55 protein-coding genes, 2 tRNA genes and 1 pseudogene (2 of these 58 running past the window's edge) are annotated in these 56298 nt (G+C 68.3%); 41 read left to right on the top strand and 17 right to left on the bottom strand.

What is annotated here, in order from left to right:
* From HQ308_RS19610 to HQ308_RS19620, 3 genes are all read left to right on the top strand, one after another.
* A protein-coding gene (locus HQ308_RS19610) for an ABC transporter substrate-binding protein (protein ID WP_027506674.1) crosses the window boundary here: on the top strand, window positions 1-539 show its 3' portion. Its footprint begins 430 nt before the window's first position; the window shows 539 of its 969 coding nt (coding positions 431-969); its start codon lies off the left edge, out of view; its stop codon occupies window positions 537-539.
* A 107-nt stretch (window positions 540-646) separates the two neighbouring features.
* The gene (locus HQ308_RS19615; RefSeq protein WP_222647561.1) at window positions 647-2113 is read left to right on the top strand and encodes a mannitol dehydrogenase family protein; all 1467 of its coding nucleotides are present in this window, start codon (window positions 647-649) and stop codon (window positions 2111-2113) included.
* A 48-nt stretch (window positions 2114-2161) separates the two neighbouring features.
* Entirely contained in the window at window positions 2162-2527 is a 366-nt protein-coding gene (locus HQ308_RS19620) for a DUF1330 domain-containing protein (protein ID WP_222647562.1), read from the top strand.
* A gap of 69 nt (window positions 2528-2596) precedes the next feature.
* Here HQ308_RS19620 and HQ308_RS19625 read toward each other — a convergent pair.
* Both HQ308_RS19625 and HQ308_RS19630 read right to left on the bottom strand, forming a co-directional pair.
* Window positions 2597-2670 (bottom strand) — tRNA-Pro (locus HQ308_RS19625).
* Between the two features lie 36 nt (window positions 2671-2706).
* On the bottom strand, window positions 2707-3672 hold the full coding sequence (locus tag HQ308_RS19630; RefSeq protein ID WP_222647593.1) for a metallophosphoesterase: 966 nt from the start codon (window positions 3670-3672) through the stop codon (window positions 2707-2709).
* Between the two features lie 75 nt (window positions 3673-3747).
* On the opposite strand from HQ308_RS19630, the gene HQ308_RS19635 reads away from it, so the two are divergent.
* The gene (locus HQ308_RS19635; RefSeq protein WP_027506679.1) at window positions 3748-4221 is read left to right on the top strand and encodes a GatB/YqeY domain-containing protein; all 474 of its coding nucleotides are present in this window, start codon (window positions 3748-3750) and stop codon (window positions 4219-4221) included.
* A gap of 30 nt (window positions 4222-4251) precedes the next feature.
* Here HQ308_RS19635 and HQ308_RS19640 read toward each other — a convergent pair whose 3' ends face one another.
* Window positions 4252-6618, bottom strand: coding sequence for a transglycosylase domain-containing protein (locus HQ308_RS19640; protein ID WP_308115832.1), 2367 nt, complete (start codon window positions 6616-6618; stop codon window positions 4252-4254).
* Between the two features lie 285 nt (window positions 6619-6903).
* On the opposite strand from HQ308_RS19640, the gene HQ308_RS19645 reads away from it, so the two are divergent.
* The 3 genes from HQ308_RS19645 (at window position 6904) to HQ308_RS19655 (ending at window position 9139) form a co-directional block, all read left to right on the top strand.
* On the top strand, window positions 6904-7227 hold the full coding sequence (locus tag HQ308_RS19645; RefSeq protein WP_027506681.1) for a WhiB family transcriptional regulator: 324 nt from the start codon (window positions 6904-6906) through the stop codon (window positions 7225-7227).
* Window positions 7228-7802: 575 nt separating this feature from the next.
* Entirely contained in the window at window positions 7803-8471 is a 669-nt protein-coding gene (locus tag HQ308_RS19650) for a hypothetical protein (RefSeq protein ID WP_056443346.1), read from the top strand.
* Between the two features lie 8 nt (window positions 8472-8479).
* Complete coding sequence (locus HQ308_RS19655) at window positions 8480-9139, top strand: S1 family peptidase (RefSeq protein ID WP_222647564.1); 660 nt, start codon at window positions 8480-8482, stop codon at window positions 9137-9139.
* Between the two features lie 10 nt (window positions 9140-9149).
* On the opposite strand, the gene HQ308_RS19660 is transcribed toward HQ308_RS19655, so the two are convergent.
* Together HQ308_RS19660 and HQ308_RS19665 are read right to left on the bottom strand one after the other, a co-directional pair.
* Window positions 9150-10274: an ArsA family ATPase gene (locus HQ308_RS19660; RefSeq protein ID WP_027506684.1), complete on the bottom strand. Its 1125-nt coding sequence runs from the start codon at window positions 10272-10274 to the stop codon at window positions 9150-9152.
* Window positions 10271-11317, bottom strand: coding sequence for an ArsA-related P-loop ATPase (locus tag HQ308_RS19665; protein WP_307109624.1), 1047 nt, complete (start codon window positions 11315-11317; stop codon window positions 10271-10273). Before HQ308_RS19665 ends, HQ308_RS19660 begins: the two co-directional genes overlap by 4 nt.
* Before the next feature lie 41 nt (window positions 11318-11358).
* On the opposite strand from HQ308_RS19665, the gene HQ308_RS19670 reads away from it, so the two are divergent.
* Complete coding sequence (locus tag HQ308_RS19670; protein ID WP_197027831.1) at window positions 11359-11523, top strand: hypothetical protein; 165 nt, start codon at window positions 11359-11361, stop codon at window positions 11521-11523.
* A 1-nt stretch (window position 11524) separates the two neighbouring features.
* Window positions 11525-11986 (top strand): RidA family protein, encoded by a 462-nt coding sequence (locus tag HQ308_RS19675; RefSeq protein ID WP_027506685.1) that lies wholly within the window; start codon window positions 11525-11527, stop codon window positions 11984-11986.
* A 10-nt stretch (window positions 11987-11996) separates the two neighbouring features.
* Here HQ308_RS19675 and HQ308_RS19680 read toward each other — a convergent pair whose 3' ends face one another.
* Entirely contained in the window at window positions 11997-12881 is an 885-nt protein-coding gene (locus HQ308_RS19680) for a Gfo/Idh/MocA family protein (protein ID WP_222647565.1), read from the bottom strand.
* A 62-nt stretch (window positions 12882-12943) separates the two neighbouring features.
* Here HQ308_RS19680 and HQ308_RS19685 point away from each other — a divergent pair, with 62 nt between their 5' ends.
* A complete protein-coding gene (locus tag HQ308_RS19685; protein WP_056443358.1) occupies window positions 12944-13744 on the top strand; it encodes an MBL fold metallo-hydrolase in 801 nt (266 codons plus the stop codon).
* On the opposite strand, the gene HQ308_RS19690 is transcribed toward HQ308_RS19685, so the two are convergent.
* Complete coding sequence (locus tag HQ308_RS19690; protein ID WP_027506688.1) at window positions 13741-14415, bottom strand: Crp/Fnr family transcriptional regulator; 675 nt, start codon at window positions 14413-14415, stop codon at window positions 13741-13743. The two genes, HQ308_RS19685 and HQ308_RS19690, sit on opposite strands and share 4 nt — an antisense overlap.
* A gap of 150 nt (window positions 14416-14565) precedes the next feature.
* Window positions 14566-14838, bottom strand: coding sequence for a hypothetical protein (locus HQ308_RS19695; RefSeq protein ID WP_027506689.1), 273 nt, complete (start codon window positions 14836-14838; stop codon window positions 14566-14568).
* Window positions 14839-15022: 184 nt separating this feature from the next.
* Here HQ308_RS19695 and nth point away from each other — a divergent pair, with 184 nt between their 5' ends.
* From nth to HQ308_RS19725, 6 genes are all read left to right on the top strand, one after another.
* Entirely contained in the window at window positions 15023-15709 is a 687-nt protein-coding gene (nth, locus tag HQ308_RS19700) for an endonuclease III (RefSeq protein WP_081821412.1), read from the top strand.
* Window positions 15706-16371 carry a TlpA disulfide reductase family protein gene (locus tag HQ308_RS19705; RefSeq protein ID WP_222647566.1) on the top strand — a complete coding sequence of 222 codons (666 nt, stop codon included), beginning with the start codon at window positions 15706-15708 and terminating at the stop codon, window positions 16369-16371. The genes nth and HQ308_RS19705 overlap by 4 nt, the downstream gene beginning before the upstream one ends.
* Window positions 16368-17063, top strand: a complete 696-nt coding sequence (locus tag HQ308_RS19710; protein ID WP_374107175.1) for a CoA pyrophosphatase — start codon at window positions 16368-16370, stop codon at window positions 17061-17063. Before HQ308_RS19705 ends, HQ308_RS19710 begins: the two co-directional genes overlap by 4 nt.
* The gene (locus HQ308_RS19715) at window positions 17060-18250 is read left to right on the top strand and encodes a MarP family serine protease (protein ID WP_222647567.1); all 1191 of its coding nucleotides are present in this window, start codon (window positions 17060-17062) and stop codon (window positions 18248-18250) included. Before HQ308_RS19710 ends, HQ308_RS19715 begins: the two co-directional genes overlap by 4 nt.
* 245 nt (window positions 18251-18495) lie before the next feature.
* A complete protein-coding gene (locus HQ308_RS23030; RefSeq protein WP_222647568.1) occupies window positions 18496-19629 on the top strand; it encodes a GGDEF domain-containing protein in 1134 nt (377 codons plus the stop codon).
* Window positions 19630-19645: 16 nt separating this feature from the next.
* Window positions 19646-20671 (top strand): Rv1355c family protein, encoded by a 1026-nt coding sequence (locus tag HQ308_RS19725; RefSeq protein WP_222647569.1) that lies wholly within the window; start codon window positions 19646-19648, stop codon window positions 20669-20671.
* Here the strand turns inward: HQ308_RS19725 and HQ308_RS19730 are convergent.
* The gene (locus HQ308_RS19730) at window positions 20659-21633 is read right to left on the bottom strand and encodes an alpha/beta hydrolase (protein WP_222638941.1); all 975 of its coding nucleotides are present in this window, start codon (window positions 21631-21633) and stop codon (window positions 20659-20661) included. The two genes, HQ308_RS19725 and HQ308_RS19730, sit on opposite strands and share 13 nt — an antisense overlap.
* A 24-nt stretch (window positions 21634-21657) precedes the next feature.
* Complete coding sequence (locus HQ308_RS19735) at window positions 21658-22188, bottom strand: phage holin family protein (protein WP_056443376.1); 531 nt, start codon at window positions 22186-22188, stop codon at window positions 21658-21660.
* A 356-nt stretch (window positions 22189-22544) separates the two neighbouring features.
* Between HQ308_RS19735 and HQ308_RS19740 the strand changes: the two genes are divergently transcribed.
* The gene (locus HQ308_RS19740; RefSeq protein WP_222647594.1) at window positions 22545-23837 is read left to right on the top strand and encodes an MFS transporter; all 1293 of its coding nucleotides are present in this window, start codon (window positions 22545-22547) and stop codon (window positions 23835-23837) included.
* A 69-nt stretch (window positions 23838-23906) separates the two neighbouring features.
* Here the strand turns inward: HQ308_RS19740 and acs are convergent, their stop codons facing one another.
* Window positions 23907-25874, bottom strand: coding sequence for an acetate--CoA ligase (gene acs, locus HQ308_RS19745; RefSeq protein ID WP_222633336.1), 1968 nt, complete (start codon window positions 25872-25874; stop codon window positions 23907-23909).
* A 429-nt stretch (window positions 25875-26303) separates the two neighbouring features.
* Here acs and HQ308_RS19750 point away from each other — a divergent pair, with 429 nt between their 5' ends.
* The 5 genes from HQ308_RS19750 (at window position 26304) to HQ308_RS19770 (ending at window position 32330) form a co-directional block, all read left to right on the top strand.
* Window positions 26304-27920, top strand: coding sequence for an ABC transporter substrate-binding protein (locus tag HQ308_RS19750; protein WP_027506698.1), 1617 nt, complete (start codon window positions 26304-26306; stop codon window positions 27918-27920).
* An 86-nt stretch (window positions 27921-28006) separates the two neighbouring features.
* Window positions 28007-28930, top strand: a complete 924-nt coding sequence (locus tag HQ308_RS19755; RefSeq protein WP_027506699.1) for an ABC transporter permease — start codon at window positions 28007-28009, stop codon at window positions 28928-28930.
* A gap of 5 nt (window positions 28931-28935) precedes the next feature.
* A complete protein-coding gene (locus tag HQ308_RS19760) occupies window positions 28936-29862 on the top strand; it encodes an ABC transporter permease (RefSeq protein WP_051613564.1) in 927 nt (308 codons plus the stop codon).
* Window positions 29863-29867: 5 nt separating this feature from the next.
* Window positions 29868-31556 (top strand): ABC transporter ATP-binding protein, encoded by a 1689-nt coding sequence (locus HQ308_RS19765; protein WP_261770335.1) that lies wholly within the window; start codon window positions 29868-29870, stop codon window positions 31554-31556.
* Window positions 31557-31577: 21 nt separating this feature from the next.
* Window positions 31578-32330 (top strand): hypothetical protein, encoded by a 753-nt coding sequence (locus tag HQ308_RS19770; protein WP_056443385.1) that lies wholly within the window; start codon window positions 31578-31580, stop codon window positions 32328-32330.
* A gap of 376 nt (window positions 32331-32706) precedes the next feature.
* On the opposite strand, the gene HQ308_RS19775 is transcribed toward HQ308_RS19770, so the two are convergent.
* Window positions 32707-33522, bottom strand: a complete 816-nt coding sequence (locus tag HQ308_RS19775) for an HAD-IB family hydrolase (protein WP_222633337.1) — start codon at window positions 33520-33522, stop codon at window positions 32707-32709.
* A 338-nt stretch (window positions 33523-33860) separates the two neighbouring features.
* On the opposite strand from HQ308_RS19775, the gene ssd reads away from it, so the two are divergent.
* The 7 genes from ssd to HQ308_RS19810 are packed head-to-tail and all read left to right on the top strand — an operon-like array spanning window position 33861 to window position 38372.
* Complete coding sequence (gene ssd / locus HQ308_RS19780; protein WP_222633338.1) at window positions 33861-34919, top strand: septum site-determining protein Ssd; 1059 nt, start codon at window positions 33861-33863, stop codon at window positions 34917-34919.
* A complete protein-coding gene (locus HQ308_RS19785; protein ID WP_222633339.1) occupies window positions 34916-36097 on the top strand; it encodes a TadA family conjugal transfer-associated ATPase in 1182 nt (393 codons plus the stop codon). Before ssd ends, HQ308_RS19785 begins: the two co-directional genes overlap by 4 nt.
* Entirely contained in the window at window positions 36097-36870 is a 774-nt protein-coding gene (locus HQ308_RS19790; protein ID WP_261770361.1) for a type II secretion system F family protein, read from the top strand. The genes HQ308_RS19785 and HQ308_RS19790 overlap by 1 nt, the downstream gene beginning before the upstream one ends.
* Window positions 36867-37436 (top strand): type II secretion system F family protein, encoded by a 570-nt coding sequence (locus tag HQ308_RS19795; RefSeq protein ID WP_308115833.1) that lies wholly within the window; start codon window positions 36867-36869, stop codon window positions 37434-37436. Before HQ308_RS19790 ends, HQ308_RS19795 begins: the two co-directional genes overlap by 4 nt.
* Window positions 37437-37493: 57 nt before the next feature.
* Complete coding sequence (locus tag HQ308_RS19800; protein WP_222633341.1) at window positions 37494-37694, top strand: DUF4244 domain-containing protein; 201 nt, start codon at window positions 37494-37496, stop codon at window positions 37692-37694.
* A 35-nt stretch (window positions 37695-37729) separates the two neighbouring features.
* Window positions 37730-38035: a TadE family type IV pilus minor pilin gene (locus tag HQ308_RS19805; protein ID WP_285187117.1), complete on the top strand. Its 306-nt coding sequence runs from the start codon at window positions 37730-37732 to the stop codon at window positions 38033-38035.
* The gene (locus HQ308_RS19810) at window positions 38028-38372 is read left to right on the top strand and encodes an Rv3654c family TadE-like protein (RefSeq protein WP_222647570.1); all 345 of its coding nucleotides are present in this window, start codon (window positions 38028-38030) and stop codon (window positions 38370-38372) included. The genes HQ308_RS19805 and HQ308_RS19810 overlap by 8 nt, the downstream gene beginning before the upstream one ends.
* A 151-nt stretch (window positions 38373-38523) precedes the next feature.
* Here the strand turns inward: HQ308_RS19810 and HQ308_RS19815 are convergent, their stop codons facing one another.
* Entirely contained in the window at window positions 38524-39135 is a 612-nt protein-coding gene (locus tag HQ308_RS19815) for a DUF998 domain-containing protein (RefSeq protein ID WP_222633343.1), read from the bottom strand.
* A gap of 113 nt (window positions 39136-39248) precedes the next feature.
* Between HQ308_RS19815 and HQ308_RS19820 the strand changes: the two genes are divergently transcribed.
* Window positions 39249-40586 carry a cytochrome P450 gene (locus HQ308_RS19820; protein ID WP_222647571.1) on the top strand — a complete coding sequence of 446 codons (1338 nt, stop codon included), beginning with the start codon at window positions 39249-39251 and terminating at the stop codon, window positions 40584-40586.
* Here HQ308_RS19820 and HQ308_RS19825 read toward each other — a convergent pair.
* Entirely contained in the window at window positions 40583-42877 is a 2295-nt protein-coding gene (locus tag HQ308_RS19825; RefSeq protein WP_222647596.1) for a DEAD/DEAH box helicase, read from the bottom strand. The two genes, HQ308_RS19820 and HQ308_RS19825, sit on opposite strands and share 4 nt — an antisense overlap.
* 344 nt (window positions 42878-43221) lie before the next feature.
* Here HQ308_RS19825 and HQ308_RS19830 point away from each other — a divergent pair, with 344 nt between their 5' ends.
* From HQ308_RS19830 to HQ308_RS19860, 7 genes are all read left to right on the top strand, one after another.
* Window positions 43222-43425, top strand: coding sequence for a cold-shock protein (locus HQ308_RS19830; protein WP_005248460.1), 204 nt, complete (start codon window positions 43222-43224; stop codon window positions 43423-43425).
* Window positions 43426-43553: 128 nt separating this feature from the next.
* A complete protein-coding gene (locus HQ308_RS19835; protein WP_222647572.1) occupies window positions 43554-44141 on the top strand; it encodes a hypothetical protein in 588 nt (195 codons plus the stop codon).
* A 167-nt stretch (window positions 44142-44308) separates the two neighbouring features.
* The gene (gene topA, locus HQ308_RS19840) at window positions 44309-47257 is read left to right on the top strand and encodes a type I DNA topoisomerase (protein ID WP_222647573.1); all 2949 of its coding nucleotides are present in this window, start codon (window positions 44309-44311) and stop codon (window positions 47255-47257) included.
* 62 nt (window positions 47258-47319) lie between these two features.
* A complete protein-coding gene (locus HQ308_RS19845; RefSeq protein ID WP_056443410.1) occupies window positions 47320-47868 on the top strand; it encodes a DUF664 domain-containing protein in 549 nt (182 codons plus the stop codon).
* Window positions 47869-48049: 181 nt separating this feature from the next.
* Entirely contained in the window at window positions 48050-49003 is a 954-nt protein-coding gene (locus tag HQ308_RS19850; RefSeq protein WP_222647574.1) for a DUF808 domain-containing protein, read from the top strand.
* Between the two features lie 11 nt (window positions 49004-49014).
* A complete protein-coding gene (locus tag HQ308_RS19855; RefSeq protein WP_222647575.1) occupies window positions 49015-50202 on the top strand; it encodes a DNA polymerase III subunit delta' in 1188 nt (395 codons plus the stop codon).
* Window positions 50203-50264: 62 nt separating this feature from the next.
* Window positions 50265-50340: transfer RNA gene (locus HQ308_RS19860), tRNA-Thr, on the top strand.
* Between the two features lie 166 nt (window positions 50341-50506).
* Here HQ308_RS19860 and HQ308_RS19865 read toward each other — a convergent pair.
* Together HQ308_RS19865 and HQ308_RS19870 are read right to left on the bottom strand one after the other, a co-directional pair.
* Entirely contained in the window at window positions 50507-51700 is a 1194-nt protein-coding gene (locus HQ308_RS19865) for a site-specific integrase (protein ID WP_308115834.1), read from the bottom strand.
* A 161-nt stretch (window positions 51701-51861) separates the two neighbouring features.
* Window positions 51862-52497: a helix-turn-helix transcriptional regulator gene (locus HQ308_RS19870; RefSeq protein ID WP_222647577.1), complete on the bottom strand. Its 636-nt coding sequence runs from the start codon at window positions 52495-52497 to the stop codon at window positions 51862-51864.
* Between the two features lie 129 nt (window positions 52498-52626).
* Here HQ308_RS19870 and HQ308_RS19875 point away from each other — a divergent pair, with 129 nt between their 5' ends.
* The 4 genes and pseudogenes from HQ308_RS19875 to HQ308_RS23105 form a co-directional block, all read left to right on the top strand.
* Window positions 52627-52824 (top strand): excisionase family DNA-binding protein, encoded by a 198-nt coding sequence (locus HQ308_RS19875; protein WP_222647578.1) that lies wholly within the window; start codon window positions 52627-52629, stop codon window positions 52822-52824.
* Between the two features lie 898 nt (window positions 52825-53722).
* Window positions 53723-54523 carry a ParA family protein gene (locus tag HQ308_RS19880; RefSeq protein WP_222647579.1) on the top strand — a complete coding sequence of 267 codons (801 nt, stop codon included), beginning with the start codon at window positions 53723-53725 and terminating at the stop codon, window positions 54521-54523.
* A 43-nt stretch (window positions 54524-54566) separates the two neighbouring features.
* A complete protein-coding gene (locus tag HQ308_RS19885) occupies window positions 54567-54848 on the top strand; it encodes a hypothetical protein (protein WP_308115835.1) in 282 nt (93 codons plus the stop codon).
* 733 nt (window positions 54849-55581) lie between these two features.
* Window positions 55582-56097, top strand: a pseudogene (locus tag HQ308_RS23105) (SMI1/KNR4 family protein); the annotation flags it as partial.
* Here HQ308_RS23105 and HQ308_RS19895 read toward each other — a convergent pair.
* Window positions 56094-56298 carry the 3' end of a YncE family protein gene (locus HQ308_RS19895; protein ID WP_222647581.1) on the bottom strand. 815 nt of this gene lie beyond the right edge of the window, so the window shows 205 of its 1020 coding nt (coding positions 816-1020); the start codon falls outside the window, past its right edge — the gene reads right to left on this strand; it ends in the stop codon at window positions 56094-56096. The pseudogene HQ308_RS23105 and the gene HQ308_RS19895 overlap by 4 nt on opposite strands.

Below are 56298 nucleotides of genomic sequence, written 5' to 3' on the forward strand. Positions count from 1 at the left end.
CCGAAGCGTTCAACGCGATCGAGGGGTTGAACCCGAACGGCGGCAAGGTCATCGTCATCTCCACCGACCCCGGCGTCTCCACCACCGACGCCCGCGTCAAGGGATTCGAAGATGCGGCCGCGGGCAACTCGGCCTTCCAGTACCTCGGAGTGCAGTACAGCCACAACGATCCGGCCGAGGCCGCTCGTCTGATCTCCGCCGCCATCGCCAAGGATCCCGACATCGTCGGTGTCTTCGCCACCAACACCTTCGCCGCGGAGGGCACCGCGACCGGCGTCCGCCAGACCGGGAAGCAGGAGCAGGTCAAGATCGTCGGCTTCGACGCCGGCCCCGCCCAGGTGAAGCAGCTCCGCGAGGGAACGGTCCAGGCGCTCATCGCCCAGCAGCCGGCCACCATCGGCACCGACGGCGTCGAGCAGGCCGTCGCCTCGCTCGAGGACGAGCCCACCGAGAAGGACATCTCCACCGGATTCCACGTCATCACCGCGGACACGATCGACGGCGACGGCGCGCAGTACGTGTACAAGTCGGCCTGCTGACTGGCCGTCCCCAGCTGCGGTGGCGCTCTTCTGTCTCACCGGCTCGATCCCGGTGAACGGGAGCGCCACCGCGTTCCACGTCGTACCACTCGAAAGGCACCGCTGCCGTGACCATCTCGATCCAGGACGCCCTCACCGCACCGCCTGCGGGTGTGACGGTTCCGCGTCATCGAGTGGACGGCTCGACCCTGGTGTGCGGCATCGTCCACATCGGTGTCGGCGCCTTCCATCGAGCGCACGAGGCGATGTACGTCGACCGGTTGCTCGCCGCGGGGCACCTCGGCTGGGCGATCTGCGGTGTCGGTGTCATGCCCGCCGACGCGGCGGCGCGTGACACCGCCGCTGCCCAGGACCAGCTCTACACCCTCAGCACGGTGCATCCGGACGGCGCGAAGGACACCCGCATCGTGGGGTCCATCGCCCGCTACCTCTACGCGCCGGACGACCCGGATCTCGTCGTCGCGACGCTCGCGGCACCCACCACGCACATCGTCTCGCTCACCATCACCGAGTCGGGCTACGGCATCGACGACGCGACCGGTGCCTTCGATCCCCGGGACGACGCCACGCGCCACGACCTGATGTCTCTCGACGCGCCGGTCAGCGTCCTCGGGTTCCTCACGGTGGCACTCCGCCGTCGCCGCGACGAGGGCACCGCGCCGTTCACCGTCATGTCGTGCGACAACATCGTCGGAAACGGTGCCGTGGCCCGTGCCGCGCTGGTGTCGTTCGCCCGTCACCACGACGGCGCGCTCGCCGACTGGATCGACGACTCCGTCGCGTTCCCGAACTCCATGGTGGACCGGATCACCCCTGCGACGTCGCCGGCCGTGATCGACTCGGTGCGCCGCCGGACGGGCATCGACGACGCCTGGCCGGTGCGGTCCGAATCGTTCGCGCAGTGGGCTCTCGAGGACGACTTCTCCGACGGCCGGCCACCGTTCGAGGACGTGGGCGTCCAGGTGGTCACGGACGTCGTGCCGTTCGAGCGGATGAAGCTCCGACTCCTCAACTCCTCCCATCAGATGCTCGGGTACCTCGGTGTGCTGGCCGGGAAGACGTTCGTGCACGAGGTGATGGCCGACCCCGACCTCGGGGCCTTCGTGGCCTCGTACATGCGCCACGAGGCGGCGCCCACCGTGGGACTCGTTCCCGGCGTGGACCTCGACACGTACATCGACGATCTGCTCGCACGCTTCGGCAGCCCGGCCGTGCAGGACACGGTGGCGCGTCAGGTGGTCGACGCGACGTCGCGCATCCCGAAGTTCGTCCTGCCCGTCGTGCGGGACAGACTGCGCGACGACCGGTCGATCGATCACGCGGCACTGATGCTCGCGGCGTGGTGCGCATGCATCGAAGGGGGAGTGGCGTTGCCCGACCGGGCGGCGGATCAGCTCTGCGCACTGGCGCGGGCCGACCACGACAGCCCCGGTGCGTTCCTGGCCCAACCCGACGTCTTCGGGGACCTGACGACGAGCGTGCGACTGCGCGTGGCGTACCAGCGCGCGAAGCGTCGGCTGCAGGACGACGGCCCGATCGGGACGGTCCGGCTGCTCGTGGCATCACCGGTCTGACGCCGGGATTCGGCTGTTCCGACGGCGAGTGTCTCTCATACTGGAGACATGGCCATCGATCCTCGTGGAAGAGACCTGAAGCGTTTCCTGGAAGACGATCCCGGGGGACCGGTGGTGATGCTCAACCTCCTCCGCTTCGCGGAGGGTGGTCGGGACTCGTACGCGGACTACGCGCGTGAGCTCGACGAGACCTTCCTCCCCCGCCACGGGGGCGAGGTCCTGTTCGCGGGCGACGGCTCGACAACGCTCGTCGCGGAGACCGGACAGAGATGGGACGCGGTGCTTCTCGTCCGCTATCCCTCGCGAACGGCATTCAGCGAGATGGTGGCCGATCCGGAGTATCAGAAGGTGACGGAGCTCCGCACGACTGCGCTGCAGGAAGCGGTTCTGCAGGCCACGGTCCCCTGGCCCTGACCCCGACATGACGGAAGGCCCTGTACCGGCATCCCGGTGCAGGGCCTTCCTTCGTGTCTCAACCACGAGTCGGGGTGGCGGGATTCGAACCCACGACCTCTTCGTCCCGAACGAAGCGCGCTACCAAGCTGCGCCACACCCCGTGGCCGTTCACTCCCCGTCAGGGCAGCTCTGCAACTCTATCGCACCATGGCTTCGGAACGCGAAACGCCCTGTTCGGGTGAGGTCCTGGGCGGACGCTTCGCCGGAACGAGGGTGATCAGGGTTGCCTCGGGACGGCAGCAGAAGCGGTACGGCGCATACGGCGACGTCCCGAGTCCGGCCGAGACGTGCAGTCGGGTGTGGGCACCCCAGCGCGAGGGTCCCTTGACGCGAGAGCGGTCGAGCTCGCAGTTGGTCACCAGTGCGCCGTAGAACGGGAGGCACAGTTGGCCGCCGTGGGTGTGTCCCGCGAGCACCAGGTCGTATCCGTCCGCCGCGAAGCGATCGAGCACGCGCGGTTCGGGAGAGTGGGTGATGCCGATGCTCACGTCGGCGATGGGGTTCGGCGCGCCGGCCATGGTGTCGTAGCGATCACGCTTCAGGTGCGGATCGTCCACCCCGGCCGTCGCGATCCGGACGCCGGACACCTCGAGCTCGCGGCGGACGTGGGTGACGTCCATCCACCCGCGCTCGGTGAAGGCCGCCCGCAGGTCCTGCCACGGCAGCGGGTTCCCGAACACCTTCTTGTGATTCTTCGAGAAGTACCTAAGGGGGTTCTTGGGCACGGGCGCGAAGTAGTCGTTCGAGCCGAACACGAACAGCCCTGGCCGACCGAGGAGCGACCCGAGCGACTGCACCACGGCCGGCACCGACCGCTGGTGGGACAGGTTGTCGCCGGTGTTCACGACGAGATCGGGTTCGAGCCGATCGAGCTCACGCACCCAGTTCTGCTTGAGTTTCTGGTCCGGCATCATGTGCAGGTCGCTGATGTGCAGGACACGCAGCGTCGACGACCCCGGGGCGAGCACCGGCATGGTGGTCTCCCGCAGCGCGAAGGCGTTCCGCTCGATGGCCGTGGCGTAGGTCAACCCCACCGCCGCCGATCCCGCGGCGAGAGCCGCGATCCCTCCGGGAGTGGCGAGAGAACGCGCGGCCGACTGCAGACTCGGGAACGAGTGCGCCGAGCGACGGGGGAACGCTGATGTACCGGACACCTCGTCGACAGTACCGTTTCCGACATGGCCGAGAACTGTGACATGGAAAAGCGCCTGCGGGCGGATCTGACGACATCGATGAAGGCGAAGGACAAGCTCCGGACGGCGACGCTGCGAATGCTGCTGTCGGCGGTACAGACCGAGAAGGTGTCGGGCAAGGAAGCACACGAGCTCACCGACGAGGACGTGCTGCGCGTGCTGGCCAAGGAATCGAAGAAGCGCGGCGAGTCCGCCGAGATCTACACCCAGAACGGGCGCGGTGAACTCGCCGCCACCGAGCGTGCCGAGGCGCAGATCATCGACGAGTACCTGCCGACGCCGCTGACCGACGCCGAACTGGCCGACGTCGCCGACACGGCCATCGCGCAGGTGGCCGAGGAACTCGGTGAGCGCCCGGCGATGCGACAGATGGGACAGGTCATGAAGGCCGCCACGGCGATCGCCGCCGGCAAGGCCGACGGCTCCCGCATCTCGGCCGCGGTCAAGGCTCGGCTGTAGGGCACTCGCCGCCGCACGGCACTGCCGCAGCTAGCGCGGCGGTGCCGTCAGCCCGGGGATCGCCGGCAGGGTGACCCCGGGCGGCAACGCCGGGAGCTGGATCCCCGGCGTTGCCGCCGGTGCCGCCCGGACGGACCCGTCGCTGATGTAGATCGTGACCGTCGATCCCGGAATGGCGGAACCCGAGGGTGACGTGCTGACCACGGTGCCCCGACCCTCCGACGACGCGGTGGTCGCCACCTGCACGCGGAACCCTGCGGCCTGCAACTGCGAGGTCGCGGAGTTCTGCGTCAGGCCCGTGACGTCGGGAACCTGGCCGTTGGCCGATCCGCGCACGTACTTCTGGTCGACGGCCGGGAGTCCGACGTCGCCGAAGTTCGTGGCCACCGGATCCATCGCGTCGTACCAGGTCCGTGCAGGCTCGTTACCGCCGAACAGGTTGCCCGAACCACACGGGCGCAGCGGGAACGAGCAGATCTCGCTGGGAGTCGGGGAATCGCCGTAGGTGTAGGCGGCGGCCGCGTACCGGTTCGTGAATCCGAGGAATCCCGAGGACCGGTGCGATTCCGTGGTGCCGGTCTTGCCGGACATCGGCAGCGACCAGCCCACCGAGCTCGCGGCGGACGCCGACGTGCCGCCGGGCTGATCGTCCTTGCTCATCGCGTTGGCCAGTGTATTCGCCAGTCCCGGCTCCACGACCTGCTCGCACGCCTGCTGCGTGACGGGGATCTGCTTGCCGCTGCGATCGAAGACGCTGTCGATCGGGTTGGGCGGGCACCACTTGCCGCCGGACGCGAGGGTCGCGGCCACGTTGGACAGTTCCAGCGGATTGACGTACGTCGGTCCGAGCGTGAAGGAGCCGAGGTTCGCCTCCTTCTGGTAGTCGGCGAGGCTCTGGTCGGTGCCCTGGCCGGCTGTGCCGGGCAGCGTGTACGAGCGCAGGCCCAGGCGGACGGCCATGTCGACCGTCGGGGTGACGCCGACCGACTCGATCAGCTTCACGAAGGCGGTGTTGGGGGACTGTGCCAGCGCGTCGGTCACCGAGAGCGACTGCGGGTAGTTGCCGGCGTTGGTCACGCAGTACGTCGAGGGAGGGCACCCGCGCGCACCGCCGTCGCCGAGTCCCTTGACCTCGACGCGGTTGGGCACCTGCAGGACCGCGGACGTGCCGAGGCCCTTCTCCATCGCGGCGGCGGTAGTGAAGATCTTGAAGATCGACCCGGCACCGCTGCCCACCAGGGAGTACGGCTGCGGCTGGACGGTCTCGTTGGCGTCGCCGTTCAGGCCGTAGCGCCGCGACGACCCCATCGCGAGGATGCGGTGCGAGTCCTGCCCCGGCGCGATGACGTTCATGACCGTCGCGACACCGTCGAGATCCGGGCTGCTGTTCCCGGACAGGGCGGCGCTCGTGGAGGACTGCACGGCCGGGTCGAGAGTGGTCTTGATCAGATAACCGCCCTTGTCCACCTGGTCCTTGCTGATGCCGGCATCGGCCAGGTACTGCAGCGCGTAGTCACAGAAGAAGCCACGATCACCGGCGGCGATGCAGCCGCGCGGCAACTGGTTGGGCTCCGGCAGCACGCCCAGCGGCTCGGCCTTGGCGGCCTCGATCTCCGCCGCGCGGTCCGGGATGTTCTGGATCATCGTGTCGAGAACGGTGTTCCGTCGCGCCATCACGCCGTCGTAGTTGGTGTACGGGTTGAGGGCGGAGCTGGACTGCACCATGCCCGCGAGCATCGCCGCCTGCGTCAGGCTCAGCTGGCTCGCGTCGATGCCGAAGTACGTCTGTGCCGCGTCCTGGATGCCGTAGGACGAGTTACCGAACGGCACCAGGTTGAGGTAGCGCGTGAGGATCTCGTCCTTGGTCAGCTGCTTGTCCAGCGTCAGCGCCATGCGGATCTCGCGGATCTTGCGCGCGGGAGTGGTCTCGATGGCGGCGCGGCGTTCGGCGTCCGTCTTGGCGACGACGAGCAGTTGGTAGTTCTTCACGTACTGCTGATCGAGGGTGGACGCGCCCTGCTCCACCTGTCCGCTGGTGGTGTTGGTCAGGAAGGCGCGCACCGTGCCCTGCCAGTCGACGCCCTCGTGCTCGGCGAACCGGCGGTCCTCGATGGAGACGATGGCGAGCTTCATCTCGTTGGAGATGCGGTCGCTCGGCACCTCGAAGCGTCGTTGCTCGTAGAGCCACGCGATGGGGTTGCCCGCGGAGTCCACCATCGTGGACACGGCGGGCACCGTTCCCTCGACGAGTTCCGCGGAGACGTTGTCCACGGTGTCGGCGGCGCGGTTGGACGCGAATCCGAACCCGCCGGCGAGCGGGAACATGACTCCGGCGAGCAGCGCGCCGGCCAGGGCGGAGCACCCGGCGAGTTTGGCGACAGTCTTGGCGATCGGCACGAACAACAGAGTACGTGGCTCCTCCGGGACACAGCCCGTACCGGACATGTGGACGGCTGACCTGCTCCGATGTGACCGATCGCACGGGCGTACCAGAAAAGTGATCCCCCACCTTGCTTCCCGCGCGGCCTTTCCCCTACATTGATGGACACGATGTGATTCAGATAACAATCACATCAGTTAGTGGGGTGCTCCTCAGTTCGCTGTGCAGCGTGAGCTGCGTCGGCGGGTGGGACGCCCGGAACGCCAGGGAAACGGTGTTCGCCGACGGTAAGGGGTCAACGAATGCACACAGGAACGCCGAATGCAGCGCTCGACATCGGGGAAGCCGAAGCGCGCATCGCATGGGTATCGCAGGCGCGATGCCGGGGAGTGGATCCCGATCAACTGTTCGTCCGCGGCGCCGCGCAGCGCAAGGCCGCAACGATCTGCCGTCACTGCCCCGTGCTCATGCAGTGCGGAGCGGACGCCCTCGACAACCGTGTCGAGTTCGGCGTCTGGGGCGGCATGACAGAGCGTCAGCGCCGGGCCCTGATCAAGCAGCACCCCGAGGTGGACTCCTGGGCCGAGTTCTTCGAGACCCAGCGTCACCACCAGTCGGCCGTCTGACCCACGCCGCCGCCGGGCGACCGGCCACGGTTCCTGTGATCTCCCACCGCGATGTCCGATTCGCGGTGGGAGATCTCTCGTCGCACCGCATGAACTCTTCGTGAACGCCCGACGACGCGTCGGGACCCGTCCGGGGCGCGGGGTGTCTGTCACGCCCGCCCGTGTCGATCGACCACACGCGACAGCGCGGACGAATCGGACCTCCATCAGTCTGTGTGCGTCACAACGGAATCGGTCGTATCGGAAGAAGCGTGACGCACGGTCGCTCGGCTGCCGCGCCCGCGCGGGAAGGGTTTCCACGCTCTGACCTGCGCCGTCGTCGACGCGGACCGTGGGGGCGCCCGCTTGCCTGCCGCCGCGCCGGTCGTGCCCGGCACCGAATCGGACCCGGCGTTCGGTGCCCCGGCCGCGCCCGGTCCGTGTGTCGGCCCGTCCCTCGCGGTTCGCTTTCCGTTGTCTCGCACGTCGATTGACACCGTCTCACCGTGACCGTTGAATCCTGCTCGGCACTCGCCGCTTGACGGATCCGACGATCAGCGCGGATTCGCTCCCACTGCGAAAAGGACTCGACGGGCATGAAGATGAACAAGATCGCGGTTGTCGCCGCGATGACGATCGTGTCGCTGGGCACCGCCTCCGCGACCGCGTACGCCGATCCGGCACCCGCCGCTGCTCCCGAGGTGCACTGGAACGCCGTGGCCGCGGGCACCGGGCTGCTCGTGACCACCGACTCGGGAACCCTGAGCAACGAGAACAACCACCTGGTCATCCGCGACGACTCGGGTGTCGTCGTCGATTCGGTGCCGCTGGCTCTCGCCGTCGACGGACTGGCGCATCCCGTGTCCGCTCAGGTCGAGGGCAACACCGCGACCCTCGCGGTCGACGCCGCTGCGCCCGCCGCGCCGGTTTACGACATTCCGGGCCTGAACCAGGTGGACCTGCCCGCCGCGGTCGCCGGCGTCAAGGACAACCTGTCGCTCACCGCCACGGTCGGTGGATTCCTCGGTGCCGCAACCGGTCTCGTCGGCGGCTGCCTCCTCGGTGCGGCCGCGGCCGGCGTCGTCTCCGCTCCCGTCGCGCTCCTCTTCGGTGCGGGCCCGATCGCCGGATGCATCGGTGGCGCCCTGTTGCTCGGCGCCGGTGGATCGCTCGCCGGTACCGCCATCGGTGGTCTCGGTTCCGCCGTGGCCAATGCGCAGCAGTTCGTCACGCTGCTCGAGGCGCCGCCCGCAGTGAAGAAGTAGTCACACCGATGCGAGTACTTCTGGTCGGTCTCGCCGTCCTCTGCTCGCTCGTTCTCGGCGGCGGGGCTCAGGCCTCCGCCGCCGAGCGCGTGGAGCTGGGCGGGGGTTCCGGGCTGGTCCTGACGCAGGACGGACGAGAGACACTGTGCAGTCTCACCGTGATCGGTGCGGACACCGCCGGGCGCACCATCGGGCTCACCGCAGGCCACTGCGGGCGGGTCGGCGACACCGTGGCGAGCGAGAGCGACTCCGCCGCAGGAGATGTGGGCTCCGTTGTCGCGGTTCTGCCCGCGTACGACACGGCGATCATCGAGTTCGACGCGGAGCGGGTGGCCCCGGTGGCCTCCGTCGGCAGCACCACCATCACGGCTGTCGGGGATCCCGCACGGCTGGCCGAGACCGTGTGCAAGCAGGGTCGTACGACCGGTGCGACGTGTGGAGTCTCCTACGGTGACATCCTGAACTCCCAGCAGGTGTTCGCCCAGGTGTGCGTGAACGCCGGGGACTCCGGTGCGCCGGTGGTGCGGGGAACGTCCGTGGTCGGCATGGTGAACGCCTACCTCGTGGCACCCTGCATCGGCCCCGCCGTCGTCACCGACCTGGTGTCGATCCTGCGTGCGATCGACGAGAGCGGCGGCCCCGGCGCGGGCCTGCGGCTCACCGCCTGAGCGCAGAGGCTCAGGCGGTGCCGGTCAGCTGATCGGCGACGGCACGCAGTGCGTCGAGATCGGACACCTCGAACGGCAGCGAGGGCACCCCCACGACGGGAACACGGGGGTGAGCGGCGGTGAAACGACGCAGCAGTCCGATCTCGCGCTTCGCGGTGACGGCCCGATGCGCGTGCACACGAAGCACTCCCGCGGCCAGAGCGGCATCGGGGGTGCCTTCGGCGTCCAACTGGTCGGCGGCCGTGACGGCGTGGTCGGACGGCAGCGAACTCAGCGTCGGGTGCGTGCGGTTGAGCACCAGTCCGGCCAACGGCATGCCGTCCTCGGACAGGCGGGTGACGAAGAAGGATGCCTCCCGCAGCGCGTCGGGCTCCGCGGCCGCGACGACGACGAAATGGGTTCCGTCCTGACGCAGCAGGTCGTACGTGTGGCGCGCACGTTCGCGGAAGCCACCGAACATCGAGTCCAGCGACTGCACGAAAGCGGAAGCGTCGGAGAGCATCTGGCTGCCGACGATGGACGAGACGCCGCGCATCGCGAGACCCACGGCGCCGGTGACCACTCGGCCCAGCCCGCGACCCGGGGCCATCAGCAGCTTGATCATGCGACCGTCGAGGAACGACCCCAGACGCTGTGGGGCGTCGAGGAAGTCCAGCGCGTTGCGCGACGGCGGCGTGTCCACGACCACGAGATCCCAGTCACCGCTGGCGGCGAGCTGCCCCAGCTTCTCCATCGCCATGTACTCCTGCGTCCCCGAGAAGGACGACGCCACAGTCTGATAGAAGGAATTGTTCAGGATCTGCCGGGCCTTTTCCGGCGTCGAGTGCTCCATCACCATCTCGTCGAACGTCCGACGCATATTGAGCATCATCGCGTGCAGTTCGCCGGTGGCGCCGGGCCCGAGGGCGACCGGCTGCGGAGTGTTGTCCAGCTCGCCGACGCCGAGAGCCTGGGCCAGGCGCCGTGCGGGATCGATCGTCAGCACGACTACCCGGCGCCCGTTCTCGGCTGCCCGCAACGCCATCGACGCCGCGGTGGTGGTCTTGCCGACACCGCCGGAGCCGCAGCACACGACGATCCGCGACGACGGATCGGTCAGGATGGACCCGATGTCGAGAGTGGGAACGGTGCTCATCGCACTCCCTGTTCCGTGAGGTGGTGGGCGAGCTCGTACAGTCCGCCGAGGTCCATGCCGTCGGCCAGAGCCGGGAGCGTCAGGCGCGGCACCGCGAGGTCACCGAGACGCTGTTCGCTCTCGCGCTGGGCCGCGAGCCTCGACGCGTGCTCGATGGACTCGGTCAGCAGGCCGGCGAAGTCGTCCTCCGACAGCGTGATTCCGGCATCGGCGAGTTTCTTCTCGATCGCGGCGGCGTCGAGGTTCCCGGAGGCCGCCTCGGCGAGCGCCTCCGCCGGAAGGAACGACTCCTCGGTGCGGTTGACGACCACGGTGCCCAGTCGGAGATCGGCCGCTGCGAGTTCCGCAGCAGCATCGGCGGTCTCCTGCACCGGCAGCGCCTCGAGCAGCGTCACCAGGTGCACCAGTGTCTGCTCGGAGTGGAGCAGCTTCACCACACCCTCGCTCTGCGATCGCACCGGGCCGGTCTTGGCGAGGTCGCGCATCGCCGTCGTCACGTCCAGGAAGCTCCCGATCCGCCCCGTCGGCGGCGAGTCGACGACGATCTCGTCGTAGAGCAGGCGACCGTTCTTCTCGGTGCGGACCGCACGCTCCTTCACCTTGCCGGTGAGGAGCACGTCGCGCAGACCGGGGGCGATGGTGGTGGCGAACTCGATGGCTCCCACCCGCCGCATCGCCCGGCCGGCGAAGCCGAGGTTGTAGAACATGTCGAGGTACTCGAGGAACGCGGTCTCGATGTCGATGGCCAGCGCGTACACCTCACCACCGCCGTCGGCGGAGGCCACCTTGGTGTCCACCGGGCTCAGCGGGGGGACGTCGAAGAGCTGGGCGATGCCCTGGCGTCCCTCGACCTCGACCAGCAGAACCTTGCGCCCACCTGCGGCGAGGGCCAGGGCGAGCGCGGCGGCGACGGTGCTCTTGCCCGTCCCACCCTTGCCCGAGACGAAGTGCAGTCGAGCGCGGTCCGCTTCGGGCGGCCATCCTCGCTCCGCCTGGGGGGACGATCCGGTGGGGTGCGACGTCGCACCTGCTGTCTCCGACACGTCCTCGACCTTACTGACCCGGTGCGCTATAGGCTCCTGCCATGAGCGCATCGACGACGTGGGAATACTTCACCGCACCCCTGCTGATCCACAACACCAAGGCCATCCTCGACAACTTCGGTGCCGACGGCTGGGAGCTGGTCACGGTCATGCCGGGCCCCACCGGCGAGAACCTGGTCGCCTACTTCAAGCGCCCGAAGAGCTGACATGGGTGTGACGGAGAAGCTGGCCGAGCTCGGGCTGACCCTTCCGCCCGTCGTGCCGCCGGTCGCGTCCTATGTTCCCGCGGTGCGGTCGGGAGACCACGTCTTCACCTCGGGTCAGCTGCCCATGGTGGACGGCGCGCTGACCGCCACCGGCAAGGTCGGGGCCGAGGTGTCGGCCGAGGACGCGACCGCCGCCGCCCGCGTCTGTGCGTTGAACGCACTGGCCGCGATCGACGCGCTGGTCGGCATCGACTCCGTGGTCCGCATCGTCAAGGTCGTCGGATTCGTCGCGTCGGCTCCGGGATTCACCGGTCAGCCCGGCGTGATCAACGGTGCGTCGAACCTGCTCGGTGAGCTGTTCGGCGACGCCGGCATCCACGCTCGGTCGGCTGTCGGAGTCGCCGAGCTGCCCCTGGGCGCAGCCGTCGAGGTGGAGATGATCGTCGAGGTCGCACCCGCCTGACGGGTGCGCGTCACCGACCGCTCGCCACGAGGGTCCGGCACTGCTCGATGACGCGCTGCAGAGCGAGTCCGCGATGTGCCGAGCACTCGTGGCGGGTGCCGGTCCGGATGGACTCCAGGAACTCGTCGAGCAGTACCGCGTAACACCGGTCGGGTGGCGTGGTGCGGTCCGACAACTCGACCAGGCCGCCCGGTCCGCTCGCGCCGACCCGCAGCACCGACGGGCGCACAGGCGTCCGCATGGACAGCGTCACCAGGCTCGTCCGGACTCCGGCGGTGCTCCCGTGCTGCAGAGCCAGCGACCACGTGTCGGACGCGTCGTCACGCCTCGCCCACGCCACGGACTCGACCGGTCCGAGCACCTCCATCGCGAGATCGAGAACGTGCGGGCCGACGTCCATGAGGGCGCCGCCCTCCTGCCGCCACGTCGAGCCGGCGTACTCGCCGCCGAGCAGGGCGCCGGACAGCCAGGTCGCCGTCACGGTCGCGACCTCCGTGTCGCGCACGGCGTCGAGGAATGCTCGGGTCTCGGGTGCGAAGCGACGCGTCAGCGTGACCATCGACGAGACCCCGGCCTCGTCGATCGCGGCCACGAGACTGGCCGCATCCGCCGCAGAACCGGCGATCGGCTTGTCCAACAACACATGTCGACCCGCGGCAGCCGCCCGACGGGCGAGATCGAACTGCACCTCGGGGGGTACCGCGAACGCGACGGCGTCGACGGAGTCGATCAGTGCATCGACGTCGTCGACGTACGGCACCTCGGGAGCCGTCTGTGCCGCGGCGTCGGGACGGCGGGCCCAGATGCCGGCGAACTCGATGTCGGGATGCGCGGTGAGTGCGGGTGCCGCGGCCTGACGAGCCCAGGGTCCGGCACCGATCAGACCGATTCTCATGGTGCGAGCCTAGGTTCTGTCCCGGTCGGCACCGAACCTGCGTCGGCTGGCACAGTGGTCGCATGGCGGAGAAGGATCCCACGGCATCGGAGAAGCACCCCGCGTACGGACGGCTGCGGCGCGTGACGTCGACCGCGTCCGTCCTCCTGGCCGAGAACCCCGGGAAGATGACGCTGGACGGCACGAACACGTGGATTCTGCGAGCCCCGGGGCACGAGCAGTGCATCGTGGTCGATCCGGGCCCGCGCTCCCGGTCGCACGTCGACCGCATCGCGGCGCAGGGACGCGTCGCGCTGATCCTGATCACCCACCGCCATCACGATCACACCGGCGGTATCGCCCGACTGCACCGGTCGACGTCCGCGCCGGTGCGCGCGGTCACGTCCACGTACCTCCGAGGTGACGCCGCGCCGCTGGTGGACGGCGAGGTGATCGCGGCCGCCGGGGTGGAACTCACCGTCGCGGCGACACCGGGCCACACCGCCGATTCCGTCAGCCTGGTCCTCGACGACGCGGTGCTGACCGGGGACACCATCCTCGGTGCCGGATCGACCGTCCTGGACGGGAAGGACGGGGATCTCGGTGACTACCTGGCCTCACTCGACCGACTGGAGCAACTCGGTGAGGGACGCGTCGCGCTGCCCGGCCACGGGCCGGACCAGCCCGACACCGCGGTGCTCGCCCGCGCCTACCGGGCCCATCGCGAACAGAGACTCGACCAGGTGCGGGCAGCGCTCGACGTCCTCGGACCCGACGCCACCCCTCTGAAGGTGGTGCGTCACGTCTACGCGGACGTCGACAAGAAGCTGTGGCCCGCGGCGCGGATGTCGGTCAAGGCCCAGCTGACGTATCTGCGCGGTTAGCGTGCGCGCCGGGCGAGTCGCTCGGAGTCGGAGATGAGCACGCTCTTGCCCTCGAGGCGGAGCCAGCCGCGGTGCGCGAAGTCGGCGAGCGCCTTGTTCACGGTCTCGCGAGAGGCGCCGACGAGCTGAGCGATCTCCTCCTGCGTGAGGTCGTGGACGACGCGCAGCGAGCCGGCCTCCTGGGTGCCGAAACGCTGTGCGAGCTGCAGCAGTGCCTTGGCGACGCGGCCGGGAACATCGGTGAAGATGAGGTCGGCCAGGCTGTTGTTGGTACGACGCAACCGGCGGGCGAGCACCCGGAGCAGCTGCTCGGCGATCTCGGGGCGCTGATCGATCCAGGCCTTCAGGGCGTCGCGATCCATGCTCACCGCGCGCACCTCGGTGACCGTGGTGGCGGTGGAGGTGCGGGGGCCGGGATCGAAGATCGAGAGCTCACCGAACATGTCGGACGGACCCATGATGGTCAGGAGGTTCTCGCGACCGTCGGGGGAGCGGCGGCCGAGCTTCACCTTGCCGCTGACGATGATGTACAGCCGATCGCCGGGCTCACCCTCGTTGAAGACCACGTGGCCACGCGGGAAATCGACCGGTTGCAGCTGCTTGGTCAGCGCCGACACCGCAGACGGCTCGACCCCCTGGAAGATGCCGGCTCGTGCCAGTACCTCGTCCACGTGTACTCCCTTGCCCTGAAAGATCGGCAGATCTACGAATGTGTCGTCTTCATGTGTCCGGTCGGAGTCTACGTCGCCGGGCGGCCACAGGAGTGATCACAGCCACCCTCGACGCGTCGGCGTCGGACCGGGGGCCGTGTCGGCGGGTGCTCAGCTGGCGCGGCGTGCCCTGTCGTCGAGAAGAGCGACGTCCTCCTCCATGACGTCGCCACCGCGGCGACGTCGGGTGCGGAACCGTGCGAGGGCGTTCGGGAAGCCTTCCGCGGCCAGGGTGGCGACCTCGGCGGAACTGGCGGCGTCCAGGAATTCCTGAACCTCCTGCTCGCGGACTCCTGCGCGGTTCAGCCGCGCCTCGAAGCGCTCCATGGCGAGGGCGAACAGCATCAGCAAGACCGGGAACAGAACCACAGCGAGTGCTTGCATACCGAGGAGTAAACACTGTCGACGTCTCGAAAAGAACACGGCGGGGTCACCGGTGCGGACACGACCGGAGCGTGCTGTCGGGGGCGTTCCGTAGAGTCGTGGCGTGCAGAAATCAGCCGCCGGTCCCTCTCACGTGGGCAAACGAGACGAGTCCGCCCTCGCGCTCACGCGCCGGGCACGCCGGATGAATCGCGACCTCGGCGTGGTCTTTCCGCACGTCTACTGCGAGTTGGACTTCACCACCCCGCTCGAGCTCGCGGTGGCCACCATCCTCTCCGCGCAGTGCACCGACAAGAGGGTCAACGAGACCACGCCGGCACTCTTCGCGAAGTACCGGTCGGCGCGCGACTACGCGGAGGCCGACCGGACGGAGCTCGAGGAGTACATCCGGTCCACCGGCTTCTACCGCAACAAGGCCAACTCCCTCATCGGGCTGGGCCGCGAGCTCCTCGAGCGGTACGACGGTGAGGTTCCCGCCTCGCTGAAGGAGCTGGTGACGCTGCCCGGTATCGGGCGCAAGACGGCCAACGTGGTCCTCGGCAATGCGTTCGACATTCCCGGCATCACCGTCGACACCCACTTCGGCCGACTCGTCCGCCGCTGGGCCTGGACCGAGGAGGAGGATCCGGTCAAGGTCGAGCACGCCATCGGTGCGCTGATCCCGCGCAAGGAGTGGACGATCCTGTCCCACCGCGTGATCTTCCACGGCCGCCGCGTGTGCCATTCGCGGACGCCGGCGTGCGGTGTCTGCCTGCTGGCGAAGGACTGCCCGTCGTACGGGCTGGGGCCGACCGACCCCGTCAAGGCCGCGGCATTGGTGAAGGGGCCGGAGACGGACCACATCCTCGCCCTGGCCGGCATCGAGACGTGAGCAGGTCGTCCGCGGCGAGGTGGAGCCTGGCCGCGCTCGTGGTGGTCGTCGCCCTCATCGTCGCCATCTGGCCGCGCGGGGACGATCCGACGGGACCGGCGAGCTTCGCCGACTACCGCGACACTTTCGGCGCGGCGCCCACCGACGACGCGACGGACACGGAGCTGGCCCCCCTGCGCACCGAGGCCGCGCTCGCCGCGTGCCCCGTGCCGGCGGCCGGCGCCCCGGCGCCCGCCGGCCCACTGGCGGGTCTGCGCACCACCTGCCTGGCCGACGGAGCGCCGGTCGATCTCGGTGCGGCCGTCGCCGGCACACCGACTCTGCTCAACCTGTGGGCCTACTGGTGCGGCCCGTGCGCGGAGGAACTGCCGTATCTGCAGCAGTACGCCGAGCGTGCGGGCGGTGCCGTTACCGTGGTGACGGTGCACGAGGATCCCCGCCAGGGCAACGCCCTGACCCGACTGGCCGACTACGGCGTCCGACTACCCGGCGTGCAGGATCCGTCCGCTGCCGTCGCCGCTGCCGTCGGAGCTCCGGCCGTGTTGCCCGTCAGCGTGCTGCTCGCCGCCGACGGATCCGTCGCCGCGGTTCTCCCGCAGCCGTTCGGCTCCGTCGACGAGATCGCGGACGCCGTGCGCACCCACCTCGGAGTCTCGGCGTGACGGATCCCGCGGGCACGCCGCCGTGGCTGTCCCGTCTGGCCGCCGTGCACACCGTGCGCGACGACGCGAGCAACCCGGTGATCGCCCGCCACGCACCGGACGGGGCGACGGGCAGACCGGCCGCGGTGCTGGTGCTCTTCGGCGGGCGGCCCGACGCGGCGGAGTTGCCCACCGACGCCACCGTGCTCCTGACCCAACGCGCGTCCTCGCTGCGGCAACATCGCGGTCAGGTCGCCTTTCCCGGCGGCGCAGCCGATCCCGGCGACGACGGACCCGTCGGCACCGCTCTGCGGGAGGCGCAGGAGGAGACCGGGGTGGACCCGGACGGCGTGGAGCCGCTCACGGTGCTCGACTCCATCTTCGTGCCCCCGTCGGGCTTCGAGGTGACACCGGTGATCGCGTACTGGCGCGTCCCGAGCGAGGTGTCCGTCGTGGACACCGCCGAGACGGAGCGTGTCGTCGCCGTGCCGCTCACCGATCTTCTCGATCCGGTCAACAGATTCGTGGTGCGCCACCCCCTCGGTTATCGGGGCCCGGCGTTCGCAGTGGGAGGAATGCTCGTGTGGGGTTTCACGGCCGGGGTGCTGTCCGGCGTCCTCGAGACGGCGGGCTGGGGTGCCCCCTGGGACACCGAGGACGTCCGGGACCTCGAGACGTCGCTCGCCGCCGTCGGTGAGGAGTTGCACCCGTGACGGGATCGACCTGGCTCGACATCGGTGTGGCACTGGTGGCGTTGCTCGCCGCGTCGTCGGGGTGGCGGCAGGGCGCGGTCGCGTCCGCCTTCGCCTTCTTCGGTGTCGTCCTCGGTGCCGTCGCCGGCATCCTGCTCGCACCGCGCGTCCTCGACCACGTCGAGGAGGGTCGGATGCGCGTGCTCGTCGGCGTCGCCCTCATCGTCGTCATGGTGATCGTCGGCGAGATCGCGGGCATGGTGTTGGGACGAGCGTTGCGCAGCGGGATCCACAGCCCGGCGGCGCGCTCGGTGGACAGCGTCATCGGTGCCGGTCTGCAGGCGGTGGCCGTGCTCGTCGCGGCCTGGTTGCTGGCCGTCCCGCTCACCGCGGCGTCGCAACCGCAGATCGCCGCGGCCGTGCGCGGATCGTCGATCCTCGGCGCCGTGGACGACGTGGCGCCCGAGTGGGTCCGCGAGATCCCCAACGAGTTCTCGGCTCTGCTCGACACGTCGGGTCTCCCCGACGTCATCGGCCCCTTCGGCCGCACTCCCGTGGCCGAGGTCGGTCCGCCGGATCCCAGCGTGCTGGCGTCGCCGATCGCGGCGGACCTCCAGGACAGCGTGCTGCGGATCCGCGGTATCGCCGAGAGCTGCCAGAAGGCGCTCGAGGGCTCCGGTTTCGTCATCGGGCCGGGCCGTGTCATCACCAACGCGCACGTCGTCGCCGGCACCTCGTCGGTGGCCGTCGACACCGCGGACGGCCCGCTCGACGCGGAGGTCGTCCTGTTCGATCCCGCCGTCGACATCGCGGTGCTGAACGTGCCGGATCTGACCGCCGACGTCCTGCCGTTCGCGGCGGGGCGCGCGGAATCGGGAACCGACGCGGTGGTGCTCGGGTACCCCGGCGGTGGCCCGTACACGGCGTCGTCCGCGCGGGTGCGCGAGACACTGAACCTCACCGGGCCGAACATCTACCGCACCGGGACGGTGGACCGGGAGGTCTACACCGTGCGCGGATCGATCCGTCAGGGCAATTCCGGCGGACCGCTGGTGGCCACCGACGGCACGGTTCTCGGCGTCGTCTTCGGCGCCGCCGTCGACAACTCCGATACCGGATTCGTGTTGACCGCAGCAGAAGTCGCCGACGAGGTGGCAACGGGGCTGCAGAACGGGCAACCTGCCGGTACGGGATCCTGCGTCGGGTGAGGATGCATCGGCTGTCACGCCGAGGAGCGCCCGCACCGCGTACCGTGATCACGAAGGTGGCGAGGAGACGACGTACTCCGCGTCCCCGGCTCGACGGGGGGAGCATCGATGGGGGTACGTCGACGCCGTGACGTGGTGATCACGACACGGGTTGTTCGAGGGGCGCGCGACGTGTGTCCGATTGGTCCGACGGTTCCCGGGGGATCATCCGACGGTCTGCGGCGCGCGGACACGGGATGTGACGGGTGACGGCGACGACGGGAGACGAGGCGAGGATGGGCCGCCGCGGCGGTCGGCAGCTGACGGCGGCCGGCAACTACTTCGACACGCGGTCGAAGGCGGTCATGGCAAGTGCCTCGGGGGCGCTGCCCCTGCTCGTCATCGCGATTCTCCAGCCCACGTTCCTGCGGCCGGGCACGCTACCGCTCCTGGCCGTCATCGTCGCGTTCACCGTGGTCACCGTGGGCATCACCCTGCGTGCCGGTCGTCTGTCCGACCGGCAGTTCACGGTGCTGGGGTCGGGTGGCATGGTCGGCGTCGCCATCTCCGCCTATCTGATCGCCGATCCGTCGGGGTCGCGCGCGGTCACGGCGATGCTGGCCGTCGTGCCCGCCATCGCGGCGTCCGGATCGCCGCCCAAGGTCACGATCTCGCTCACCGGCGCCGCGGTGATCATGGCGACGGCACTGAGCATCAACGGCTCCGAGGGCGCGGTGCGATTCGTCGCGGCCGGCGCCGCGGTCACCACCGTGGTGGTGCCGGCGGTGTTGATCGCCACCATGCGCAGCTCGCTCGAATCGGTGACAGCCCGCCTCGAGACCCTGGCGAACACCGATCCGCTCACCGGCCTGCTCAACCGCCGCGGCATGTTGCCGCGGGTGAGCGCCATGCTCGCGGAGGCATCGGAGAAGTCCGACGCCATCGTCGTCTCGCTCGTCGACGTCGATCACTTCAAGTCCGTCAACGACACTCGCGGTCACGCGGCCGGTGACGTCGTGCTCACCACGGTCGCCGAGGCGATCGCCGCCTACGTTCCCGAGGACGCGGTGGTCGCCCGGCTGGGCGGGGAGGAGTTCCTGGTGCTCGGCCTCAGCAAGTCCGTCGCGGGGCTCGAGGAGAAGGTGCTCGAGAGCGTCCGCTCCGCGTGCGACGTCACCGTCAGCATCGGAGTGGCGCAGGCGAACGTGGTGTTCGACGAGAGGGGCGGCAACGACGTCGAGGCCACCCTCGACCGACTGACCTACGCGGCCGACCGCGCGCTGTACGCGGCAAAGACGGCGGGCCGCGATCGAGTGGCATTCGCGATGGAGGACGTCGTCCGGTGGTCACCGACCCTGACGCCGGTGCAGCGCCGCGACAAGACGGAACCCCTCCCGTGACGGCAGAGGAGTGAGCATGAGCGAGCACCGCGTCCTGGATCCGACCGACCTCGGCGATCACGAGGTTCTCGATCGACTGATGTCCGAGATCGGGGACCACGCGATCCTGGACACCACCGCCGAGCAGCTCCAGTCGCTCGACGCACTGCTGCCCACTCCGTCGTCCGAGCTGCTGGACGAGCCGACCCGGTGGGTGCACTACCCCTGGCGTCGCTCGCTCGTGCGGGTGCTCGGTCCGCGCGGGTTCCGGTTGCTGCGCCTGGACCGGAACCGCAACAAGATCACCGTGGACGAGCAGAATGCAGCGCGGCGCCTGCGCGTCGGCGTCGTGGGTCTGAGCGTCGGCCACGCGGTGGCGCACACCCTCGCTCTCGAAGGGCTGTGCGGCGAGCTCCGGTTGGCCGACTTCGACGATCTGGACCTGTCGAACCTCAACCGTGTGCCCGCGTCGGTGTTCGACCTCGGCGTCAACAAGGCGGTGCTGGCGGCTCGCCGCATCGCCGAACTGGATCCGTACCTCGAGGTGACGACGTTCCCGACCGGGATCGACGAGGCGACCACGGACGCCTTTCTCGCCGACCTCGACATCGTCGTCGAGGAGTGCGACTCGATCGACGCGAAGGTGTTGGTGCGGCAGGAGTGCCGTCGCCGCGGGATTCCCGTGATCATGGAGACCAGCGACGGGGGCGTGCTCGACATCGAGCGCTTCGACCTCGAGCCCGACCGACCGTACTTCCACGGTTTGCTCGGCGACGTCGACGCCGCGGCGGTCGCGGGGATGACGCCGCGGGAGAAGGCGCCACTGGCGGGGCGCATCCTCGAGATGGAGCGCATCACGCCGCGCATGGCGGCATCGTTGCCGGACATCGGTACGACGTTGTCGACGTGGCCGCAGTTGGGGAGTGACGTGGCGCTGGGCGGCGCGTCGGTGGCCGCTGTGGTGCGGTTGTTCGGGCGCGGGACACCGCCTCCGTCGGGACGCGTCCGTGTCGGTCTCGAGGCGATCATCGAGAGCACCCTCGTCGACCCCTACAGGGGCTGACCGCTCGCTCGAAGATGGCGCAGGAGAACGTCGGTGACCTCGTCCGGGCGTTCCTGGTGCACGTAGTGCCCCGATCCCGTCACGCGATGCTCCACGAGCTGCGGTGCCCAGTGGGAGTCGCGGCGCGCCGTTGTCGGCAGGACGTACGGGTCGGCAGATCCCAGGATCTGCAGCGCCGGTAGATCGACGGTCCGGTCGATCGCGGCGCGGAAGCGGCGACCGTCGGAACGGAACTGGCTGCGGAACGCCCAGCGCTGATACTCCAACGTGCTGTGTGCGACACCGGGGATGCGGACGGCCGACCGCATCCTCGACACGACGTCGCCGAACTCCGTGGACGACTGCCACTGCGCGGACGACCGGGCACGGACGAGTCGCTCCACCTCGGCACCGTCGTCGGCGACGAGCGTCTTTTCGGGTGCGAGCGGAACCTGGTAGCGCAGGAACGACGGCAGCAGCGCCGCGCGTTGCGCCGAGTCCCGGATCGCGGCCCGTCGCAACGAGATCGGATGCGGTGAGGCGAGCAGCGAGATCGAGCGAACAGCGCGAGGGTGCAGCGCTGCGGTCGCCCAGCACACGAGTCCGCCGTCGGCGTGCCCGACGAGATCCGCCTCGGAGTGTCCGAGCGCGCGAACGAGGCCGGAGATGTCACCGGCGAGGGTCCAGCCGTCGTAGCCGCGAGGCGGCTTGTCGCTGTCGCCGTAGCCCCGCAGATCCACTGCCACGGCGTGATAGCCGGCGGCGCCGAGAGCGGTCAGCTGGTGGCGCCACGACCACCAGAGGTCGGCGAAGCCGTGGACGAGAACGACCAGCGGCGCCGGCCGACTCGGATCAGGGCGTCCCGGGTCGGCGGACGCCGAGGTGTCCGCCTCGGCGATGTGGAACCGGATGCCGTTGGCGCGGATGTCGCGGTGCTGCCACGGGCCGGGATATCGGACGGTCGACGGGTCGGGTGCGGCCACTGTCGTCGGTACGCGGGCGCGGTGTCAGCGCGAGAGCGGGGCGCGCACGTCGAGCGCGTCCAGCTGCTTCTTCGGCGATGCGCCGTCGCCCTGGCCCGGCAGCACCGAGGAGGCCGCCTTCAGCGAGTCGATGGTCTTCTCGGGCTTGCGCAGCTTCTTCACCCGGAGGTAGCCGAGGAACGCGAGCAGCGCCGTGATGACCACCATGATCAGGAAGACGATGAGGAACGCGAGCCACCGCGTGACCCACACGTTGAGCAGCTCGGCGAGGAAGAAGAAGAAGAAGAACGAGCTGAAGATCAGGACCGCGAGCGCGAGGATGAAGAGGACGCTGCCCTGCAGTCCCTTCTTGATCTCGCCGGTCACCTCGGCCTTGGCCAGTTCGACCTCGGCGCGGACCAACGTGGAGACCTGTGTCGTCGCGTCCTTGACCAGGGTGCCGATGCTGGCCGTGGCGGGGTTGCTGCGACTGTCGACGTCCGTCAGCGGGATCGAGGAGATACTGGCCGGAGCGGTCGTCCGACCGCTCGTGTCGGTGCCTCGGCTGCTGCTCACGTGCAAGTCCCTTCGAAGATGTTCGTCGCGCTCGACAGTGATCGTCCGGCGATACCGGCCAACCTTATGTCCTTACCCGTTCGGGGCTCACACTATCGCCGCCGGACGGGGCCGGCCCCGCCGGACGTCGGTCCCCGCGTGGTGAGCACTCACGAACCGAGTGGCCGGTATCGGCCCTCACGTCACGATGCGTCGGGTAACTTCCTGCTGACGAACCCGCCTCCCAACAGGAGAAACCCGTGACAAGCACTTCCGCGGACCGCGTTCCGAACCCCGACGGTTCGAACATCGCCGGTCCGGACTCCGATCTCGATGCAGTGGACGGCGTACCTCGCAGTCGCATCGTGATCGCCTCGATGGTCGGAACCTCCATCGAGTTCTTCGACTTCTACATCTATGCCACCGCCGCCGTCCTCGTCTTCCCCCGGCTGTTCTTCCCCGCGGGCAACGACACGACGGCCCTGCTCGCGTCGTTCGCGACGTTCGGCCTCGCCTTCGTCGCGCGGCCCATCGGTTCGGTGCTGTTCGGACACTTCGGTGACCGCATCGGCCGGAAGGCGACCCTGGTGGGGTCCCTGCTCACCATGGGCATCGCGACCTTCCTCATCGGACTGCTGCCGACGTACGACAGCGTGGGCATCATCGCCCCGATGTTGTTGGCGCTCATGCGTTTCACGCAGGGTGTCGGCCTGGGCGGCGAGTGGTCGGGCGCTGCACTGCTCGCCACCGAGACCGCGAAGGAGGGCAAGCGGGCCTGGGCCGCGATGTGGCCGCAGCTCGGTGCCCCTATCGGCTTCCTGATGGCCAACGGGATCTTCCTCATCCTGACGTTGTCGATGGACTACGACTCCAAGACGTCCGGATCGGACCACGCCTTCCTCACGTGGGGATGGCGTGTGCCCTTCCTGCTGAGCGCGATCATGGTGATCATCGGCCTCTACGTGCGACTCAAGCTCGAGGAGACACCGGTGTTCAAGCGCGCCGTGGCCAACGGCCAGCGCGTCAAGACGCCGGTGGCGGAGGTCTTCAAGACCAGCTGGCGTCCGCTGATCCTCGGCACGTTCGTCATGCTCGCGACGTACACGCTGTTCTACGTCATGACGACGTGGGTGGTCAGCTACGGCACCGGCAAGGTGGTCGATCACAGCGGTGTCGCCGTGACCATCGCCTACACGGACTTCCTGGGCCTGCAGCTCATCTCGGTGTTGTTCTTCGCCGCGTTCGTCCCGGTCTCCGGCTGGCTCGCGGATCGGTTCGGCCGCCGCATCACACTGATCGTCATCACCACCGCGATCATCCTGTTCGGCCTGTCGTTCAAGTGGTTCGCTGCTCCCGAGTCCGCCACCGAGAGCCGCATGTTGCTGTTCATGTGCGTCGGCCTGGCGCTGATGGGTCTGACCTTCGGACCGATGAGTGCTGTTCTGCCGGAGCTGTTCCCGACCAACGTGCGCTACACCGGATCGGGTATCTCCTACAACACGGCCAGCATCCTGGGAGCTGCCGTGGCGCCGTTCATCGCGACCTGGCTGGTGAACTCCTACGGCGTCGCGTGGGTGGGCGTGTACCTGGCCGTCGCCGCGGCACTGACGCTGTTCGCACTCGTCGTCATGAAGGAGACGCGCGGACGCGATCTCGACACAGTGTCCTGACGGACTGCCGACAGCAGAGAGGGGCTCGTGCACTCGGTGCACGAGCCCCTCTCTCTGCGTGACGCGTGGTTACTTCTGGCCGGCCTTGGCGATCGCGTCGAAGACGGCGGGATCGACGAGGGTCGAGGTGTCGCCCAGATCCCGGCCCTCGGCGACGTCGCGGAGCAGGCGGCGCATGATCTTTCCGCTGCGCGTCTTGGGGAGCTCCGGGACCACCGTGATCTGTCGCGGCTTGGCGATCGGCGAGATCTCCTTCGACACCTGAGCCTTCAGCTCGGTGATCAGCGCGTCGCCGGTGTTCTCGATGCCCTCGCGCAGGATGACGAAGGCGACGATGCCCTGGCCGGTGGTCTCGTCCGCCGCGCCCACGACGGCTGCCTCGGCGACACCGGGGTGGGTCACCAGAGCCGACTCCACCTCGGAGGTGGAGATGCGGTGACCGGAGACGTTCATGACGTCGTCGACGCGTCCGAGGACCCAGAGGTCGCCGTCGTCGTCGAAGCGCGCACCGTCACCGGCGAAGTACCAACCCTCGGTGGCGTAGCGGGACCAGTAGGTGTCCTTGTAGCGCTCCATGTCGCCCCAGATGCCACGCAGCATCGACGGCCACGGCTCGTCGAGTACGAGGTACCCGTTGCCGCCGGGCCCGAGCATCTTCGCGTCGTCGTCCACGATGGCGGCCGAGATGCCGGGGAGCGGTGTCTGGGCCGATCCTGGCTTGGTGGCGGTGACGCCGGGCAGTGGCGAGACCATGATCGCGCCGGTCTCGGTCTGCCACCAGGTGTCGACGATCGGGGCGCTGCCGGCGCCGATGACGTCGCGGAACCAGCGCCACGCCTCGGGGTTGATGGGTTCGCCGACGCTGCCGAGCAGGCGGATCGAGGAGAGGTCGTGTGCGTCGGGGATCTGTCGTCCCCACTTCATGAACGTGCGCACGAGCGTGGGCGCCGTGTAGTAGATGGTGACGCCGTACTTCTCGACGATGTTCCAGTGCCGGTGCTCGTCGGGAGAGTTGGGCGTGCCCTCGTAGACCACCTGCGTGGCGCCGTTGGCCAGCGGGCCGTAGACGATGTAGCTGTGCCCGGTGACCCAGCCGATGTCGGCCGTGCACCAGTAGACGTCCTTGCCCTGCTTGTGGTCGAAGACGTAGTGGTGCGTGTAGGCGGTCTGCGTCAGGTAGCCGCCGGAGGTGTGGATGATGCCCTTCGGCTTACCCGTGGTTCCCGAGGTGTAGAGGATGAAGAGTGGGTGCTCGGAGTCGAACGCCTGCGCCTCGTGCTCGGGGGAGGCGGACCCGACGGTGTCGTGCCACCAGAGGTCGCGGCCCTCGGTCCACTGCACGTCGATGTCGGTGCGCTTGACCACCAGGACGTGCTCGATCGACGCGGCGCCGTCCACGGCCTCGTCGACCGAGTCCTTGAGCGGCGCGGCCTTGCCGCGGCGCCACTGGCCGTCGGTGGTGACGACGAGCTTGGCCTCGGCGTCGTCGATGCGCGAGCGCAGTGCGGAGGACGAGAAGCCTGCGAAGACGACGCTGTGGGTCAGTCCGAGGCGGGCGCACGCGAGCATCGAGACGATGGCCTCGGGGACCATGGGCATGTAGATGGCGACGCGGTCACCCGAGACGAGCCCGAGATCGGTGAAGGCGTTCGCGGCGCGGCTGACCTCGGCGAGGAGGTCGGAGTAGGTGATCTCGCGGCTGTCCCCGGGCTCGCCCTCCCAGTGGATCGCCACCTGGTCGCCGCGGCCCTCGACCACGTGCCGGTCGACGCAGTTGTAGGCGACGTTCAGTTCACCGCCGACGAACCACTTCGCGACGGGGGCGTCCGACCAGTCGAGCACCTGCTCGAACGGCGTGTGCCAGTGCAACCGGTTCGCCTGCTCGGCCCAGAACGCGAGGCGATCGTCCTTCGCCGCCTGGTAGAGCTCGGATCCGGCGTTGGCCTGCGCGACGAAGTCGTCACTCGGGGGATAGGACACCGGGTGCTCCGATTCCGTGTCCCTGGTCGCGCCGTCGTCGGTCACGGTCTCGGTCATCGTGGTACCTGGCCCCTCTCGGAAGAACTGGTGTCTCGGTTCGGTGTGTCGCGACTGTGAGGGTAGTCACGTGTGACCGGCGCCGCACCGTTGCAGAGGGCTGCGACCCGGGACGTGCGGCGAGAGGTGCGTTCTGCGCGACGGGCGGTGTGCAGCAGCGATGGATGGTGATGAGACACGAAAATCGTCTCTCATCAGGCTGTCTGACCGGTGAGGTCCAGTCCTGTCAGGTTACGTCCGTATTTCGGGGCGGACCCGGGTCGTTCCGATTTCGGGGGAGTGCACGACAGACCTTTGTGAGTGTGTCTAAAGTCAAGCAAATATCCGGGTCACGCCGGTCATCGCCCGTGGCCCACCCGACACCCGCGGACCACCCGCGGACGGTGCGTGCAGTCGACCCTGTTCGTGCCGGATTCGATGGAGGACATGTTGAGAGTCAAGAAGACGATCGCGGTGGTCTCGGTGGCCATCGCCGCCGTGGGCATGCTCGCGGCGTGTGGTGGCGGGGGTGGGTCCTCGAGCGCCGAGGGCACCTACAGCCTGTACATCGGCCAGCCCGAGAACCCGCTCGTTCCCGGTAACACCACCGAGAGTGAGGGCAACCAGGTCCTCAAGGCCCTGTTCACGCCGTTGGTGAACTACAACGACGAGAGCAGCGAGGTCGAGTACACCGGCGTCGCCGAGTCGGTCGAGTCCGACGACCAGCAGAACTGGACGATCAAGCTCAAGCCGGACTGGACGTTCCACGACGGCACGCCCGTCGACGCGAAGTCCTACGTCGATGCGTGGAACTACACCGCGCTGAGCACCAACGCCTTCGGTGCCTCGTACTTCTTCGAGAACGTCCAGGGCTACGACGATCTGCAGGCCGCCGAGGGCGCTGAGCCCACCGCGACCACGATGACCGGCCTCGAGGCCGTGGACGACACCACGATTCGCGTGGCTCTGAAGGAGCCCTTCGCGATCTACCCGGTGACCCTGGGCTACAGCGCGTTCTCGCCGCTGCCCGAGGCGTTCTTCACCGATCCCGACGCCTTCGGACGTCGCCCGATCGGTAACGGCCCGTTCAAGGCCGACGAGGACTTCGTCGAGGGCCAGGGCATCACCCTGACCAAGTACGACGACTACAAGGGTGAGAACCCGGCACAGTCGCAGGGCGTGCAGTTCAAGGTCTACACGGAGCTGAGCACCGGCTACACCGACGTTCAGGCCGGCGGCCTCGACGTCATGCTGGATCTGCCGCCGGACGCCTGGGCGACCGCACGTGACCAGTTCGGTGACCGGTACGGCGAGCGCGCTCGCCCCGACATCACCTCGCTCGCGTTCCCGACCTACGACCCGCGTTTCTCGGATCCCCGTGTGCGTGAGGCGTTCTCGATGGCGATCGACCGTCAGGCCATCACCGAGGCCATCTTCACCAACACCCGCACGCCGGCCACCTCCTTCGGTTCGCCCGTCGTCGACGGCTACCGGGACGATGCCTGCGGCACCAAGTGCGAGCTGAACGCCGCTCAGGCCAACACGCTGCTCGACCAGGCCGGCTTCGACCGGTCGCAGCCGGTGGAGCTGTGGTTCAACGCCGGTGCGGCACACGACACCTGGATGACCGCCGTGGGCAACCAGCTGCGCACCAACCTCGGAGTCGACTACGTGCTCCGCGGCGATCTGCAGTTCGCGCAGTACCTCCCGCTGCAGGACGCGCAGGGCATGACCGGTCCGTTCCGTTCGGGCTGGATCATGGACTACCCGTCGCTGTACAACTTCCTGTCGCCGGTCTACAGCTCGGCAGCACTGCCGCCGGCGGGCTCGAATGTCAGCTTCTACTCCAACCCGGAGTTCGACGCCGCCCTCTCGCAGGGCAACAACGCGGAGTCGATCGACGCCGCGACGACCGAGTACCAGCGGGCCGAGGACATCCTGTTCCGCGACCTGCCGGCCACTCCGCTCTTCTACGGTCTGAACCAGGCCGTGTGGAGCGAGCGGGTCGACAACGTCAAGATCGACCTGTTCGGTGACATCGAGGTCGCGGACGTCACGGTCAGCTGACCTCTCTCTCGACTCGGTGGGGCGCCGTGCAGACGCAGGGCGCCCCACCGACGCGTGAACCGTGAGACCCCGAAGAGGAGAACCCAGTGGGTCGCTTCATCACGCGCCGATTGCTGTTGACCATCCCGGTCCTGATCGGCGCCTCGTTCCTGATCTTCGCGATGGTGTACGCCCTTCCCGGTGATCCCATCCGCGCGCTCGCGGGCGATCGCCCGCTCGCCCCGGCCGTCGTCGCGCAGTTGCGTGCGCAGTACAACCTCGACGACCCGTTCCTGGTGCAGTACGTCAAGTACGTCGGCGGGCTCCTGCAGGGTGACTTCGGTACCGACTTCGCCGGGCGCCCGGTGCTCGACACCATCTCCCAGCGTCTTCCGGTGACGGTGCGGCTGACCATCGTGGCCATCGTCTTCGAGGCCGTCATCGGCATCGCGGCCGGTGTGCTCTCCGGTCTGCGCCGCAACTCCTTCTTCGACAACCTCGTGCTGGTGTCGACGACGCTGCTGGTGTCGGTTCCCGTGTTCGTCTTCGGCTTCGTCGCCCAGTACCTCTTCGGCTACAAGTTCGACCTGTTCCCCATCGCGGGTATCAACGACGGGTGGTACAGCTACCTGCTGCCCGGCCTGGTCCTGGCGTCGCTGTCCATGGCGTACGTCGCGCGTCTCACGCGGTCCGCGGTGTCGGAGGCCATGGCGGCGGACTACATCCGCACCGCCCGCGCCAAGGGCGTGGGGTACCGGCGCATCGTCCTGCGTCACGCACTGCGCAACAGCATGATTCCCGTCGTGACGTTCATCGGCGCGGACATCGGTGCGTTGCTGGGCGGCGCCATCGTCACCGAGTCGGTGTTCAACCTGCCGGGCCTCGGACGCGCGATCTTCGACGCCGTGCAGCGTCAGGAAGGCGCGGTGGTCGTCGGCATCGTCACGCTGATGGTCTTCTTCTACATCTTCTTCAACCTCGTCGTGGACGTGCTCTACGCGCTCCTCGATCCCCGAATTCGATACGAGTAGGCGCTATGACCAACGATGCACAGCATGTCGCCGCCGAGGGCGAGCCGGGCAACGTCGTGACCGGTGAGGCACAGGAGCTGGTCGGCCAGGCGAGCCTGTGGGGTAACGCGTGGAAGAAGCTGCGGCGCAGCGTTTTCTTCTGGTTCGGTGCCGTCATCACCGCGGTGCTAGTCCTGATGGCCGTGGTGCCCCAGCTGTTCGCTCGCGGGATCGATCCGCGCGCCTGCGACCTGTCGGACACCCGGCTCTCGCCGAGCTCCGAGCACTGGTTCGGAACGGACCTGCAGGGATGTGACTACTACGCCAACGTCATCTACGGCGCCCGCATCTCGCTGACCATCGGACTGCTCGCCGTCATCGGCGTGCTGATCATCGGCGTCCTGATCGGCGCGCTCGCCGGGTACTTCGGTGGCGTGCTCGACAGCCTGCTCGCCCGCTTCACCGACATCTTCTTCGGCATCCCGCTCCTGCTCGGCGCGCTGGTCCTGCTCACCGTCACCAGTGAGCGGACCGTCACCACGGTGGCGCTGGCCCTCATCGCCTTCGGGTGGATGACGGCCATGCGACTGGTCCGCTCGTCGGTCATCTCGATCAAGCAGAGCGAGTACGTGCAGGCCGCACAGGCACTGGGCGCGAGTACGTTCCGCATCCTGGTCCGCCACATCCTGCCCAACGCCCTCGCACCCGTGCTCGTGTACGCGACCATCGCCGTCGGCACGTTCATCGCGGCCGAGGCCACGCTGTCCTACCTGGGTATCGGGCTGCAGTTGCCGGCGATCTCGTGGGGCCTGCAGATCAACCTCGGCCAGAACTACATCTCCACCTCGCCGCACCTGGTGCTCTTCCCCGCCGGGTTCCTGTCGGTGACCGTGCTGGCCTTCATCCTCATGGGCGATGCGCTGCGAGATGCGCTCGACCCGAAACGGAGCTGACGGACATGAGTGACGACAAGACCGGCCCGATTCTCGGAGTCTCGGATCTGACGATCGACTTCGAAGTCGACAAGACTTGGCGCACCGCCGTGCGCGACGTCTCGTTCGACCTCGCTCGCGGCGAGATCCTCGCCATCGTCGGCGAATCGGGCTCGGGTAAGTCCACCACCGCCATGGCGGTGCCCGGCCTGCTGGCCGACAACGCCCGCGTGAGCGGCAGCATCACGCTCAACGGTCGCGAACTGATCGGCCTGAAGGAACGTGAGCTGAACTCGGTGCGCGGCAAGGACATCGCCGTGATCTTCCAGGAGCCGATGACGGCTCTGAACCCCGTCTACACCATCGGGTGGCAGATCACCGAGGCCATCCGCGCGCACAGCGAGCTCAGCAAGGCGCAGGCCAAGGACCGTGTCATCGAGCTGCTGCGGCTCGTCGAGATGCCGGAGCCGGAGAAGCGCGTCAAGTACTACCCCCACCAGTTGTCCGGTGGCCAGCGCCAGCGCGCGATGATCGCCCAGGCGTTGGCATCCGAGCCGTCCGTGCTCATCGCGGACGAGCCGACCACGGCACTCGACGTGACCGTGCAGGCCGAGATCCTGCAGCTCATGCGCGACCTCCGCGGTCGGGTCGACGCGGCGATCCTGCTCATCACCCACGACATGGGCGTGGTCGCCGACATGGCCGACCGCATCCTCGTCATGCGCGGTGGCGACATCGTCGAGCAGGGCACCTCCGGCGACATCTTCCATCGTCCCGATCACGCCTACACCCGCGAACTCCTGGCCTCCGTGCCCCACCTCGGTTCCCGGACCGGGCAGGCGGGCACCGACGACACCCCCGACGTGCGGTACGCGCTCGAACTCGTCGACGCCGTCATCGAGTACCCGGGTTCGCGTCGCTCCGGTGGCTTCCGCGCGGTCGACGGTGTCAGCCTCACCATCGAGCCGGGCGAGGTGGTCGGTCTGGTCGGTGAGTCCGGATCGGGCAAGTCGACCATCGGCAAGGCAGCCGTCGGCCTGCTCAAGCTGCATTCGGGGTCGTTGTCCATCGCCGGAACGGACATCACGTCGATGTCGACCCGCGACCTGCGTCCGGTGCGCAGCAAGGTCGGCATCGTGTTCCAGGATCCGGGTTCGTCGCTGAACCCGCGGTGGCCCATCGGCCAGTCGATCGGCGAGCCGATGTTGCTGCACACCGAGATGGACCGTGGTCAGCGCAACACCAAGATCGAGGAGTTGCTCGATCAGGTGCACCTGTCGCGGGACATGCGCAACCGCTACCCGCATCAGCTGTCGGGTGGTCAGCGCCAGCGTGTCGGCATCGCCCGCGCCCTGGCTCTCGAACCCACCCTCCTCGTCGCCGACGAGCCGACGTCCGCGCTCGACGTGTCCGTACAGGCCAAGGTGCTCGAGCTCTTCCAGGAGCTGCAGCGGGAGTACGGCTTCGCATGCCTGTTCATCAGCCACGACCTCGCCGTGGTCGAGGTGCTGGCTCGCCGCATCGCCGTCATGAGTGCGGGCAAGCTGGTGGAGTTCGATCGGACCGACACCATCCTGCGCTCGCCGGCCGACCCGTACACGAAGCGGCTGCTCGCCGCGGTGCCCGTTCCCGACCCGGAGCAGCAGGCCGTCCGGCGCCGCGAGCGTGCCGAGTTGATGGCTGCCGAGCGGAACGCCGGATCCACCGCGACGTAGGACCACCGATAGCCTGACCGGATGACCAGCTCAGCCACAGATCCCCTCGGCCCGATCCTGGAGCTCGAGGGGGTGCGCGACGCCGCCGAGCGGGCGCGGAACGCGCTGGGCGAGGTGCACCGGCACAAGGCCAACCGGCGCGGATGGAAGGCGACGGCAGCCGAGGCGGCGGTCCGGGCCGCGCGGGCCTCCGCCGCGATGGAGGGGTCCTCCACGGCGATGCCCGAGGACGGTGAGGCCGCCCCGCCCCTGCTCGCCGGCGCGCTCCGGGTGGCCCAGGCTCTCGACGGCGACTCCCTGCCGATCATGGTGGGCGTCTGGCAACGGGCGCCGCTGCAGGCGCTGGCGAGGCTGCACCTCCTGGCCGCCGCGGACCTGGCGACGACACAGGACGATCTCGGACGACCCCGTGCGGACGCAGCCGACCGCCTCGCGTTCCTGGCGGATCTCGTGACCGGCGCCACGAAGGCGCCCGCCCCGGTGCTGGCCGCCGTGGTGCACGGAGAACTGTTGGCGCTGAAGCCGTTCGGCACGGCCGACGGCATCGTGGCCCGGGCGGCCTCGCGGCTGGTGGCCGTGTCCACGGGCTTCGACCCCCACAATCTCGGTGTCCCGGAGATCAGTTGGGCGAAGCGGCTCGCCGCGTACCGCACCGGCGCCGACGGTTTCGCCCGCGGCACCGAGCAGGGCGTGGGGAGCTGGGTGCTGTTGTGCTGCGGCACCTTCGAGGCCGGAGCAGCCGAGGCGACCACCATCGCGGACAACTCCGTCTGACGCATGAAACGGGCGACGTTGCCGAGTTCTCACCTCGACGACGTCGCCCGTCAGCACGAACGTCGGTTACCAGGCGTGCAGAGTGGGTTGCGGCGGAGCGGACTCCGCGAGGCCTCGGCGGGAAATCGTGCGCCCGGGACTCGTGTCCGCAACCAGTGCGAAGTTCTCATCCCTGATGCGCGACTTTCGCAGGCCCACAACGCTTGTGCCATCATAGCGGCGCGCTACGCGTGGGTACTGATCGGTCGTGCTGGGGAAAGCCCGGCTGGGAGAGCGATCCTTCTCTTCCGGCCCGCTCTTGGCCTTCCGTCTTCCCGTAAGACCATTTGTACTCTGTGACTCGCGCCACAGCAAGGGTTTCGCGAACCCGATCGATTCAGCGTCGCCGACGCAGCAGCGTGTACGTCGCGGCGCCCGCGGCCAGGGCGCCGAACGAGACGGCGGCCATGCCGGCCACCGTGCCCGACGACGGGGCCTGGAACCGGGCGCGCAGCGAGACCGGGTCGGAGAACGTGAGGATCGGCCATCCCCTGGCCGACGCCTCGCGGCGCAGGCCTCGATCCGGGTTCACCGCGGTGGGATGTCCGACCGCGTCGAGCATCGGCAGATCGGTGATCGAGTCCGAGTAGGCGTAGGACCGAGACAGGTCGTATCCCTCGCGCTCGGCCAACTCCTCCATGGCGGTGACCTTGCCGGGCCCGTAGCAGTAGAACGAGAGCTCGCCCGTGTACTTGCCGTCCTCGACGGCCATCCGGGTACCCATGTCGTGGTCCACGCCCAGAGCGTCCGCGATGGGCGCCACGACCTCCTCGCCGGAGGCCGAGACGATGACGACGTCGTGGCCGCGCAGCTTGTGGTCGGCGATGAGGTCGGCAGCCTCGGCGAAGACCAGCGGATCGACGATGTCGTGCAACGTCTCGGCGACGATGGCTCGGACCTGCTCGACGTCCCAGCCGGTACACATGTTGGCGATGTGGATGCGCATCCGTTCCATCTGGTCGTGATCCGCGCCCGACACCAGGAACAGGAACTGCGCGTAGCTGCTCTTGAGCACGCTCCGGCGGTTGATGAGACCCCCGTCGAAGAAGGGCTTGCTGAAGGCCAGCGTCGAGGACTTGGCGATGATCGTCTTGTCCAGATCGAAGAACGCGGCGACGCGGCCGGGGGCGTCCGGGCGGAGGGGTGTGCTCACCCCGTCAGCCTAAGGGTGCCCGGAGGTGGATCGCGGGTCACGGTGTCTCCACCTGCTTCGACGGCGCGACGGACCGACGGTCGTCCGTGTCGGTGCGGGTGGTCGGCGGTGTAAGATTTCGACTACCCGGTCTCGAACCGGGCGTGTTCAGCCCGACCCCCCGGGGCTGAACTCCGACGACCCCCGCCTCCTCCCCCCCTGGCGGGGGTCGTCCCCTACTTCCGGTGCGCTAGCACCTTCTCCGCGCTGGCGCAGGCGCCGTCCCCGGGTACCGAGTTGTCCACAGGTTCGGCTCGTCGCCCTGGCGGACCGACCGCGGACGCCGCACGATCGACGGCGTGACCGACCTCGATTCAGCACTCCTGGTGATCGTGCCCGACGCCGCACTCTCCGATCGCGTCCGGCGTATCGCCGCCGCCGCGGGTCGGGAGTCGTCGCACCTCGGCGCGCTGCCGGACCGCGCGCTGTGGCAGTCCTCGGACATCGTCGTGCTGGGAACGGCAGCTGCCGAACGAGCAGTGCGGGAACACCTTCCGAGGCATCCCGGTGTCGTCGTGGTGACCGACGGACCGGCGGACGTCGAGGCCTGGCAGAGCGCGTCGCGGCTCGGCACCTCCCGTGTGCTCGCGCTGCCGGCGCAGGAGGCCGATCTCATGGGGGTGCTGTCCGCGGCCGCACGCGTCCCCGTCGGTGGCGGTGTGGTCGTGACGGTGGTGGGCGGTTGCGGCGGCGCCGGTGCGTCCGTGTTCGCCGCGGCATCGGCCGTCGTCGCGTCCCGGTCCGGGCGCACCGTGTTGATGGACGGAGACGCGGCGGGCGGCGGGATGGACCTCGTCACGGGACTCGACGGCACACCGGGCCTGCGCTGGCCGGAACTGGTGATCGACGGCGGAACCGTCACGGCCGACGCACTGCATCACGCGCTGCCCGGGCGCGGCGATCTGGCGGTGCTCTCGACCCGGCGCGAGCAGACGAACACCATCACGGCAGCGGCCTGGCGCGCCGTCGTCGACGCCGGAGTCACGGCGGGCGAGGTCGTCGTGTGCGACGTACCGCGCGCAGGCCCCATTCACGAGATGTCCGTGCAGGCGGCAGATCTGGTGGTCGTGCTGGTCCCGGCGACGGTGCGGTCGGCCGCGGCGGCGCAGTGTCTCGCCCGGTCGATCACCTCGACATCGGCCAACGTGGGAGTGGTGGTCCGCGGTCCCGCGCCGTCCGGACTGACGGCCGCGGAGGTGGCCGACGTGGTGGGTCTTCCCCTGCTCGCCTCCGTGCGCCCCGAGCGTCGACTCGCCGCGATGCTCGACGGGCGTGGACTGGTCCTCGGCCGCCGATCTCCCCTGGCGCGAGCTGCCGGCGACGTCCTGGCACTGCTCACCTCGGCGCCCACGACATGACGGGATGGGTGTCGACGGATCTGCTCGATCGCGTCCGGGTGCGCCTCGTCGACGCCGACCGGGATCCGACGCCCGCCCTCATCGCGGAGGCGCTCCGGGCCGAGGCGGGCGGCGTGCTCGGTGACGCGGATCTGCTGCGCGCACTGCATCTCCTGGACACCGAGTTCCGCGGTGCCGGCGTGCTCGACGCCGTCCTGCGCGAGCCCGGCGTGACCGACGTGTTGGTCACCGGACCCGACGACGTGTGGGTGGACCGGGGCCAGGGTCTGCGGCGAGCCGGCGTCGGGTTCGGGGACGAGGCCGCCGTGCGCCGCCTCGCCCAGCGGCTGGCGCTGTCGGCCGGGCGGCGGCTCGACGATGCGCAGCCGTGGGTGGACGGTCGTCTGCCCGGAATCGATCCCGGGTCGTTCGGAGTGCGACTGCACGCCGTTCTCGCGCCGGTGGCGCAGGGCGGGACGTGCCTGTCGCTCCGCGTCCTGCGCCCCGCGACACAGGGGCTTTCGGCCCTCGCCGCGACCGGCGCGTTCGCCGAGGGCGCCGAAGATCTGTTGCGCCGCATCGTGTCCAGACGCCTGGCCTTCCTCGTGGTCGGTGGCACCGGGACGGGGAAGACCACCCTGCTGGCGGCACTGCTCGGTGAGGTGGACGCGGCCGAGCGCATCATCTGTGTCGAGGACGCCGCCGAACTGGCGCCCTCGCACCCCCACGTGGTGCGGCTCGTCGCCCGGCCCGCGAACGTGGAGGGAGTGGGCCAGGTGGGGGTGCGCGATCTGGTGCGTCAGGCCCTGCGCATGCGTCCCGATCGCATCGTGGTGGGCGAGGTCCGCGGTGCCGAGGTCGTGGACCTGCTCACCGCGCTCAACACCGGACACGACGGCGGTGCGGGCACCGTGCACGCCAACTCGCCCGACGAGGTACCCGCACGACTCGAAGCGCTGGCGGCCCTCGGTGGCATGGACCGGGCGGCGTTGCACAGCCAGTTCGCCGCCGCGGTGCAGGTGGTGCTGCACACCGCCCGCACGCCGAGCGGGCAGCGTGTGCTGTCGTCCATCGGCGTGCTCGAACGGGACGACCGCGGGCTGTGCACCGTGGTCGACGCCTGGTCGCGAACGCGGGCACGAGGTCCAGGACTCGACGCTCTCACCGCGATCCTGCGCCGACGGGAGGGGTCCGCGTGATGCTCGCGGCGGTCTGTCTCGCGGCGGCTCTGCTGGTGCTGCCCTGCACGGACGCGCGCCGGCGCCTCGGACCGGTGCGCCGACGCTCGCTCGTGTCCGTGCGAGTGCCGGCGCGTGCCTGGATACCCGTGGCGGCAGGTGCGGCAGCGCTGGGCCTCGGTGCCGCGGCGGGCGCTGCGGTGGCCGTCGTGCTGGGAACCGTCGCCCTGCGGCGCGGCCGAGGCGCCGTGCGGGCGGACCGGCGGCGCGCGGGGGACACCCTGGCGGCAGCGCTCGAGACGATGGTGGCCGAACTCCGCGTGGGAGCCCACCCGGCCACGGCCTGCCGCACCGCTGCACGCGAGCACCCCGGGCCGGTCGGCACCGTCTTCGCCGCGGCCGCGGCTCGTGCGGAACTGGGCGGCACGATGTCGGATGCCGTGCGTGTCGGCGGACACGGGCCGGCGTGGGACCGGGTGGGTGCCGTGTGGCGCGTGGCCGAGGTGCACGGGCTGGGTCTCGCGGCACTGCTCGACGCGGTGCGCTCCGATCTGCGCGATCGCGGACGCTCGGCCCGGCGCATCGAGGCGTCCATGGCCGGCCCGCGCGCCACGGCGATGGTCCTCGCCGCGCTGCCCGCCGTCGGCGTCCTGCTCGGCCAGGCCATGGGCGCAGCGCCCCTCGCGGTTCTCACCGGAGGCGGCGCCGGCGGCATCATGCTGGTCGTCGGAGTGGCCCTCGCCTGCGCCGGGCTGCTCTGGACCGACGCCATCGTCGCGAAGGTGGCACCGTGACGATCACTCTCGTGCTCCTCGCCGCCGCGGTGCTCGCGCTCCCGCCCGCCGTCGGTGTGCGCGCCCGGCTCCGGGTGCCGGGCGCGAACGGTTCCGCATCGGTGGGGGTGGCGCCGACGGACCACCACGCCACCGCGGGCGCGTTGGACCTGCTGTCCGCCTGTCTCCGTGGGGGACTCGACATCGGCAGCGCATCCTCGGCGGTGTCCTCCGTCGCGCCCGAACCCATGGCGTCGGCACTGCGCCGCGCCGCCCAGTTGCTCACTCTCGGAGCGGATCCCGATGCGGCCTGGTCGGCGCTGGCGGCGCATCCCGACACCGAGTCGGTGGCACGCGTCATCCTCCGCTCGGCGCGGTCGGGAACCTCGATGGCCGACGCGACCGTCGAGGCGGCAGCCGATCTGCGCGTGCGGGCCGACGATGCCGCCGCTGCCGCGGGCGAACGCGCCGGAGTGATGGTGAGCGGACCGCTGGGGCTGTGCTTCCTGCCCGCGTTCGTCTGCCTCGGCATCGTGCCCGTGGTGATCGGGCTTGCCGGGTCCGTCCTGAACGGCGGGGTGATGTGACCCCCGCCCGAGAACGCCGAGGGGGAACGTCCTCCTCGGAATACGAAGGGGGAGAACATGAGCAAGTTCCTGACCGAGGTGGGCGCGCGCATCCTGACGGTGGCGCGGGAGGACGACGGGATGTCGACGGCCGAGTACGCCATCGGCACCATCGCGGCGGCGGCGTTCGGTGCCGTGCTCTACACGGTGGTGACGGGCGACAGCATCGTGACCGCGTTGACGTCCATCATCGACAAGGCTCTGCAGACGCAGGTCTGACGGGGGACTCGGGTCTCACGGGCGACAGCGGGGCGGTGACGGTCGAGGCGGCGCTGGCGATCTCGTCGATCGTTGCCGTCCTGGTGTTGTGCCTCGGTGCGCTGGTCACCGTCACCGAGCACATCCGGTGCATCGACGCGGCGCGGGAGGGTGCCCGGCTCTCGGCGCTCGGAGACGAGAGCGCGGTGACGTCGGCGACGGCGGTGGCCCCGCCCGGTGCGCGGGTGACGGTGTCGCGCGTCGGCGATCTGGTGACGGTGCGGGTGGAGGCGTCGTCGCCGCTGCCCGGGTTGACGGTGTCGGCGAGTGCGGTGGCGACGGCGGAGCCGACGGGTGGATGACCGCGGTTCGGCGACTGTGCTGGGAGCGTTCGTCACGGCGGCGCTGGTAGTGGTGACCGCGGCGGTGGTCTCGGTGGGTGCCGCCGTCTCGGCCCGTCATCAGGCGCAGTCGGCGGCGGACCTCGCTGCGCTGGCGGGTGCCGCCGCACTGACGTCGGGGTCCGAGGCGGGGTGCGCGGCGGCGACGGCGTCGGCTGCCCGGATGGATGCGGTGCTGGACGGATGCGCGGTGGAGGAGTGGGACGTGCAGGTCCGGGTGCGGGTGCGGATCGCGCTGCTGCGCTTCGGGGAGAGGGACGCGGTGGCCTCCGCGCGGGCGGGGCCGGTGGAGGAGTGAACCAGCACCTCGGTATGTCGGTCAGCGCGACTCGGCGAGCCTGCGTACTTCCGGTGCGACGGGGCGGCCGGTCTTCGCGCTGGCGGCCACGGCGGCTCGTGCAGCAGCCCGCCTCGAAGAGACACGCAACTGGTGCCTCGGTGATCGTGGACTATCGACCCCGGATTCCGGGGCCTGGATTCCACGATCGCGCCAGCAGGAGCACGCCCATGCCGATGGTCCACACGTTCAGGGTGTCGAGGGCGAGCCGCTCGGTGACACCCGAGCCCAGTCCCCATTTCCCGGGGCTGAGGAAGGCGATGCCGCCCACCACGGCGATTGCACTGCAGGCGTAGGTGAATCGCGAGGCGACTCGACCGACGGATCGTGCGACACACAGCATTCCGGCGAGCTGCAGGCCGAAGTGCACCTGCGCCGCGACGGTGTGGGGGACCGGTGCGACGTCCATCGGGAGGAACCCGACGGCGCACGTCGCGAGACCGGAGAGCGCCACGAGGATCCACCCCGTCCGTGCGATGCCCACCGAGGGACGTACCAGGAGCGCCGCGCCCGCTGCGGTGGCGCCGCCCACGGCCACGAACGTCGCGTTCATGACGACGTGGTCGGGCGAGCAGTAGTCGGTGCACGTCGCCGCACCGAGGGCGCTGATGACGTCGTCACGCCAGCTGTACGGGGTGGTCCAGGAACGCGAGACAATCACCTGCATCGGCCAGTAGAGGACTGTGGCGATCCACAAGGAGGCGACGCTCCGACGCAGGGTCATGACACGACGGTAGACACCGGCGTCGTGACCGGCGCATCATGAGGTGAGTCACACGTGTGACGTGCGGTAACGCGCAACCGGGTTATCGCAGGCCGAGCATCGGGGGAATCGGAATGTCGAGAGTGGCGGACGTCAAGGACGAGGCACGATCGCGGCTGCGGTGGTTCGCGGTGCACGGAGTGGTGCGCTTCTTCGCCAAACGCGGCATCAAGATCGGTGACCCGCAGGCCAAGCTCATCGCCGATCCGGTGACTCGCGCGAACCCCGGTGTCGTCTACCAGGAGATTCGCGACCGGGGAAAGATCGTCAAGGGCCGCGTCGCCTACCTCACCGTCGACCACGGGCTGATCTTCGACCTCCTGCGCTCGGACGACTACCGCACCGTCGTCGTGGGCGGCAATCTCCCGAAGCCGCTGCGGGCGATCGAGCGTCGCACCCGAACCGCCGCTCTGCACCCGCTGGCGCCGCCGTCGCTGCTGTCGGTCGAGCCGCCCTCGCACACCCGCTACCGCAAGCTGGTGTCGTCGGTGTTCACCGCGCGCGCCGTCAACGCGATGCGCGACAACGTGCAGCAGGTGGCCGACACGCTTCTCGACGAACTCGTGGCCGCGGGCGGCGGCACGGTCGACATCGTGTCGTCGTACTGCGCCAAGCTTCCGGTCGCCGTCATCGGTGACATCCTCGGCGTGCCGGAGGCGGACCGCGACAAGGTGCTCGAGTTCGGCGAACTCGCGGCGCCCAGTCTCGACGTCGGTCTGACGTGGTCGCAGTTCCGCGAGGTCGAGCAGGGCCTCGAGGGCTTCGACCGGTGGCTCGCCACCCACATCGCGGGATTGCGCGACAACCCGGGCGACGATCTGATGAGTCAGCTCATCGCGGCGTCCGAGGACGGGGTGTACCTGAACGATCGGGAACTCCGCGCCACCGCGGGTCTGGTGTTGGCGGCAGGGTTCGAGACGACGGTCAACCTGCTCGGCAGCGGCATCAATCTGCTGATGAACAACCCCGACCAGCTCGCGCGACTGCAGGACGATCCGTCGCTGTGGGGAACGGCCGTCGACGAGATGCTGCGGCTCGAGTCGCCGGTGCAGATGACGGCCCGCGTCGCGAAGGGTTCCGTCACCCTGGAAGGCATGGACCTCGAGGCCGGCGATCTGGTGGTGTGCGTCCTCGCGGCCGGTAATCGGGACCCGCAGGTCTTCGACGACGCCGACACCTTCGACGTCGGTCGGTCCAACGCCAACAAGCACCTGTCGTTCTCGGGTGGGCGCCACTACTGCCTCGGCGCCGCACTCGCGCGCGCGGAGAGCGAGGTGGGACTGCGCACGCTGTTCGACCGCTTCCCGCATCTGTCGTCCGCCGGCACCGGCGTCAAGCGGGACACCCGTGTGCTGCACGGGTTCCGCACGCTACCGGTGGCGCTCGGCGAACCGGCCACCGTGTCGGCCTAACCCTCCAGACAGGCGAGGACGGCGTCGAGCACGCGCACGGCGCCGTCCTTGTCCAACGGATCGTTTCCGTTGCCGCACTTGGGTGACTGCACGCAGGACGGGCACCCCGAGACACACTCGCACGACGCGATGGCCTCGCGGGTCGCGGAGAGCCAGGTGCCGATGACGGCGTGGCCGCGGTCGGCGAATCCGGCGCCACCGTCGTACCCGTCGTAGACGAAGACCGTCGGCAGGCCGGTGTCGGCGTGCAGTGCCGTCGACACGCCGCCGATGTCCCATCGGTCGCACGTCGCGACGAGGGGCAGCAGACCGATGGCCGCGTGCTCCGCCGCGTGGAGCGACCCGGGAACACGTTCGGCGGTCACGCCGGCGGACTCGAGCAACTCCGGCGTGATCGTGTACATGACTGCGCGCGTGTGGAGTTCCTGCATCGGCATGTCGAGTTCCACGGAGTCGAGAATCTCTCCGGACGGCAGTCTCCGGAGGTATCCGACCACCTGGTGGCTCACCTGGACCTGCACCAGCGCGACGTCGACCTCCCCGTACGACTGCTGTTCGTGCACGTCCTCGATCACGATGTCGGTGATCTCGCGCGCCGAGGTGGTCCACTCGGGCTCCTCGGGGTGCACCACCGCGAGGCCGTCCTCGAAGTCGAGCGTGTCCACGACGAACGACTCGCCCTGATGGATGTGGACAGCGCCGGGGTGGGTCGTCGAGGGCGCGCGGGCGGCGTCGACGGTGCCGAGCATGCGTCCGGTGGAGCCGTCGACGATCGCGATCTGCGACCCGATACCGCCCCGGATGTCCACCGCCGCATGGGGGGTCGCGTCCGCGGTGATGTACCACCCGTGCGGCCGACGGCGGAGCAGACCCCGGTCCGCGAGGGACTGCGCGACGTCCTGAGCGCCGAGCTCGATCACCTCGTCGTCGGTCAGCGGGAGTTCCATGGCCGCGCAGAGCAGCTGTGGCCCCAGCACGTAGGGGTTGGTGGGATCGGTGACCGTCGCCTCGATGGGCTTGTCCAACAACGCGGCCGGATGGTGCACGAGGTACGTGTCGAGCGGGTCGTCCCGGCCCACCAGGATCACCAGCGATCCCTGGCCGCGGCGACCGGAGCGGCCGGCCTGCTGCCAGAACGACGCGACCGTCCCCGGGAAGCCGGCGACGACGACGGCGTCGAGCCCCGCGATGTCGACGCCGAGCTCGAGTGCGTTGGTGGTGGCCACGCCGAGCAGGGTGCCGTCGGACAGCGACCGCTCTAGTTCGCGGCGGTCGTCGGCGAGGTATCCGGCCCGGTATGCCGCGATGCGCTGCGGCAGATCGGGATCGACGTCCGCGAGCAGCCGCGCGGTACCCAGTGCCGTCAGCTCCGCGCCGCGTCGGGAACGGACGAACGTCAGTGTTCGGGCGCCCTCGACGACGAGGTCGGCCATGATGCGTGCGGCCTCGGAACCGGCGGCGCGCCGGATCGGCGCCCCGTTCTCACCCGTGACGTCCAGAAGCGGTGGCTCCCACAGGGCGACGGTCCGGGGACCGTGGGGAGATCCGTCCTCGGTGATCTCCTCGCACGGTGCACCGACCAGGCGACTGGCCGCAGCCCCGGGATTCGACGCGGTGGCGCTGGCGAGAACGACGACGGGCGCGGCGCCGTAGCGCGCGGCGATGCGCCGGAGTCGTCGCAGGATCAGGGCGACGTTGGAGCCGAACACCCCTCGATACGAATGACATTCGTCGACGACGACGTACGCCAGGTTGCGGAAGAAGTGCGCCCACCGCTGATGGCCCTTGAGCAGCGAGATGTGCAGCATGTCGGGGTTGGTGAAGATCCACCGTGAATTCGCCCGGGCCCACTGGCGCACCTCGAGGGGTGTGTCGCCGTCGTACGCACTCGGTGCGATGTCCGGGAAGCCCCGCGCGGCGAGCGAGTCCGTCATGTCCACTGCAGCCCGAAGCTGGTCTGCCCCCAGCGCCTTGGTGGGCGCGAGGTAGAGCGCGGTGGCACGCGCGTCGGTCGACAGACGGGACAGCACGGGCATCCGGTACGCCAGCGACTTGCCCGACGCCGTGCCCGTCGAGACCACCACGTTGCGGCCCGACCACGCGAGCGACGCGGCCTCTGCCTGGTGGGTCCACGGCTGCGGGATCCCGCAGTCCTGGAAGACCTCGACGACCGCGGGCTCGAGCCACTGCGGCCATGCGGCGTACCGGGACTCACGTCCCGGCAGCTCCGCCGCATGGGTCAGCGGAGACTCTCCCGGCGGCGTTCCCGCCAGCGCTCGTCCGAGCAGCATTCCGCCGAACGAGGAGGCCGGTGCGTCGGTCGTCGTGCTCACTGTCTCTCACTCCCTCGGTGCTCGTGTCGATCGTAGAAGAACGGGCGGACAGAGCCCGCGAGGATATTTACGAAGTTGTTGTCTCGTCGACTGTCGCGCCGCCGTCCGACGTGGTTCACTGTTCTCGGTCGCGGCTTCTGTGTTCGTTTTCACGCTCGCAGGATCTAATGTTGCGAGCGCGGTGCGTGAAGCTCTGCCCACGGGGTGACTCTTGGGGGGGATCATCACAGCGGTCGGAACCGGCCCGATGGACTGTAAGTGCCGTTCATCGCATCCGGTGTTCAAGAAAAGGATAGACAAGCATGGCACAGGGAACTGTGAAGTGGTTCAACGCCGAAAAGGGCTTCGGCTTCATCGCACCCGAGGACGGCTCCGCTGACGTCTTCGTCCACTACTCCGAGATCCAGGGCAGCGGCTTCCGCACCCTCGAGGAGAACCAGCGCGTGGAGTTCGAGGTCGGACAGGGCACCAAGGGCCCCCAGGCCACGGGCGTCCGCGCCGTCTGATCTCGATCGGACAGTCTCTACCGACACGTCCCCCGTCGCCTTCCGAGGTGGCGGGGGACGTCTCGTTTCCGTGACACTGCGTCGCGGACACCACGCCGGCGGGGCGTTCGTGGCTTACTGTCGCGATCGTGAGCCAGTTGTCCTTCTTCTCCGCCGAGTCGACGCCGCCCGACGCGGCCGACCTCGCCGGGCTGCTGGCTGCGCAGGGTCAGCCCGTGATCGTGTCCGGGCGCACGCGCATCTCCGTCGTCGTCGATGCCACCTGGCGTGCCCACGCGGTGGCCGACCTGATCGAGTCGTGCGGCTTCGACGCCGAGATCACGACGACCGACGAGGGACGGCCACTGGTCCGGACCGAGCCGGTGCCCGAGCTGGCGTCGCTCGCCGCGGAGTGGGTCCGGGGAGCGATGAAGGCGGTGCCCGGGGGTTGGGTGCCCGGACCGCGCGCCCTGCGGGCCTGGGTGGTCGCGGCGGGACGGCAGGAGGCCGGCGGCGCCCGGTTCGTCCTCGGACTCGATCCGCACGCCCCCGACACGCATCCGGTGCTCGCCCAGTCGTTGATGCGCGCCGGTGTGGCGCCGACTCTGGTGGGAACCCATGGAGGGTCGCCGGCACTCCGGATCACCGGTCGCCGTCGGGTGACCAGGCTCATCGAGAACATCGGCGAGCCGCCACCGGGCGCTCTCGCCGCGGGCGGGTGGCCCGTCCTCGTGTAGAGGAAGAGGGGGACTCGGACGGAGGTCACCGATGGTCGATGGGCCGCGGTGTCACATACGAGTTGCACGTGTGTGTCACTCTGTAGTGTGTCGGCTTCGAACGGTTCGGGGTATCGACGCAGGTGAACGGGTTCCCTCTCGCGGGGACCAGGAAGGTTCGGCAGCAGGTGGCAGCAGGAGACAGCACGGGGAACTCGTCGTCCGGCGCGTCCGGGCTTCGGCGTCTCGTGATCGTCGAGTCACCCACCAAGGCCAAGAAGATCGCGCCCTATCTGGGCAAGAACTACGTGGTCGAGGCCTCGGTCGGGCACATCCGAGATCTCCCGCGTGGTGCTGCAGACGTTCCGGCCAAGTACAAGGGCGAGTCCTGGGCTCGTCTCGGTGTCGACGTGGACCACGACTTCGAGGCTCTCTACGTCGTCAGCCCGGAGAAGAAGGGCAAGGTCGCCGAGCTCAAGAGCTTGCTCAAGGACGCCGACGAGCTCTACCTCGCCACCGACCCCGACCGCGAGGGCGAGGCCATCGCGTGGCATCTCCTCGAGACGCTCAAGCCGAAGATTCCGGTTCGACGGATGGTCTTCCACGAGATCACCGAGCCGGCCATCCTCGCCGCCGCCGCCGACACCCGCGAACTGGACACCGACCTCGTCGACGCCCAGGAGACGCGCCGCATCCTCGACCGTCTGTACGGCTACGAGGTCTCGCCGGTGCTGTGGAAGAAGGTCATGCCGAAGCTGTCGGCGGGCCGCGTCCAGTCGGTGGCCACACGTGTCATCGTGCAGCGCGAACGTGAGCGCATGGCGTTCCGATCGGCCGAGTACTGGGACATCTCGGCGCAGCTCGACGCCGGCGCCGAGGCGACGCCGCGGGCGTTCGGTGCGCGCCTGGTCAACGTCGACGGCTCTCGTGTCGCGTCGGGACGCGACTTCGGTGCCGACGGCAAACTCAAGTCCGAGGGCGTCACCGTTCTCGACGAGGCGCGCGCACGCCGGTTGTCCGAGGCTCTGGACGGAGTCGATCTGACCGTCGCGTCGGTCGAGTCCAAGCCGTACACGCGTCGTCCGTACCCGCCGTTCATGACCTCGACCCTGCAGCAGGAGGCCGGGCGCAAGCTCCGCATGTCCTCCGAGCGCACCATGCGTATCGCGCAGCGGTTGTACGAGAACGGCTACATCACCTACATGCGTACCGACTCGACGAACCTGTCGGCGTCGGCGATCGATGCCGCACGTCGTCAGGCCACCGAGCTGTACGGCCCCGAGTACGTGCACGACACCCCGCGGCAGTACACCCGCAAGGTGAAGAACGCGCAGGAGGCGCACGAGGCCATCCGCCCCGCCGGTGACTCCTTCGCGACGCCGGGCCAACTGCACAGCTCGCTGGACACCGACGAGTTCCGCCTCTACGAACTCATCTGGCAGCGCACGGTCGCATCCCAGATGGCGGATGCGCGCGGAACCACTCTGTCGCTGCGCATCTCGGGCACCGCGGGTACCGGTGAGGAGTGCACCTTCGCCGCGTCGGGACGCACCATCACGTTCGCCGGCTTCCTCAAGGCTTACGTCGAGAGTGTCGACGACCAGGCCGGGGGACAGTCCGACGACGCCGAGTCCCGGTTGCCGGTTCTCGAGCAGGGACAGGCGGTCACGGCCACCGGTCTCGATCCCGACGGTCACACCACCAACCCGCCGGCCCGCTTCACCGAGGCGTCGCTCATCAAGACGCTCGAGGAACTCGGCATCGGTCGCCCGTCGACGTACTCGTCGATCATCAAGACCATCCTCGACCGCGGATACGTCTACAAGCGCGGCAGCGCCCTGGTGCCGTCGTGGGTGGCGTTCTCCGTGATCGCGTTGCTGGAGGCGCACTTCGGCAGGTTGGTCGACTTCGACTTCACCGCAGGCATGGAGGACGACCTCGACGCCATCGCCGGTGGCCGCGAACGACGTGGAGACTGGTTGTCCGCCTTCTACTTCGGCGGTGAGAACGGCACGGAGGGGTCGGTCGCACGGTCCGGCGGACTGAAGAAGATGGTCGGCCAGAACCTCGAGGACATCGACGCTCGCGTCATCAACTCGATCCACCTGTTCGACGACTCCGAAGGTCGCGACGTACACGTCCGCGTCGGTCGCTACGGCCCGTACCTCGAACGGATGGTGCAGAACCCGGACGATCCCGACGGGGACCCGATCTCGCAGCGCGCCAACCTGCCCGACGACCTTCCGCCGGACGAGCTGACGCTCGAGTTCGCCGAGAAGCTGTTCGCGACTCCGCAGGAGGGTCGCAAGCTCGGTGTCGACCCGCTGTCGGGTCACGAGATCGTCGCCAAGGAAGGACGATTCGGGCCGTACGTCACCGAGGTCATCCCCGAGGAGCCCGAGCCCACCCCGGACATCGTTCCGGTGGAACAGCATTCGTCCGATGGGGGCGGCGGCACCGCCGTGGCCACCAAGGCGGCGAAGAAGGCTCCCGCCAAGAAGGCCGCGAAGAAAGCGACCGCACCGAAGCCGCGAACGGGTTCGTTGCTCAAGTCGATGGATCTCGCGACGGTCACGTTGGACGACGCGCTGAAGCTGCTGTCGTTGCCGCGCGTGGTGGGCGTCGATCCCGAGAGCAAGGAAGAGATCACGGCGCAGAACGGGCGCTACGGTCCCTACCTCAAGAAGGGCACCGATTCCCGCTCGCTGGCCACCGAGGACCAGATCTTCACCGTCTCCCTCGAGGAGGCTCTGAAGATCTACTCCGAGCCCAAGCGTCGCGGACGTCAGGGTGCCGCCACGCCGCCGCTGCGCGAACTCGGTGTGGACACTGTCAGTGGTCAGCCGATGGTGATCAAGGACGGCCGCTTCGGTCCGTACGTCACCGACGGTGAGGCCAACGCCAGCCTGCGCAAGGGCGACGAGGTGGGCACCATCACCGACGAGCGGGCCATGGAACTCCTCGCGGATCGTCGCGCTCGCGGGCCCGTGAAGAAGAAGGCCACCAAGAAGGCGCCGGCGAAGAAGGCTCCCGCCAAGAAGGCGGCAGCGAAGAAGACGCCGGCCAAGAAGGCTCCCGCGAAGAAGGCGGCCGCCAAGAAGACCGCTGCGAAGAAGACGCCGCCCGCCGAGTCCTGAGGACCGCACCTGTCCGCGATTGCCCTTAGCTTTCTCCTCACACACGAGGAGAGGGGCACATCATGGCGGGGACGTACACATCCGTGGGGCCGTCGGTCGACGTCACGGGCGAGAAGCTCGATCTGGTCACCATCCTGGCCGATCAGCGCGGGATGCTCGCGATCACGGCGCGGGGGATCACCGATGAGCAGGCGCGTCGGCGCACGACCGTCAGTGAGTTCACGCTCGCCTCGCTGATCGCGCACGTCGCGTCGGTGATCCGCGGGAACGTGACCATGCTCGAGGAGCGCGACGAGAACTCGACCGTCGACTTCTCGGGATCGGGCGAGCCTGAGGTGCCCGAGTCGATCGAACAGGTGCTGGCCGAACTCGACTCCGCCGGCCGAGCGCTGGAGCAGTGCATCGCCGCGCTCGGCAACCTCGACGACCTGATCCCGCAACCCACCGCACCGTGGGCGCCGGAGCGCATCTGGTGGACGGCGCGGCGCGTACTGCTGCACCTGTTGCGCGAGATCGCCCACCACAGCGGGCACGCCGACATCCTCCGCGAGGCTCTGGACGGGCAGTCGACGATGGGTGTGGTGGCGGGTGACATGGGGTTGGAGTTCTAGGCGCGCGCTCTGTCGCACGGGGTTCAGTGGGCGGACACCGGTTGTAGCAGGCTGCAGGGGGTGTGCACGTCACGGAGAGGGTGTGCGCACCCGGTGCAGCGGCCACAGTCGATGCGCGGCCGAGCCCACCCCCGGAGCGGTACTCTCACTCTCGAACCACTGACCTACTTCGGGAGTACTGATGGCCGGCGGACTCGTAGCCCTGCTCGACGACGTGGCAGCGCTTGCCAGGCTGGCGGCGGCGTCGATCGACGACGTCGGTGCCGCGACAGGCAAGGCGACGGCCAAGGCCGCCGGTGTGGTCATCGACGACACCGCCGTGACGCCGCAGTACGTGCGCGGTCTTGCCGCCGAACGCGAGCTCCCCATCGTGCGGCGCATCGCCCTCGGGTCGCTCCGCAACAAGCTGCTCATCATCCTGCCGATCGCGCTGCTGCTGAGCCAGTTCCTGCCGTGGCTGCTGACGCCGATCCTCATGGTCGGCGGTGCCTACCTCAGTTACGAAGCGATGCACAAGATCTGGGGCGCCATCTCCGGACACGGCGCTCACGATCACGAGGAGGACGGACCTCGCGACGAGGACGCTGTCGTCGCCGGAGCTGTGCGCACCGACCTCATCCTGTCCGCCGAGATCATGGTCATCGCGCTCGACACCATCGCCGCCGAGGGTTTCTGGAGCCGACTGATCATCCTGGCCGTCGTCGCCGTGGTGATCACCGTCCTCGTCTACGGCGTGGTCGGTCTCATCGTGAAGATGGACGACATCGGTCTGCGGTTGGCCGACACCTCGTCGGGCATCGCGCAGACCGTCGGGCGCGGCCTGGTCAAGGGCATGCCCAAGGTCATGGCGGTGCTGTCCGTGGTGGGCACCGCGGCGATGCTGTGGGTCGGTGGCCACATCCTGCTCAACGGCATCGACGAGCTGGGGTTCCACCCGATCTACGAGTTCGTCCACCACATGGAGGACGCGGTCCACGACGTCGCCGGTATCGGGGGTGTGCTGGCCTGGATCGTCAACACGCTGGCATCCGCGCTGATCGGTCTCGTCGTCGGCTCCATCGTCGTGGCCGTGATGACCGGGGTGTCCTCGTTGCTGGCCAAGCGTCGCGGTGGGGCTGTCGCACAGGAGCACTAAGCTCTCCTCCCATGGCGCGAGTGTTCGAACGGCTGGTCGGTCAGCACGAGGTGGTCGCCGAGCTGTCCGACGCGGCGGCGGCTGCGCGTGAGGGTGACATCGGTTCCCGCATGACGCATTCGTGGTTGTTCACCGGGCCTCCCGGGTCCGGCCGCTCCATCGCCGCTGTCTGCTTCGCGGCTGCGCTGCAGTGCACGGATTCGGACGTCATCGGGTGCGGCCACTGCCACGCCTGCACCACCACCATGCACGGCACCCACGGCGACGTGCGCCGCATCGTGCCGCAGGGCCTCAGCATCTCTGTCAAGGAGATGCGCGAGGTGGTGCAGATGGCAGCGCGTCGCCCCACCACGGGGACGTGGCAGATCGTGGTCATCGAGGACGCGGACAGGCTGGGCGAGCGCGCCTACAACGCGCTCCTCAAGGCGGTCGAGGAGCCGCCGGCCCGCACCATCTTCCTGCTCTGCGCACCGTCCGTGGATCCGGAGGACATCGCCGTCACCATCCGCTCGCGCTGCCGGCACGTGGCTCTGGTGACGCCCAAACCCGCGGACATCGCACGCGTACTGCGGGAGAACGACGGCCTGGACGAGAAGACCGCCGCGTGGGCCGCCTCGGTGGGCGGCGGACACGTGGGCCGCGCGCGCCGCTTGGCGACGGACCCCGAGGCACGCGAGCGACGGCAGCGGGCACTGGGCATCGCCAAGGCGGCGCTCCGCCCCGCCACCCAGTACGCGGTGGTCGAAGAACTGGTGAAGGCCGCCGAGTCCGACGCGGTGCAGATCAACGCCGACCGCGACGAGCGGGAGACCGACGAACTGCGGACGTCCCTCGGCGCCGGCGGCACCGGCAAGGGTGCAGCGGGCGCGCTGCGAGGATCCGCCGGCGTGCTCAAGGAACTGGAACAGCGGCAGAAGTCGAGGCGCACTCGTACCGGTCGTGACTCGCTGGACCGGGCACTCATCGACCTTGCCGGGCTGTACCGCGACGCTCTCGCACAGTCGTACGGCGCCTCGTCGACGATGACGCACCCCGACATGGAGGACCAGGCCCGTGGCCTCGCCTCGGTGTCGACTCCCGAGTCTTTGCTGCAGTGCATCGAGGCGATCCTCCGGTGCCGCGAAGCGCTGGAGATGAACGTCAAGCCCAAGTTCGCGGTCGACGCGATGGTCGCCACACTGGGCGCGGCGGCCCGCTGACCCCCGTTTTGAGTTCGGGCGGGGGGACCGGTTAAACTTGCGATGGCTCCTCAGGGAGCCACGCCGCCTTAGCTCAGTCGGTAGAGCATTTCACTCGTAATGAAAAGGTCAAGAGTTCGATTCTCTTAGGCGGCTCCATCACAATATCGTGCCTGACCAGCTAAAATGCTGGTCAGGCATTTTCATGTTGCGGGTGCAATGGGCGTCTCGATGACACACGATGACACATTCCCCCCGAAACTGGTGGCGGCGCACTGTCCTGTACCGCGGTGGCCGATGCCGTACTTGAGCGTGAACCGAGCGCCTATTCAAGAAGCGTGTGCGGATCAAGACCAATGTCGGCCGAATTTCGTGCCGACATCATGGCTTGGAGCACATCGGCACCGTCCAGCATTGCTTCGTCCTGAGCGTGGACGTAGGTACGCATCGTGAATGCATTGTCGCTGTGTCCCAGCCAGGCGGCGATGACGGCTATCGGGACCCCTTGAAGGTGCATCAGTGTTCCGCAAGAGTGCCGGCAATCGTGCAACCGTAGAGGCCTGATGCTCGCGCGCATCGTGAACCGTTCCCATAGGCCGGAGATGCTGTCGGGGTGGTACGCGCGGCCCAACTCGTCGCAGACGACATAGCTGCCGTCCTGGTAGTCCTGGCCGGCTGATTTCGACTCCTCCGACTGCGATTCTCTTGCTTGTAGCAAGCTCCGCCGAAGAGCGTCGGTCAACGGAAGCGTCCGACGCGAACTTCGCGACTTCGGAGCGACTTCGGCAGCCTGACCGTTCACGCTGACTCTGTTGTTGGCGATCGTGAGGGTACCCATCTCAAGATCTACATCTCGCCACCGTAGTCCGCAGATCTCACCCCGTCGGAGTCCGTGAAGCGCCAGCACCCAAGCGTGTCCGACGCGCGAGCTCCCAGCTGCGTGCAGGATATGGCTCACCTCGTCCTGTGAGTAGGTACTGGTGGACAGATGGTCGCGAGGTAGTCGGTCGACCAACGCCGCGACGTCGCGCACCAGACGCCCCTGCTTCACCTCCTGGGTCAACACCATGGAGATGACATTCAACATGTGGTTCACCGAGATGGCCTTCCATGGCTTTCGGCGGCCGGAACTCTTCGGTATCGAACCTGACAGGAGATCGCGAACGAGCGTGTCGAGATGCTGTTTGGTCAGCTTCTGTATCGGGGTGTGGCCATATACGAGTCGGATAGGTTTCAGAGCTTGCGTATACGAAACAAGTGTCGTGGGCTTCAGGTTGTGTCGGCCGGAAAGATAAGTCGAGCACGCTTCGTCGACCGTTGCGGCGGACGGTGCGACGTAGGTGGGGTCGTTCAGCTCGTCGCGGGCTTGTGAGAGCGCAGCGCGGGCTTCCTTCTCTGTCGAGAAACGTCGACGACTCTGCGAGCGGCGAGGCGACGTTACCGTTAGTTCGTCTGCGGACGCGGACGCGGAGTCAGATTCGGGCGTGGGCGAATCAACACGAACCTCGTACCGAGTCACATTTGTGCCTGTACGTCTATCGCGCACTGAGATCTTTTTGATCTGCGGTGGCAAATGCTGCCTAGCCACGACTACTCGCTGGTCGCAGTGCTCGGGGTCCTGTGCTGATGTCCGGCCGCGGGGACGCCGCTACCGAAGTCGCAACGCTGGGGGAGGACATCTCAAGCACGAGGAGGACGACCGTCGCCGACTTCCATGCCGAGCTCCGCCATCTGCTTGCGTAGCGCGTCGGCACGGTCACAAGCATCGTCGTACAGGTCTTCCAGGGTGCTGATCTGTTCTGGCGTCTCTTTCGATGCCAGAGCTCGCCTGATCTGCGACTGCGCCCCTCTCATTGAGGTGATTGCCCTTAGCCACTTGCGCGTAACGGTGACGCGATCGATTTCCGGCGCCAACGCTTCCCGAGTCCACACACGCGCAGGCTCGCCGGTTTTGGTCTGCCAACCGTCTGACGGGGAAAACAAGCCGGATTCGCCCGCGAACCATCGCATTGCGTCGTGCGACTCGTGCGGTCTTCCGGGTAAGACGTTCACTGGGCCGCGCGGGAGATCGGGAAACAGCAACTGGACGGGGGCGATCTGCAGCGCCGCCGCCAACACGATGAGATCCGCCACGTCGAGACCGCGTCGCCGACCTGTCTCCAAGTCAGAAATGACGGCTCGTGAGATCGGGTGGCCCAGCTCTGCCGTGCGCTCCGAGAGTGCCTGCCCTGACAGGGGCGGCAAGGCGGCAGTTCGCGCGCGCCGCACCTCTTTTCCCACTCTGTCGACGATCTGCTGGCTCCACTCCTGCGTCATGAACACGCATACTACGGCATCTAAGCCAGCTATTGCGGTGAATCTACGACAGAGGTACCTTGTGGTGGAACCACTCAGACGTAGCCGCAATCGCGACGAGCTAGTGGTGATTCACGACAGGAGGATGAAATGGGCAGGCAGCTCTTCTCAGTGCAGGAAGGCATGGCCCGGACCGGGCTCGGTCGGTCCAACTTCTTCAACAAAATCGCGTCCGGCGAGATCCGAAGCGTCAAGGTCGGCAAGCGCCGCCTGATACCCGACACCGCCATCGACGAGTACATCGAACGCCTCGAGTCCCGGAGCGCCGGCGACGCGGACGTCGCATAAGTGACGCTGACACAGGACCCATACGGAACTGAAGTGCCCTCGGCTGAATCCGGTGTGTCAAGCACCGGAGCCGAGGGCACCAGGCCTACCACCCGCGAGGACGGAGGCTTCGACGACTGACTTTAGATCATTGATCGATCCCCATCAAGGCCTTTTTGCCATTCCCGGGATCGACTTCTGACGCGGTGACCCATCCCGCGATCACATCATTCACGGCCGACCGATGTCCCCGCATCAGCACATGACCTGATGCAGGCGTTTTCGGCGAGTGCGTCGTTTTCAGGCAGAGCCCGACGATAACCAGCCTGCCGCCGTTGCCTGTGCACCCTTTAGCGATCCTCGTCGACCGGCCGCGAGGCACCACTTCGAGAACTGATCATTAACGAGGTGGCGATACCGATCAGCCACGCGTCGTCACGGCGCGGGGCCAGAGGGCGTGGAGCGGACAACGTGGGTGCGGACATTGGGGGTCACCCCTGGGGGGTCCGGGTGAAGCAGCACGTAGTCCGACGCAGTAGACAGGACCACCCTCCATGCCAACAGTTTCTATCCTCGGTGCTCGAAGAACGGACCGTCGGACCCGGCGCACAATCAACTCCGGTGTGGGTTCGATGACAACACTCGGATTGCTTGTGGTTGCTGTTCGGGTGGTTCTGTCAGCATCGACCGCTATTCCGGTAACGGTGGTATTGCTGGTATTTCTTCCCGTGCGGGTGTCACATCCCAATCGGTAATCACCGGTATCGGACTCTTTGCTGGGGTGGCAAGGATGGGTCGTGTTGCTGCCACTCCTCCAATGCAGCCATCACTTGCGTTTCTTCCCTCACCCGTATTGCAGGTATTGCGGGTAAGGGAATCCCACTCTTCAAGGCGTACCGACATATGAAAGAGGACACGCATGTCACATAACGTGATCGCCTTCTGTAACCAGAAAGGTGGCGTAGGCAAAACGACGACCACCTTCCACATCGTTGATGCGGCCCGTCGCGCCGGCCACCGAGTCCTGGCACTCGACATGGACCCTCAGGGAAACTTGAGCACCGTCCTCAGCGCCGGTGAGCCCACGCCCGGTGACGCGGGAATGGCGGACGCATTGTCGGACCGGTCGGCCGCCACCCTCGCAGACGTCGTGGCACCATCCATCTGGGACGGCGTCGATCTGGTGGCCACCGATCCGAACTCGGAATCCCTCGCGTTTGTGCGGGATGAGCTGATTCTGGGGGGCGCGGGACGCGAGCGGCGACTCCGAGATGCACTGGAATCGCTCGCTCCGATGTACGGACTGGTGGTGATCGACTGCCCGCCGAGTCTGGACCTGTTGACGATCAACGCTCTGGTGGCGGCGCAACGAGCGCTCGTGGTCAGTCAGTCCGCGCTGTTCTCCGCGAACGGGCTGGCACGCTTACGACGAACCATCGACGTGGTCCGCCGCAGCTACAACCCGACGCTCGAGCTGGTGGGCGCGATCATCAACCTCCACGAACGCAACACCATCGCTGGTCGCGAGCAGCTGGCCGAGATCGCCGACTGCATCACGGTCATCGGAGATCCGGTACCCAAGCGAGTCGTGCTGAAGGACTCCTCCGAGGCACAGACCAGCCTGCTCGACTGGGGCACGACGGACGCACGCAATCTGGCCAGCATCTACCGCCGCACGTCGGGACTGCTCATGGAAGGAGTCGACGATGGCGCGTCCTGAACGCCTGAAAAGCAGCTTGGGCAACTCGAGTCCGCTCGACCCGGTGGCCGACCTGGTACCGAGCGCGGAGTTAACAAATCCTCCGCCAGTCGTAGGCAGGCCAGCCAAGACCAAGCGGACGTTCTACTTCTACGTCGAGACGAGTGAGCGTCTCCTGAACGCAGCCGAAGCGTTGATGGCCACACCGGGAGCACCTCGCGGTCCGTCCGACCTCGCTGCAGAAGCAGTGGAGCGCTACGTCGACTACCTGGAGGCCACCCACAACAACGGCCAGCCGTTCGCGCAGAGAAGCGGGCCGCTGCAGAGAGGGCCGCGCATTCGGTAACCAACAGCAGCAATGCCAGCTGTAGGGGCCGTTGATCATAGGTATCGTGAGGCTGACCAGTCGAGTATCAAGCGCCTATCACCGGCTGTCACTTACATGTCGGGAAGCCGTCAGCCCCGGTGGTGTAACCGAACCACAGCCGTGGGAATGATTTTTGCAACCCCGGTTTCGAGTTGACGAGAACAGATTTGGACCACCCCTACCTAGCCTCAGCTGCTCTCGTTGGTCTGTTGCCGTAGTTCGAATTTCAAGGTCTTTCCTGTGGACGTTCGCGGCAGTTGATTGGTGAAGATGATGTCACGTGGGTTTTTGTAACCGGCGAGGAGCCCGCGGGCGTGGGCCGTAGCGATAATGCGTGCGCTCGCCAATCGGCGCCGTCAGTTCGACCTTTAACACGGAGGTCTCATGATCAAAAGCATCTCGCTCAATTTGGATGGCAAAGAGGTATCCGTGGACGCTAGGGGATGTACGTTGTTCCTAAGCAAAATGGGTACGAGATCAGGTGACATACGGCACTTATCTCTCGTGCCAGAACGGCGACTGTGGGTCAAGCACGGTGTTGATAGACGGGAACCGTTCAAATCTTGTATCATGCCTGCGTGGAGGGTTGACGGCATGTATGTCGAGGCTACCTGTCGGCCCGGCGAGCTCGCGCAGTCGCACCGATGACAATTCCGTGCGCGAGGCCTGCCTTTAGGCTGAGTGTGAAACATCTCGGTGGCCTGTTGAGCTCCAGGAGTTCTTCTCTCTGCACGTTGGCCAGCATTTTTCAGTGGGCGCAGATCATCTGGTTTGGACTGTTCTGCCCGACGGAGCGTTGTTAACCCTCGACGAGCTTCTCTATCGGTACAGATCGGCTCGCGACACGCTCCACGACATAGACGATCTCGGTCCTGAATGGCCCGAGATAATACGTTCGCAGGAGGCCGGCGAAACAGCTGAGATGTTCCTGGACGCGTACGTGCCGTTCGCCGAGGACGGTGCCGGCGACTTCGAATACATCGACACTCGCCCAGGTGGACATCACGGCTTTGTTCGCTATTTCATGTCGGAGGCTGCTGATGGTGCCTCTCTATACGTGTATGTCGCAGAGATCCGCGCTCCCCTTCGAGGCCGTCCTGTTCGACGGACGTCTATCGAGGCGCCCCGAGAGCAGATCGGTCGTATCGCGGACCTGCGTATCGATGTCCTGGTAGATGCTCCTGTACGGGGTCGCCAAACTCATCCTGCGCCGCCCGCGAGAAGCTAGCTTCCGAAAATCGAGCCTGAACCCGTGCTCGGCGGACCGGGAGGCGGCGGGGGCACACTCCCGTCTGTTATGACCGAGACCGTGGAGAATTGGCTCGTTACATACGCTGCGGCGCTGTTCGGAGCGACAGCAACAAGTTGGCCATTGCCCGGTGTCGTGACGGTGTCGACCAAGGTCAAGGTCGCCACGTCGATCACATAG

Origin of the sequence: Rhodococcus sp. BP-241 (assembly GCF_019836145.1) — a bacterium.
Taxonomy (GTDB): Bacteria; Actinomycetota; Actinomycetes; order Mycobacteriales; family Mycobacteriaceae; genus Rhodococcoides.

Excerpts from the sequence above, each read along its gene's own strand:
- HQ308_RS19670 (WP_197027831.1), top strand. The coding sequence starts at position 11,359 with ATGAGCGCATCGACGACGTGGGAATACTTCACCGCACCCCTGCTGATC.
- HQ308_RS19875 (WP_222647578.1), top strand. The coding sequence starts at position 52,627 with ATGGGCAGGCAGCTCTTCTCAGTGCAGGAAGGCATGGCCCGGACCGGG.
- nth (WP_081821412.1), top strand. The coding sequence starts at position 15,023 with ATGAATCGCGACCTCGGCGTGGTCTTTCCGCACGTCTACTGCGAGTTG.
- HQ308_RS19815 (WP_222633343.1), bottom strand. The coding sequence starts at position 39,135 with ATGACCCTGCGTCGGAGCGTCGCCTCCTTGTGGATCGCCACAGTCCTC.
- HQ308_RS19770 (WP_056443385.1), top strand. The coding sequence starts at position 31,578 with ATGACCAGCTCAGCCACAGATCCCCTCGGCCCGATCCTGGAGCTCGAG.
- HQ308_RS19740 (WP_222647594.1), top strand. The coding sequence starts at position 22,545 with ATGGTCGGAACCTCCATCGAGTTCTTCGACTTCTACATCTATGCCACC.
- HQ308_RS19760 (WP_051613564.1), top strand. The coding sequence starts at position 28,936 with ATGACCAACGATGCACAGCATGTCGCCGCCGAGGGCGAGCCGGGCAAC.
- HQ308_RS19800 (WP_222633341.1), top strand. The coding sequence starts at position 37,494 with ATGAGCAAGTTCCTGACCGAGGTGGGCGCGCGCATCCTGACGGTGGCG.
- HQ308_RS19675 (WP_027506685.1), top strand. The coding sequence starts at position 11,525 with ATGGGTGTGACGGAGAAGCTGGCCGAGCTCGGGCTGACCCTTCCGCCC.
- HQ308_RS19765 (WP_261770335.1), top strand. The coding sequence starts at position 29,868 with ATGAGTGACGACAAGACCGGCCCGATTCTCGGAGTCTCGGATCTGACG.
- HQ308_RS19825 (WP_222647596.1), bottom strand. The coding sequence starts at position 42,877 with ATGCTGCTCGGACGAGCGCTGGCGGGAACGCCGCCGGGAGAGTCTCCG.
- HQ308_RS19850 (WP_222647574.1), top strand. The coding sequence starts at position 48,050 with ATGGCCGGCGGACTCGTAGCCCTGCTCGACGACGTGGCAGCGCTTGCC.
- HQ308_RS19655 (WP_222647564.1), top strand. The coding sequence starts at position 8,480 with ATGCGAGTACTTCTGGTCGGTCTCGCCGTCCTCTGCTCGCTCGTTCTC.
- HQ308_RS19785 (WP_222633339.1), top strand. The coding sequence starts at position 34,916 with ATGACGGGATGGGTGTCGACGGATCTGCTCGATCGCGTCCGGGTGCGC.
- acs (WP_222633336.1), bottom strand. The coding sequence starts at position 25,874 with ATGACCGAGACCGTGACCGACGACGGCGCGACCAGGGACACGGAATCG.
- HQ308_RS19880 (WP_222647579.1), top strand. The coding sequence starts at position 53,723 with ATGTCACATAACGTGATCGCCTTCTGTAACCAGAAAGGTGGCGTAGGC.
- HQ308_RS19845 (WP_056443410.1), top strand. The coding sequence starts at position 47,320 with ATGGCGGGGACGTACACATCCGTGGGGCCGTCGGTCGACGTCACGGGC.
- HQ308_RS19680 (WP_222647565.1), bottom strand. The coding sequence starts at position 12,881 with ATGAGAATCGGTCTGATCGGTGCCGGACCCTGGGCTCGTCAGGCCGCG.
- HQ308_RS19855 (WP_222647575.1), top strand. The coding sequence starts at position 49,015 with ATGGCGCGAGTGTTCGAACGGCTGGTCGGTCAGCACGAGGTGGTCGCC.
- HQ308_RS19660 (WP_027506684.1), bottom strand. The coding sequence starts at position 10,274 with ATGAGCACCGTTCCCACTCTCGACATCGGGTCCATCCTGACCGATCCG.
- HQ308_RS19725 (WP_222647569.1), top strand. The coding sequence starts at position 19,646 with ATGAGCGAGCACCGCGTCCTGGATCCGACCGACCTCGGCGATCACGAG.
- HQ308_RS19695 (WP_027506689.1), bottom strand. The coding sequence starts at position 14,838 with ATGCAAGCACTCGCTGTGGTTCTGTTCCCGGTCTTGCTGATGCTGTTC.
- HQ308_RS19870 (WP_222647577.1), bottom strand. The coding sequence starts at position 52,497 with ATGACGCAGGAGTGGAGCCAGCAGATCGTCGACAGAGTGGGAAAAGAG.
- HQ308_RS19790 (WP_261770361.1), top strand. The coding sequence starts at position 36,097 with ATGCTCGCGGCGGTCTGTCTCGCGGCGGCTCTGCTGGTGCTGCCCTGC.
- HQ308_RS19645 (WP_027506681.1), top strand. The coding sequence starts at position 6,904 with ATGCACACAGGAACGCCGAATGCAGCGCTCGACATCGGGGAAGCCGAA.
- HQ308_RS19620 (WP_222647562.1), top strand. The coding sequence starts at position 2,162 with ATGGCCATCGATCCTCGTGGAAGAGACCTGAAGCGTTTCCTGGAAGAC.
- HQ308_RS19820 (WP_222647571.1), top strand. The coding sequence starts at position 39,249 with ATGTCGAGAGTGGCGGACGTCAAGGACGAGGCACGATCGCGGCTGCGG.
- HQ308_RS19635 (WP_027506679.1), top strand. The coding sequence starts at position 3,748 with ATGGCCGAGAACTGTGACATGGAAAAGCGCCTGCGGGCGGATCTGACG.
- HQ308_RS19830 (WP_005248460.1), top strand. The coding sequence starts at position 43,222 with ATGGCACAGGGAACTGTGAAGTGGTTCAACGCCGAAAAGGGCTTCGGC.
- HQ308_RS19685 (WP_056443358.1), top strand. The coding sequence starts at position 12,944 with ATGGCGGAGAAGGATCCCACGGCATCGGAGAAGCACCCCGCGTACGGA.
- HQ308_RS19650 (WP_056443346.1), top strand. The coding sequence starts at position 7,803 with ATGAAGATGAACAAGATCGCGGTTGTCGCCGCGATGACGATCGTGTCG.